Origin of the sequence: Collinsella sp. SGI.033 (assembly GCF_050315135.1) — a bacterium.
Taxonomy (GTDB): domain Bacteria; phylum Actinomycetota; class Coriobacteriia; order Coriobacteriales; family Coriobacteriaceae; genus Collinsella.
This window is the reverse complement of sequence record NZ_JBNPOK010000016.1, coordinates 1-48461: the sequence shown is the minus strand read 5'-3', so window position 1 is coordinate 48461 and position 48461 is coordinate 1. Positions and strand designations below refer to the sequence as shown.

Genomic DNA, 48461 nt, shown 5'->3' with positions numbered 1-48461 from the left:
CCCCGGCAAATCGGCGGCAAAACGGACTCCAAAGCGTCCTTCGCAATCAAAAAGCCGGGGCCCGCGCGATGCGGACCCCGGCTTAATACCGTGACGATATGCTGGCTATGCCCTACACGTAGAACAGGATGTCATCGTAGGTCGGGACCGGCCAGTAGTCGGCGGCCACGATCTCCTCCATGGCATCCACGGAGGCACGCAGCGTATCCATAGCGGGAACGACCTCGTGTGCATACACATTGGCCTGCTCCTGGCCATCGAGAGCCTCGGCCTTCTGATGCACGGCGTCGAGCGCCTTGATGGAGTCGTTGATGGCGGTGATACCGTTGCAGAGCTTGTTGAGCGTGTTCTGCTCGCACTGCATGGCGGCCTCAGCACCGGCGGCACGAATTGTCTCAAGGCCCTTAGCGACCTTGGTGGCATAGGCGGTGATGACCGGACGATAGGTACGACGTGCCTCGCGAATCATCGTGGTAGCCTCGATGTTCATGAGCTTGTTGTACTTCTCGAGCTTGCAGTCGTAGCGGCACTGCGCCTCGGCCTTGGTCAGAACGCCCGTCTCCTCAAAGAGCGCGATAGCCTTATCGGAAACAAAGGCGGGAAGAGCGTCGGCCGTGGTCTTGTTGTTGGCAAGGCCGCGCTTCTCGGCCTCGATGGGCCACTCGTCGGAGTAACCGTCGCCGGAGAACAGGATGCGCTGGTGATCGGTCAGTACCTTCTTACAGTACTCGAGCGCGGCGTCCTGGAACTTATCCTCGGGCGTACCCTCGAGTGCGTCGGCGAAGGACTTGAGCGACTTGGCCACGGCGGCATCGAGCACCAGGTTGGAGTCGGAGACATTCTGCTCGGAGCCGCAGGCACGGAACTCGAACTTGTTGCCGGTGAAGGCGAACGGAGAGGTGCGGTTGCGGTCGGTGTTGTCCTGCATCAGCTTGGGCAGGGTATCGGCGCCCAAGTCGAGCACGCCGCGCGTGGCATGGACGGAAGCCTTGCCATCGATGATCTTCTCGACGACCTCGGTAAGCTGGTCGCCCAGGAAGATGGACATAATCGCCGGAGGAGCCTCGTTGGCGCCCAGACGATGGTCGTTGCCGGCCGAGGCAACGGAGGCACGCAGGAGCTCCTGGTAGTTATCGACGGCCTCGATCACCGCGGTGAGGAAGACGATGAACTGCAGGTTGTCGAGCGGGGTGTCGCCCGGATCGAGCAGATTCTCGGACTCGGTGCCAAGCGACCAGTTATTGTGCTTGCCCGAACCGTTGATGCCCTCGAAGGGCTTCTCGTGCAGCAGGCAGACCAAATCGTGGCGGGAGGCGATGAGCTTCATCTTCTCCATCATGACCAGATTCTGGTCGATGGCCTCGTTGACCTCGCCATAGACGGGGGCGAGCTCATGCTGGCAGGGAGCGACCTCGTTGTGTTTGGTCTTGGCGGGAATGCCAAGCGCCCACAGCTCATCGTCCAGGTCCTTCATATAGGCCGAGACGGTGGGGCGGATAGCGCCAAAGTAGTGCTCCTCGAGCTCCTGGCCCTTGCAGGGAGCAGCACCAAAGAGGGTGCGGCCGGTGATGACCAGGTCCCTGCGCTTGCGGTAAGCGTCCTTCTTGATCAGGAAGTACTCCTGCTCATCGCCCACGGAAGGAACGACCTTCTTGGGGGTCTTACCAAACAGCGCCAAAACGCGCTTGGACTCACGCGAGAGCGCGGTCATGGAGCGCAGCAGCGGGGTCTTCTTGTCCAGGGCCTCGCCCGTGTAGGAGCAGAAAGCCGTGGGGATGCACAGGACATCGTCCTTGATAAAGGCGGGGCTGGTGGGATCCCAAGCGGTATAGCCGCGGGCCTCGAAGGTGGCACGCAGGCCGCCGTTGGGGAAGCTGGAGGCGTCCGGCTCGCCCTGGATGAGGTTCTTTCCCGTAAACTTGGTAATAGCGGTGCCGTCGTGGTTGGGTTCGAGGAAGCTGTCGTGCTTCTCGGAAGTAATGCCCGAAAGCGGCTGGAACCAGTGCGCGTAGTGCGTCGCGCCCTTGGAGATGGCCCAAACCTTCATGGCATGGGCAACGGCGTTGGCCACATCCAGGTCGAGCGGCTCACCGTCCTCGAGGGTTGCAGCAAGGCGTTTCCAAATGTCCTTGGGGAGGTAGTCCTTCATGACTTCCTCAGAGAACACCATGGTCCCGAAGCGGTCAGTAAGTTCGGCCATACGGAACTCCCTTCGTATCGGCACCGCGTGAGAAGCGGTGTTGATTACTAACGAACGAGTCATAGCTTAGACTCGCCGTGTTTCCGCGACATTACCGTTATGTTGCCGTCGCGAAACTAATCAATGAGGTTACCGCATCGCGGCGATGTTGCCACCCTCAACAGTCAATCAACTGTATAAATTGCAGACCTCTCCGCATGGTTTAAGGGTAGTCTTTTTGGGACGGGGCTTTTTTAGCTGCCCTATTTAAATATGGTCTCAAGCTTTGGAGGCGCCGGATTGGGTAGCTAAAAAAGCCCCGTCCCAAAAAGACTACCCTGCGTACCTGGTGATGGGGTAAAAAAGCTCCAAATTAGCTACGCTGTTATAGGGAATGCCGATAGCGAAACATCTTCGATTGATATTTCCAAATAGCGAGTAAAACTCCACCGTAGCGCAGCGGTGCTGTAGAATCCTTACAACACATCACGCTAATGTATCTAAAGGAGCACGACATGCGCGTCGACGAGGTTTTTAAGCAGGCAGCGTCCCAGGGCACCACGCCCGTTTCGTTTGAGATGTTCCCGCCCAAGGGCGAGCTTACCCTCGACACGGCTCGCGAGGTGGCTGGCAATCTGTGCAAGCTTTCGCCGAGCTTTGTCTCGGTCACCTGCTCGGCCGGCGGCTCGGGCAACGGCTCCGCCACCGCCCCCATCGCGCATATGATTACGAGCGAATTCGATACGCCCTCGGTGGCGCACCTCACCTGCGTTGGCCGCACGCATGCCGATATCGCCGCCAAGATCGACGAATACCGCTCCGCCGGCGTAGAAAATGTGCTGGCCCTGCGTGGCGATCTTCCCGCCGGCGCGAGCGAGGATGACAAACCCGCCTCGGACTACGCCTACGCCCGGGACCTCATCCCCGAGCTCGTCGACGCCGGCTTTTGCGTGGGCGCCGCAGCCTACCCCGAGGGCCACATTGCCTGTGAGAATCTCAACGCTTCGGTCGAATACCTCAAGCAAAAGCAGGACGCCGGCGCGAGCTTCTTTGTGACGCAGCTCTTTTTTGATAACGAGTGCTTCTACCGTTTTCGCGAGCTTGCCGACAAGGCCGGTATCACTGTGCCCATTACCGCGGGCATCATGCCGTTTATGGGCAAGTCGCAGATCAGCCGCATGGTCTTTATGTGCGGCGCGTCGCTGCCCTCCCCCGTCATCAAGATTCTCGCCAAGTACGAGAATGACCCCGAGAGCCTGCAGGCAGCCGGTGTAGATTATGCCGCCCGCCAGCTTTGCGACCTTAAGGAGCACGGCGCCGACGGCCTGCACCTGTACACTATGAATCGTCCTGCGATCGCCGCAACCATTATGGAGCGCCTGGGGTAATGGAAAAACCGCACATCGATACAGCTTTTGGTGAAGTGCCGGCCGACCTTGCGTCGCCGGCGCTCTACCGTATCGATGATACCCACCATCCCCGCGTCGATCGTGCCGAGATGCTGCGGTATCTGGGTTACGACGGCCAGCAGATTGAGCCCGAGCTGTCGCAGCGTATTGAGCTTGTGGTCGAGCGCCTTGAGCTGGACATTGAGCCCCGTGGCGTGCGCCGCGTATTTGCCGTCGATGCCATGGGCGTGGACGAGCAGGGAGAGCCCAACATCCGTCTGGTTGGAACCAACGTTGAGCTGCGCGGTCGCGATATCTATCGACATCTCAAAGACGCCCGCTTTGCCGCGCTCATGGCATGCACCCTCGGCATGGACGCCGAGCGTCGTCTGCGCACCACGGGAGCCCAGCAGCCCCTAGAGGGAGCCGTGCTCGATGCCGCGTGCTCCGCCTATGTGGAAGCTGCCGTCGAGCAGATGGACCAGCAGGTCAAGGCTGCGGCCGCCGCACACGGACTCGCCGGTAACTGGCGCTTCAGTCCCGGCTACGGCGACTGCCCGCTTACGGCTCAGCGTTCAATCGTGGCTGCACTCAACGCCACGCGGCTCATCGGGCTTACCGTCACACCTACCAGCCTGCTCATGCCCACCAAGAGCGTGACCGCGGTGATCGGTCTGTTTGACGGCGAGGTCCACGACGCCCAGAGTCGCCCCACCTGCAATATCTGCCGCATGCGCGAGCACTGCCGCTTCCGCGCCGCCCACACCACCTGCTATTCCAGCCATTAGGAGCCCCCGATGTTTACTCCGCTTATCACTCATGATCTGGACGGCGCCGCGCTGGCGGCGCCCGTTGATGCTGCCCGCCGCAAGGGCGCCACGTACAAGACGCGCACGATCGACGACCTTTACATTAAGGACGATCGCCTGCGCGCCGCCATCGAGGGCACGGGGCACCTGCTGTTCGACGGCGGCATGGGCACCATGCTGCAGGCGGCCGGCATGAAGGCCGGCGCCCTGCCCGAGCTGCTCAACTTTGAGGAGCCCCGGGTCATTACCGATATTCAGCGTCAGTATGTCGAGGCCGGCTGCGATGTGATCACCGCCAACACCTTTGGCGCCAACGCCCACAAGCTCGACGGTGCCGCCACCGTGGCAGATGTCTTTGCCGCCGCCGTCGCCTGCGCCCGCGCGGCCGGCGCCCACTACGTCGCCGGCGACATCGGCCCCATCGGTGCGCTGCTTCGCCCCTTGGGTACCCTCAGCTTCGACGAGGCCTATGACCTCTTTGCCGAGGAAGTGCGCGCTGGCGTCGACGCGGGTGTGGACCTCTTTATTATCGAGACCATGACCGACCTTGCCGAGATCAAGGCGGCGGTCCTTGCCTGCCGCGAGAACTCCGAGCTGCCCGTCTTTGCCACCATGACCTTTGAGGAGGACGGCCGCACCTTCCTGGGTACGAGTCCCGAGGTTGCCGCCATCACGCTCGACGCCATCGGCGCCGACGTCCTGGGCATCAACTGCAGCCAGGGACCGGCCGAGCTCCGAGGACTCGCCGCACGCATGCTCACCGTTACCGACAAGCCCGTTATGGTGCAGGCCAACGCGGGCCTGCCCCACGTGGACGACGACGGTAACACCGTCTTTGACATCCAGGCCCCCGAATACGCCAAGGCCGTCGCCGGCATGATCGCCGACGGCGTGAGCGTCGTGGGCGGTTGCTGCGGAACCACGCCGGCGCATATGGCAGCGCTGCGCACGCTTATCGATAACCACACGCCCAGTCCGCGCCACCGCAAGCCCAGCATGTCGGTCACAAGCGCCCAGACCGTGGTGGACCTTCCCTGTGACGGCCACAAGATCGCCGTCATCGGCGAGCGCATCAACCCCACCGGCAAAAAGCGCCTGCAGCAGGCCCTGCGCGACGGCGACCTGGACTACGTCGTAAGCCAGGGCATCAGCCAGCAGGAGCAAGGCGCCGACATCCTGGACGTCAACGTGGGCCTGCCCGAGATCGACGAGGTCAAGATCATCCAACAGGCCACCGAGCAGCTCCAGGGTTCCACGCTGCTGCCGTTGCAGATCGACTCCACCGACCCCGCAGCCGTCGAGGCCGCCGTGCGCCGCTACGCCGGCAAGCCCATCATCAACTCGGTCAATGGCAAACAGCAGATCATGGATGAGATCTTTCCGCTGGTCGCCCACTACGGCGCCAACGTCGTCGGCCTCACGCTCGACGAAGGCGGCATTCCCGATACCGCCGAGGCTCGCTTCGCCATCGCCGAGCGCATCGTGGCCGAGGCCGCCCGCTACGGTATCGGACCGGACCGCATCCTCATCGACTGTCTGGTCATGACCGCCTCGACCAATCAACGCCAAGCCGAACAGATCCTGCGCGCCATGTCCCTGTGTAAGGAGCGTCTGGGCGTCAAATGCGCGCTTGGCGTGTCGAACATCAGCTTTGGTCTGCCCGCCCGCCCGCTGCTGGGCTCGGTCTTTTTGGCTGCCGCCTTCGGCGCGGGCCTGGACGCCCCCATCATGAACCCGGGCTCCAAGCGCTTTATGGATACCGTCTACAGCTATCGCGTCTTGAGCGTTGAGGACGAGGGCTCGACCGGATACATCGAGCGCTACGCCGGCTGGACCGATCCGTACAAGATCGCCGCGAACCCGGAGGCGGGCACAGTATCGACCGACACTGTGCCCGCCGCTGGCACCGACGGCACCGACGGCAACGACGATCCGATTCGTCGCATGGTCGTCTCGGGCCGCAAAGGCGAGATTGCGGCCGAGACCGAGCGTCTGCTGGCAGACCACGACGCCATGGACCTCATCAACAACCACTTTATCCCCGCCCTCGACGAGGTTGGCGTCCTCTTTGACCAGGGAAAGTTCTTCTTGCCGCAGCTCATGGCCTCGGCCGAGGCCGCGCGCGTGGGTTTTGACACCATCAAGCGCCGGATGCCCGCCGGCGAGATTGCCGACAAGGGCAAAATCTGCGTGGCCACCGTCAAAGGCGACATCCACGACATCGGTAAGAACATCGTCAAGATGCTGCTCGATAACTACGGCTATACCGTCTTTGACCTAGGCCGCGACGTCGACCCGCAGGAGGTGCTCAAGACCGTACGGGAGCGCGACATCAAGCTCGTCGGCCTCTCGGCGCTTATGACCACCACGGTCGTCGCTATGGAGGAGACCATCAAACTGCTTCATGCCGAGGTGCCGGGCGTCAAGATCATCGTAGGCGGCGCCGTACTCACCCCCGAATACGCCAAGCAGATCGGCGCGGACTACTACGCCAAGGACGCCGCCGAAAGCGCTCGTATCGCCGAAGAGGTCTTTGGGCAGTAACACAACGGAAACAACCGAGCACCAAAACGTGCCGCATGCGCCACTTGGCACGTGCGGCACGTTAGAATAGACAAGACTATGCTCGTTTTGGCAGATAGGAGTGCAAGGATGGCGATCACGCCCGCAGAAATCGCGGAAACCCGCGGCATGGTTGAGGAGCAGAACCTCGACATCAGGACCATCACCATGGGTGTTTCGCTCATGGGTTGCGGCGACGAGAACCTCGACCGCATGTGCACGAAGATCTACGACCACGTGACGCACACGGCTGAGCATCTGGTCGAGACCGCCGAGAACCTCGAGCGCGAGTACGGTATCCCCATTGTCAACAAGCGCGTTTCCGTCACCCCGGTGGCGCAGATCGCCGCGTGCTGCAAGGATGAGGACCTCACCCCCATCGCGCATGCCCTCGACCGCGCGGCCGAGACGCTCGGCATCGATTACCTGGGCGGCTTCTCCGCACTCGTCCAGAAGGGCATCGGCGACGCCGACCGCCGCGTCATCCAGTCCATCCCCCAGGCGCTCGCTACCACCAGCCGCGTCTGCTCCAGCGTCAACGTCGCCAGCCTGCGCGCCGGCATCAACATGGACGCCGTGCTCATGGCGGCTCAGACCATCATCGATGCCGCCAAGCTTACGGCAGATGAGGATTCCGTCGGTGCTTCCAAGTTTGTCTGCTTTGCCAACATGGTCGAGGACTCCCCGTTTATGGCGGGCGCCGTTCACGGCGGTGGCGAGGCCGACGCCGTCATCAACGTAGGCGTCTCGGGCCCCGGCGTTATGGCCGCAGCCCTGGAGAAGCTGCCCGATTCCGCATCGATGATGGAAGTCGCCGAAAAGATTAAGCAGACCGCCTTTAAGATCACCCGTGCCGGCGAGCTCATGAGTCGCGAGGCCGCCCGTCGCCTAGGTGTCGAGAAGGGCATTGTCGACCTGTCGCTAGCGCCTACGCCTGCCGTCGGCGACTCCGTCGCGCGCATCCTCGAGATCATCGGCGTGGGCACCTGCGGTGGCCCCGGCACGACCTGCGCGCTCGCCATGCTCAACGATGCCGTCAAGAAAGGCGGCGTCATGGCCAGCTCCAGCGTGGGCGGCCTCTCGGGCGCCTTTATCCCCGTGTCCGAGGACGCCGGCATGATCGCCGCCGTCGAGGCCGGCGCGCTTTCGCTCGAGAAGCTCGAGGCCATGACCTGCGTGTGCTCCGTTGGCCTGGACATGATCGCCATTCCCGGCGACACCCCGGTCGAGACTATCGCCGGCATTATCGCCGACGAGATGGCCATCGGCGTCATCAACAATAAGACCACGGCCGTGCGCGTGATCCCCGCCATCGGCAAGGGCGTGGGCGACTGCGTCGAGTATGGCGGCCTGTTTGGCCGTGCGCCCATCATGCCGGTGAACCCCAACGCCGGCACCGTGCTTGCCCACCGCGGTGGACGCTTCCCGGCGCCGCTGAACTCGCTCAAGAACTAGCTGAAGGGTTCGGGCGGGAGCCCCGGTGAGGGCAAATATATAAGGTCGCCTGCTCGGACAGTCCTGACTCGCACGGAGAGCACATTATGTGCTCTCCGGCTCGTGCGGAACTCGCGATCGACCTTATATATTTGCCCTCACCGGGGCTCCCGCACATCGGGACCTCAGTTGGGTTCTATCCCGGTTGCAGTTGCTTCGCTCCTGCACCACTTGGCTGGTGCGGCGGTTTGGCGTTGGAACGGTTCTTTTTCTGATATATGCTTGTTGCGGCTCTTCTTTTGGGAGGGGCCGCTTTTTTGTTGTAAGGGGGATGGCCCGTGGCTGATGGTGTAATTCAATCTGAGCTTCTTTCTGCGGATTGGAATGGCGAATGGATGCGTCTACAGGCTGCTCGGCGGCGTTGTGCTGTCACGATGGTCGCCAACTCCAGCCCGCGCTATGACCTGCACGTGATGAATGTCATCGGCGCCTCGGTTACCCGTAGCAATGGCTTTGTGTACGCCTTTAACATCCTTATTCAGATGGATGCACTACCGCAGGTCACGTATTTTGAATCGCCCCGTCGTGACACCTTCGATAGCCTCGAGGCCGGCGTGGCGGACCTCTCCCGTATGCTCGAGCATGGCAACGAGGATAAGATCGATCGTCTGCGCGACTATATCGCCCAACATATGATCGAGAACCCCCATGCCGGCGAGCCGGGATCCAAGGGCGTGCCGCAGGGACGTTACATGCTCGACCACATCCGCAAGGTCCGATGGGCGTTCATCGCCTGGGAGCCGGTCTCTGCGCCCCGACCGTAGCCCATCTAAAGTATGCATCGTCTACCCGCCCGGCATCCGCATTCTTTGCGAACTGGCAAACGCGCTCCACACCGCGCCGTTCCTGCGCTATCGTGGGACAGCTCACGTAGATTAAGGCCCCATCGCGGGGCGCCCCATACATAGAAAGCGAGATCCCATGGCACTGACAGGAGCCCAGGTCAAGCAGCTTCGCAGCATGGCCCATCACCTCAACCCCGCCATCATCATCGGTAAGTCCGATGTCAACGAGGGTACCGTCGAGCAGACGGTCGCCTACCTGGAGAAGCACGAGCTCGTTAAGTGCTCCGTGCTGGACGGCTCCAGCCTTTCTGCCCGCGAGGCCGCCGAGGAACTCGCCGAGCGCTGCCACGCCGACGTCGTTCAGGTTATCGGTCGCAAGTTCTCGCTGTATCGAGAGTCCTCGCGCAAGGATATCGAGAAGATCAAGCTCGTCTAAGAGCCAATCGGTTCACACAGAGCAAGCCTGCGGGCGTCCGAACAATACGGGCGCCCGTTTTTTATCGCTCAATGAACGGTCGGTTGACCCTGCTTTCGACCAGACGCTCGTAGAGACGCTTGGTCTCGGGCTCGGGAACGCCTGCGACCTGTTCCTTAAGATGATGGATATGCCCGCTATAGAGCTCGACGATATCGCGGCGTCTCCCCGCCGCTCCGTACACGCGCATGGCGCATCGCACCATGTCCTCGCGTGCGGTCTCCTGACGTAGCCCCGCTTCTGCCAGCCAGATTGCCGACTGCAGGTCGTTTTCTTCCAAGGCAGCGCTTGCTCCCACAATCATGCAGTCGATAAACTTCGACTGCATGATGCGGCGCATGCGCAAAAAGTACGTCGGATTGCAACCGTTGGGGATATACAGCGGTCCGGTATAGAGCTGTTCGATCTTAAGACACAGCTCGACCAGGTGAGGCCCACGCACTCTTGTGCGATTACCCAAAATCTCGCGGCTTATCTGCTCAAATAGCTTCACATCGGTCTTAACGTAATCCCTGTTGAGGCCAAGGCAGTCGTTTTGAATCAGGACGCACGACTTGCCATCTGGCGTGGGTCCCAAAGCGGATCGTAAGCGTGACACAGTCGAATACAAGTTGTTACGGGCGCTACTGTACTCGGCATGTGGCCACAGTTCCATAGCCAAGGTCTCGCGATCGACAAACGAATCGATACCCAACGCAAGCCGCTCGGCAAGCGTTGCCGCTTTCTTACGACGCCACATCTTGTCTGTGATGGGAAATCCGTCGCGCTCGGCACGAAACGCGCCAAACATGCGAATCTCGATATGATCGATAGCGTCGACGGGTTCGACCTCGCCGACCTGGAACAGCCGCTCGCTCTCTCCCTCCAAATCGTCGCGCAGCGAATATCGCGATAGCTCACGCACCGGGAGCTTCTTTCGAATCTTGGCAGCAGGCTCGCCCAGGCAATGCATCGCAAGGCGTGCAAACAGCCGATACGCTGGCTCCAGAATCCCAGAACGATTCATAGACATCCAGGCGGCAAGATCGCTGTCACGGCCCGCAGACGCCAAATGCAGCGCTACGACCCAAGCCTCCGCGCCGCCGACTTGTGTCCGACTTAGGTCGAGCAGCTCTGCCTCTTCTCGTACCGACACCATCGACGTATTGCGAAGGCTTGATGCACGCTCCAACAGCAACGCGTTGTCGCGCATGTATGCGATCGACTCGTCAGCAAGCTTGAGCACCTGGACCGCGCGGAACTTCGCGTTGACCGGGCGCCCCTCGGCGAGCGCCTGCCAGCCTTCAAGTAGCAGGCCAAACAGCTGGATTTGATTGTCACGCACGCGCACGGCAAAGCGATCGAGCTCATTAAACGCCGTATCGTCAGTCATTGGCAGGCCTGCAAGCAGACGCCGTGCCGCCAGCACCATACGCACCCAGACAGCCGGTGCCTTAAGCCCACGAGCATCGAGTGCCTCCCGTGTTCGAGACATCTCGTCGTCACGCTCATCGATTCCCATAAAGGACCCATCGAAGAGCTCCACCAACATCCGATCTGCCCGTATGAGAATCTCTGCAATATCGAGTTCGCAATCATATACCTTGTTCGCCTTGAGTCCCGAAAGTGCTGCGCCGTCTTTCGCCTGTTCGGTCAGCCGGCTCTTAACCTCGATATGCGCCGACAGCATATCGAGCGCAGCACAAGATGCCTCATTTTTTGGAAGAGCAGGATTGGCTGGAAGCCCAAGCTCGCAATCTCCATAACAGACGACCGTAAGCACCTGGGCGACTTTCCAAGAAACCAAATCAATCTCGCGGACCGACTGTGCGCTCGCATGTTCGACAATCGAGGCCATATACCGGGCCAGTTTAGTATTCGAAACGCTTACCGCCGCCAAATAGACACCAAGTGCCTCGGTGGGCGTCGGCTCCAACGCGGGCTTGTCGGCATCCGTCGTCCTCAGTACCGCGCGACAGACATCCCCTCCATGCCCAGTCAGAGCCAAATCGACACCATACTGTCCAGCAAGCTCAAGGACGGCGTCTCGATCCAAAAAGGCATCTGCCAAATCCATCGCAGCATCGCATCGGCCCGCCTTGAGCAGAATGCGTGCCGCGCGCATAACGAGCTCTGGACGAATTTCCGCAACCATTTTTCGTAATCTCAGGCGCGCGTTATCCTCGGTGCCCATACACGTAAAGCTTCGGTCGACCGGATCGACACCAAAAATCGGATAATCACGAACAAGATAGGACTGATCGATCATGGAGAGCCTGACACCGCATGCCTCAAGTTCCGCAATCTTGCCCTCGCCCATCAGGGCCATCACGCACGCCACGTTAAATAGGGCGCCGTTATCGATTGATGCCATATCGGCAAGTGCCGCACCGTATACGTTGACAATCTCGTTTTCGAGCAAGCTGGCAACGTCGCCCTCTCCGTACAGCCCCGTCTGCATAGCCGAAACCAACTCGGGAACACCCTGTGTGAGCTGGTAAAAATCGAGCGACGTGCTAATCGAGAACGCCGATGCCCAAGCCGAATACTCATAGGCATGCACCTTGAGCATCTGCGCATTGATCTTGACCGAGTCACCCAGCCCGCGAATCAACTGGCGATTTGAGGGGCGGCAGGTGACAAAGACCCCGATCCCCATAGTGCGCAGGCCTCGAATTCGATCGATAAGCTCCTCGGTATCTTGCTGATCGAGGTTGGGGACGTTATCAATCGCAATCAACGATCGCGGTTTGTCCTCAAGTTCATCTGTGACCACTTCGAGCTGCATAAACACCTCGCGGGCAATCGCGCGGTCAGCCTCGATGATTCGTACCAGACCGCGCGTCGGGTCGCTTTTGACTTCCTGAGCGTACTGAAGCAATATCGATGTTTTCCCAAACCCATCTGGTGCATAGAGCAACACAATGCCCGCCTTGCGGCCCTTGACAATCAACTCGCTCATCAGGCGATCACGTCGGACCATATAACCTGTGCCCAACGGTGCCAATTCGAGATCGTCCGTATCGTTCAGCCCGTTCATCATGCTCGCTCCTTACCTCGGCCACATGGACACCGTAATCGCAAGACAGCCCAAGCCATCCCGTAAATCGAACGACGTAGAGTTTTAGGTTGTCTTTCGGTTCGCATTTGGCAAGTTTTTGTTCAGCGAGCGCCGATTGAAACTTTTCCCCCAACCAACCGGTCTTTGCGCAGGTCAATGCGCTTGCCAGCATGTCCCACTCATTTGGCAGTGTAACGCAATGGGGCTTGTAATATTTTGTTGCGCAACTCACCTACGCGCTGATACCGTTTGCGACTCATTAGTAGCATTTTTGAATAGAATATGCTAGAGAATGCATCACGCTATACGAGGCACCACCGTCAAGCTTTTGGCAAGCTAATGTTATGCACACCATAAAGTCCGCGCTCATCTGGTTCCACTGGCAGATATTGCGGACGGACGCAGTATAAGGACTCATGAGTCTATAAGCTAGCCGCCATCCCGCATATGCATAATAAAAAAGGCCCCCGCAGAACGGGAGCCTGTAACAAAGTAATAACAAATCGCTCGGATTGTACTACTCGCAGAGCGAAAGGGCAGCCTCGTCGGCAACGACGACGCAGTTGGTGTGCAGCTGCAGGATCGAAGCCGGGCACTCGGGCGTAACCGGGCCATAGCACATATCGTGCACAGCCTGAGCCTTGGCCTCGCCGTTGGCGATGACCAGGATCATGCGGGCATACATGATGGTCTGGGTACCCATGGTGTAAGCCTGGCGGGGAACGTCGTCGATGCTATCGAACAGGCGGCTGTTGGCCTGAATGGTGCTCTCGGTAAGGTCGACGCAGTGCGTACCCTTGGAGAAGTGGTCATCGGGCTCATTGAAGCCAATATGACCGTTATTACCAATGCCGAGCAGCTGCAGATCCGGGTAACCGGCGGCAGCGACGATCCTGTCGTACTCGGAGCAGGCAGCGGCGGCATCGGGGTTGGAGCCATCGGGCACGTGCGTGTTATTCAGATCGATGTTGATGTGATCGAAGAAGTTCTCGCGCATGAAGTAGTGATAGCTCTGGGGATCATCGTGCGAAAGGCCGCGATACTCGTCCAGGTTATAGGTGCTGACCTCGGAGAAGTCAATATCGCCCTTCTTGTACCAATCGGCGAGCTGCTTGTAGGCGCCAATCGGAGTGGAGCCGGTGGCAAGACCGAGCACGCAATCGGGCTTAAGGATAACCTGCGCCGAGATGATATTGGCGGCCTTGCGGCTCATATCCTCGTAGTCTTTAGCTTTAATGATCTTCATTACGCATCCTTTCTCGTAGAAGAGAGGCAAGGCTCCCCTTACAAGCACTTGCCCGCGGCCTGCGTCGGCCGCAACCAACGTGTGCGGCCACCAGGGCGAGGTCGCGTAATGTATGTATCTCGTGTCTAGCCGCGTCGAGGCCCCTGCCCGTCCACGGTGACCCGAAGCCTTTTAGCCTCGGACAATTTCCATCTTGCCACGGAGGGCGCCCTCTTTCAAGGGCGCCCTCCGTAAACGTGTTTGAATTGTAGGCCAAAGGGCAAGCGAACGAGTTAGCGCTCGCGAGCGACGATGAGCTGATCCATCTCCTCGACATGCTCGCCGACGGAGCCCTTGATGCTCGAGAACTCAACAGAGTTGCACACCAAAATGGGAACCGTCACATCGTAGCCCTCGGCCTCGATTGCCTCGCGTTCAAACTCGATAAGCACATCGCCCTTATGGACGATATCGCCCACCTGTGCATGCACGGTAAAGTGTTTGCCCTCGAGCTGAACGGTATCGAGTCCAACGTGGATTAAAACATCCAAGCCATCGACCGTGTTGAGCGCAACGGCGTGTCCCGTTGGAAAAATCGCCTCGATCTTGGCATCCGCAGGTGCAATCACGCGCGTGCCCGTAGGCCGAATGGCAACGCCTTGGCCCAAAAGGCCAGTGGCAAACGTCTGGTCGTTAACCTCGGAAAGCGGAATGACATCGCCCGAGATGGGAGCATCCAGCGTAAGGACTCGACCACGCATACCAAAAGACCTTAGGACTTTAGTGAACATGCTCCCCCTTGGACATACCAATAATCAAAACCAGCTTACTAGTTTACCACTTGGCATTGGTTTTTGACCATTAGGGAAGTTCGCGCTTGACAACCTCGACGATGTCGTCAACGACGCGCTGAGTCAGCTCGTGCGTCTCGGCCTCGGCCATCACGCGAACCAGCGGCTCGGTACCGCTCGGGCGCACCAGAATGCGGCCGCGACCGTTAAGCTCCTTCTCGGCGGCAGCGACAGCGTCCCAAATGGGCTGGCAATCGTCCAGACCGGCCTTGTTGTCGGAATGCACGTTGACGAGCACCTGCGGGTACTTCTTCATGATGCCGGCAAGGTCGGTGAGGGAGCGGCCAGTGCGCTTGAGCACGGCCAGCAGCTGCAGCGCCGTCACCAGGCCATCGCCGGTGGTGTTGTGCTCCAGGAAGATGATGTGGCCGGACTGCTCTCCGCCGATAACGGCGCCGTCCGCGAGCATGCGCTCCAGCACGTAGCGGTCGCCCACGGCGGTCTGCACCATCTCAAAGCCCTGTTCCTTCATAGCGATGGAAAAGCCCAAGTTGCACATAACGGTCGAGACGATCTCGGAGTTGGCGAGCTTGCCGCGAGCGGCGAGGTCAGAGCCGCAGATGGCCAGGATGTAATCACCATCGATCTCGTTGCCCTCGCTGTCCACGAACAGCACGCGATCGGCGTCACCGTCGTGGGCCAGGCCGATGTCGGCGTGGGTGCGCAGTACGAGCTCGCGCAGGGGCTCAAGATGAGTGGAGCCGCACTCGACATTGATGTCGGTGCCACAGTAGTCGGTATTGATGGCGTGGACCGTGGCGCCCAGACGCTGAAGCGCGGCAGGCGTGGTCTGGCAGGAAGCACCGTGACCGCAGTCAACGGCAACGACCAGGCCGTCGAGCTTAAGGCCGTCGAGGGTGCTGATAGCGTGGTCGACGTATGCCTTGCGAGCGTCCTTCATCTTGATGATGTGGCCCACACCGGCGCCGGTCGGCAGCGTGTCGGCAGCCATGGCCTCCTCGGACATGACCCAGGCGCTAATCTCTTCTTCAACGGCATCGGGAAGCTTCATGCCCTTGCGGCTAAAGAACTTGATGCCGTTAAACTCCGGCGGATTGTGCGAAGCGGAGATGACGATGCCGCCGTCGAGCTCGTTTTGGACGGTGAGCAGCGCCACGGCCGGCGTAGGGATAACGCCGCAGCAGTGCGGGCGACCGCCCTCGGCCATAATGCCAGCGGTCAGAGCGCTCTCGAGCATGGTGCCCGAAAGACGCGTGTCGCGGCCAACGCAAATGTCCGGACCAAGGAACTTGGTCGCCGCACGGCCAAGGCGAAACGCGAGGTCGCACGAGAGGTCGGCGTTGGCGACGCCACGGACGCCGTCGGTGCCAAAGATGTTCTGGGGCATAGGATCGCTCCTTCCCAAGTGGGCAAAACGCACTCGCCCACCCTAGTCGAAAAAGAAAAGCGGGACCCGCCGAGCAATCGGCAGGCCCCGCTTGTACATTGTATCTCGTAAGGAGAAAAACCTTAACGCTTGGAGAACTGGGGAGCGCGGCGGGCCTTCTTGAGGCCGTACTTCTTGCGCTCGACCACGCGAGCATCGCGCGTAAGGAAACCGGCCTTCTTGAGGTCAGCACGGTAGTCGCCAGCGTTCAGAAGAGCGCGAGCGATGCCCAGGCGCAGAGCGCCGGACTGACCGGAGATGCCGCCGCCATCGCACAGAGCGATAACGTCGAACTGACCGGCGGTATCGGTCACCTTGAAGGGAGCAAGGGCGTTCTCAACGAGCTGATGACGGCCGAAATACTGCTCGGCGTCACGCTTGTTGATAGTCACCTTGCCGGTGCCGGGGACGAGACGGACGCGGGCGACGGCGTTCTTACGACGGCCGGTACCCTGGTAGACAACGGTGTTCTCAGCCATCTTTAAGCCTCCAGCTCAATCTTCGTGGGGTTCTGGGCAGCATGCGGATGCTCGGCACCAGCGTAGACCTTAAGCTTGGTCATCTGGGCACGGCCGAGGGTGGTCTTGGGCAGCATGCCGCGAACGGCGCGCTCGATGACCTTCTCCGGGTGCTTCTCCATAGCCTGGTGGAAGCTCTCAGCCTTGAGGCCGCCGTTGTAGCCGCTGTGGCGATAATAGGTCTTCGTGTCGGCCTTGTTACCGGTAAGCTGGACCTTATCGGCGTTGATGACGACAACGAAGTCGCCGCAGTCGCTGTTGGGCGTGAACTGGGGCTTGTTCTTACCGCGCAGGATCATTGCGATCTGGGTGGCAAGACGGCCCAGGACAGCACCATCGGCGTCGACGAGAACCCAGTTGCGCTGGACCTCGCCCTGCTTGGCGTAGTGAGTCGATTTCGAAATCACTTAGACTCCTCCATGTACAGTACGTGTTGTTACAGAGATTCACGGGGCTCTGCAAGTAACCCGTCCATATTACCCCGCCCGTCGCCCGAGTCAACAGGTATTTTGGCTCTGACCAGACTTTCTGCACATGTCGTCCATCGGTAATGATGTCGCGACGCTAGCGCTCGACAAATGCCTTGATATCACTCAGCAGACGCTTTGCCTCCTGACGACCCTGAATATACAGGTCGAGAAGCTTTGCCGGATCGTGCTCGACGTGACCGACCTCGACAGGCTTTTGCGGGGCAACGACCAGCGCGCGACCCTCGCGCTCATACTTCCACAGATGCATGCGCTGGATGTTATAGCGGTCGTGGCGCGTCTCGATAGCCTCGAGCAGGTAGGGGTAGTCGGCATAGCGGGCGCGTGCGGCAGGCATAAACTCGTAGGGCTTTTTCTCGTACGAGCGGTCCTGCGTGACAATGACAACCGCGCGATCGAAGCCGGCCTCCTCCAGCACGTGCTCGATAGGGACCGAATCGGCTACGCCGCCGTCGACGTATTTGTGCCCGTCGATCTCGACCGGCGGCGTCACCAGCGGCAGCGACGTCGAGGCGCGCACGGCATCGAGGTCGAGCACGGCGCTTTTGACCGGCAGGTATGCAGCGGTTCCAAAGAGCATGTCCGTCGCGACGGCGTACATCTCGATGGGGCTCGCGTCGAATGCCTCGTTATCAAAGGGATCCAAGCGGTCCTGGACATCGTTGAAGATGAAGTCGTAACCCACGATGGAGCCCGTGGACGCAAACGATGCGGCACCCATGAAGCGGTTGTCGTTGCAGAAAGTCAGGTTGATGCGGTTGGCACGGCCGATCTGGTGCGACTTGTAGTTCACGCCGTTGAGGGCGCCGGCCGATACACCGTAGACAGCCGGAATCTCGACGCCAGCCTCCATGAGGACGTCGAGCACGCCCGCGGTAAACTGCCCGCGAAAACTGCCGCCCTCCAAGACGAGCGCGACCTTGCCGGCGTTCTTTGCCTTATCTTCTGCCGTCATGTTGACCTCCTACTGTTTCGTTTTGGCCTTCTTCTACCCAGTTTTGAGATGGAGAGCGCATGGGTTTTGGAGTTGAGGAGGACGGGGCGACTGGCGGAAAGCACGTCCCGTTCTGGGGGGCGATTCCGGGATGGACTTTCCGCTTGAGGCGTCAACGTGAGTAGTCAATTTGGGACGGGGCTATTTTAGCTGCCCTTTGACTGTCGACGAATTATTGGGGACCGGAACTAATATCGACTGGCTTATAGGGGCAGCTAAAATAGCCCCGTCCCAAATTGACTACTCCACCTTGTAGAGGCTTTGCGCGGAGAATCCGCGTATTTGCTTCGCAAATCCGCACCGGCTTCGGCCGCCTGCCGGCGTCCTCGCCCGCGGGCTAAAAACGCTTACGCGTTTTCTTTACGCCCGCGCCCTGCACAGAGTTCGGTTCTCCGCGGTATCTATATGTAATAAAAAAGCAGGTAGGTGCGTTTACCTACCTGCCTGTAGCTATTGGTGGAGGCGCGGAGAATCGAACTCCGGTCCACGAAAGCCCCCTGATTGGCATCTCCAAGCTCAGTCGCTGGTTTAGTCTCGGACGCTTTGCGCGCAGCGACACGCTCGCGGCATCCCAACCGGTTCGGTCTTAGCCCGCGCCATACCGATTACGTGCGCGGGAGCATTCCCCTAACATGACGTCGCGCCGGTGTCGGGGAAATCACCGGGTTGACGCGCCGCTATAAACTAAGCAGCGAGAGCCATAGGCTCAAAAGAAGAGTTGTTGTCAATTCAATTTGACGGTACCCCTGTTTAACGAGGCGAGGAGACCTCGGCTTGCTTCCTCTCTCAGAGCTATCGTGTCGAAACCAGTCGCCCCCGAATGTTGGGAAAGTCTGGATGGTATCGGGCCTGCAAACACCCGATAACCGTCGACTTTTCAAGGAACACGCGGGGTAAACCCCGCTCGTGGATAGCTATCTTACCACGTTCTAAAGGCAGACAGCTGCTCTATGCACGAGCTGTGAAGACCCTAATGTGCACCATACTTCGCATTTTTGCCACTGAACGCGTCACGTATATTTTCGCCAAGCAAAATTGACCCGTCGAAAGGACCGTTATGGATACCAAGCAGCAACTCGTCAATGCCCTCGCAGGCCTGGGCTCAACCATTACCGAAGCTATGGATGTCATCGAAGGCTTTGTCCCCTGCGGACATCCCGCCCTCACGGTATCAAACGCACTCGTCGCGCTGGACGCTGACGATGATGCAGCTCTCGCCCAGCAGTTTGAGACCGTCGCGGGCTTTATCGACCACGTGAGCGAGAACCGCGGCGTGGCCGCCTACCACGGCATCGAGGTCGAGCTCGCGGGTCCCAAAGCCGATCTGCTCGCAGCAATCCGCGAGGTAGGCGCCCTTATGCAGACCGCAGGCGTCAAGAACACCCAGGTCAACGAGTGGGTCTACCGCAGTCTAGCAGCACTAAACGATTCCGACGAAAAGGCCGCCGAGAAGCTCGTCGAAGCTCCCGTCATCAAGGCAGCGCTTTTGTAATTAAAGGATGCGTGGCCTTTTGAGCGCCGACGTTCCGAAGGCCACGCAAACAGTTCGCGCTAACCGATAGCCGCGCCACCACGTTCGGCCAAAGCTAGAATCGGCATCATTTGGCGCGGGGTCTTTGCTGCAAGATCGGCATGTTCGAGCAGCTTGCGATTGTTGGTCACCAAGTAATCGATCTGCGCGCGCTTGCACGCGGCGAGTACCAAGTTGTCCTCGTAATCGCGATGGAGCGCTAAGTATTTGTCGGCCAGCCAAAGGTCCGATGCATCTGCACCCACGGCCGTGGCGTTTTCGGTCACGTTCCGAACAAACGCCAACGCCGCATCGCCAATTGCACGGACAGATGCCTCGTCGAGCGCTCCCCCGCCGGCAAGAACGCTACGCTTCAGCTCGTGTTGGACAACGCACAGCACGTCCTTGGCGATATGCACCGGAAAGAACAGCAACGCCCCCGTCTCCGTCGCCTGTCCAATAAACGCGCGCGGCAAGCGACTCGGTATGCTCGGCGCAAAATGAATCGACCCATACGTTGGCGTCCACCATAATCTTAAGGGGGCCTCCACTCACAGGATCATCCCCTTTTGGCGATAATGCTCATCCATGGCTTCGGAATAGATTGTGTCCCAGCTGCGGTCATCAGACGCAGATGATGTATCGATGCCCAGGTCCGCGTAAAGCCGATCCACCGCCGCCCATGATGCGACAAACGGCGAGGTGCCACCAGCACTAGGCGGTTGGTCGTCAACGGCCGACAACACCTCTTCGCACGAACCGCCACCCTGCGCGACCTTGGCCACCACCTTTTTGATGAGCTCGGGCAGTGACCCGCCCGAAAGCCGCAGCGCCTCCTCGGCACGATTCTTGACCTGGCGATCCACGCAAACGTTCACCTGCGCCATGCCGCTAGCAGCACCCACGGCGCTCTCGCTCCCTTCAATTGCTATCCTCGATAGCAACACTATATAGAGACGCTATCAATTGGGGTCAAATGCAAAAGGCCTGCGCCCGGACGACACCGATGCCGTCTGGGCGCAGGCCAGATAACGTGGGCAAACACGTCTGCTAACGCAGGTAAGCCTTCGCGTTGCTCAGGCTGTAGGCGATCGTCGAGCCGTTGTGCATCAGCGACGATGCCTGCGAGGCAATCGCGCCGGTACTGCCCAGTGCCAAGAGCGCCGAGTTGGTGAGCATCACCTTAGAGTAGGAGCTCGTCAGACGATCAACGAGGCCCTGGCTCATACGGCGCAGGCGCACGATCGCAGCAAGATCCGTATCGGTCAAAGTGCGCGGAACCGATGATGGCGCGACGCCCTTCGATGGACGAAGCGATGCCGTGCGCCACGATGTACTCGACGGCAGCATGCCGCACGCGATGCCCTGCACGCAGGCATTCTTTACCGGAGCGCTGGCGAGCAGCTTGATGCCAGCCGTACCAAGCAGAAAACCGCCACCGACAAGCAGGGTGTTAAACGTCGGCCTCTTCATGTTGCTTCTCCCTTTTGCCGCATTGGACACGGCACGGTGCCTCAGCACCCAAGTGAATAAGTTTGCATGAGCACCCTTTTGGATAATAGTTAAGTAGTACTAACTATTAAGGTCAAAAATGGTTAACTTTCTGGAAATCTTAGGGTGCAGACCGACCGACTTTCGACAATCGGTCTGCCGCAACGTACATCTCCGGCATCCAAGAAAGACTCTCCCCCGTCCCAGCAAATCGAGGTCTAATACTTTTCCCGAGAAGTGAACGAGCAAAATCGGACCCCTGAAGCATCCGCATTTTTTAGTAACAAAACCGCAGGGAAAACTCGGCAAAACCGCAGGAAACAGCGTCCAAATAGTGTCGATGCTTCAGAGGTCCAAATAAGGTCGTTCACTTCTCGGGAAAAGTATTAAGTTTCGCTTTCCACAGCCCAAAAATGTGACCAAGGGACCGTCCCTGCGCCACATCCACAAAAAAATGAGGGTGCCAACGGCACCCTCATTCACCAAATTCCATTCAGCCCGACTGACCAGAACGGCCGAGTCGCCACGGAACCCGGGAGCCCCGGCAGGGCGGGCGCTTGCTCAAAATGAGTTCCCTTCAAAAACAATGGGCGCGCCAACGGCGCGCCCATTCACTCTATTTCCATTCAGCCCGACTGACCAGAACGGCCGAGTCGCCACGGAACCGAGGGGCCGGGCGCAGGGCCTTGCCTCTCAATGAGTTCCGCACGAACAGGAGGCGCCAGTGGCGCCTCCGTCGTGAGTCAGGACTGTCCGAAATTGAGAGGCAAGGCCCTGCGCCCGGCCCCTCGGTTCCCGCTTACGAGAGCGAGGTTCTCAGCAACTCGTTGAAGAGCTTTGGGTTACCCTTGCCGCGGCTCGCCTTCATGCACTGGCCCACCAAAAAGCCGATGACCTTCTGGTTGCCGTCACGATACTGCTGTGCCTGCTCGGCACAGTTTGCCAGCACCTCGTCCACAATCGGCTGCAGTGCGCCGGCATCGCTCACCTGACGCATACCGCGCTCGTCGACGATCTTGTTGGGGTCGTCGCCGGTCTGGGCCATGGCCTCAAAGACCTCATGAGCCTGGTTGGAGCTGATGGCATCGGTCGCCAGCAGCTTGGCAAGCGCTGCCACCTGAGCCGGCGCGATGCCGGACTCGGCGAGCGACACGCCCGCGCCCTTAAGGTAGGCGATCATCTCGTTCACCAGCAAGTTTGCAACCGTCTGGGCCTCCTTGCCAGCCATACCGGCAGCGGAGGCCTCAAAGAACTCGGCAAACTCCGGGTCACCGGCGATTTGCTCGGCATCGGCCGCCTTAATGCCAAAATCGGCCTCAAAACGGGCGCGCTTGGTATCGGGCAGCTCGGGAATCTCACCTCGGCAGCGATCGATGAACTCGTCGTCCAGATCGAACGGCGCCAAGTCGGGGTCGGGGAACAGACGATAGTCGTCAGCCGTCTCCTTCACACGCATGACCACGGTACGCTTGCGGCTGGGCTCCCAGTGGCGGGTCTCCTGATAGATAATGCCGCCCTCCTCGAGCACCTCGGCCTGGCGGCAAATCTCGTAGGCAAGGCCGTCGTGCAGGCTCTTAAACGAGTTGAGGTTCTTAAGCTCGGTTTTGGTACCCAGCTTGGTCTCGCCGCGGCGGCGCAGCGACACGTTGCCGTCGCAGCGCATGGAACCCTTCTCCATGGAGCAGTCCGAAATGCCCAGCGTCACAAAGATGCGACGGAGCTTTTCCATAAACAGGCGAGCCTCCTCAGGCGTACGCAAGTCGGGCTCAGTCACGAGCTCAATCAAAGGCGTGCCGCAGCGGTTGTAGTCGACGAGCGACTCGGCCGCGGCGGTAATGCGGCCCTCGGCACCGCCCACGTGCACCATCTTGGCAGCGTCCTCCTCCATGTGGATGCGCAGGATGCGGATGGGCACCGTGTAGGAACCGTCCTCGCGACGCTCGGGCATCTGCAGGTTGGACGCGTCATAGCTGGCCAGATGGCCGGCACGCTGATTGCCCTCGCGCATGGTCGACGTCATGGACGTAGACAGGCCCTCGGCGTTGGCCGAGGCGCTCGCCAGGCTCTGGGCCTCGGCCTCGCCAAACGCGCAATCGGGGCGCTCTGCAGCACCGCGACCAGTCACGTCCAGGTCCAGGTGACCGTACATGGCAAAGGCGACCGGACCCTGCGTGGTCTGGAAGTTCTTGGCCATATCGGGATAGAAGTAGTGCTTGCGGTAGAACATCGAGTGGCGCTGGATCTCGCAGTTGGTGGCGAGGCCGGCCTTAACGATGCTCTCGATGGCGCGCTTGTTGGGCACCGGCAGGGCGCCGGGCAGGCCCAAGCACACCGGACACACGTTGGCGTTGGGCTCGTCATCGTGGCTGAGCTTGCAGTTGCAGAACATCTTGGTATCGAGTGCGGTGAGCTCGGTATGAATCTCCAGGCCGATCACGGCCTCCCAATCCTGCAGGACCTCGGAAAGCTCCTTCATTACAGCTCGCCTCCCTTCCCGGCAAAATCGGGTGCAACGGAAAGCGCGGGCGCACCCGTGGCGGCATCGGCAAAGCCGCGCTCCAGGGCGCGGGCAAACGTGAGCAGCTGACGGTCCTTAAACGCCGGACCCACCAGCTGGGCAGAAACGGGCAGCTGAGTATCCTCGCCCAAGCCCAGCGGCACCGAGATACCACCGTTGCCGCAAATGTTGAGCGAGATGGTGTACAGGTCGGAGAGGTACATCTGCGTGGGGTCGCTGATCTCGCCAAACTTAAAGGCCGTGCGCGGCGAGGCGGGCATGAGGATGGTGTCCACCTTGGCATACGCGGTGTCGTAGTCCTGCGTGATGAGCGTGCGGGCCTTTTGCGCAGCGTAGTAGTACTTGTCGTACACGCCCGAGCTCAGCAGGTAGGCGCCGAGCATCTGACGGCGCTTGGCCTCGGCGCCAAAGCCGTGGGCGCGCGACAGCGAGCTCTGGTCGGACAGGTTGGCGCAGCCCTCCTCCTGATAGCCGTAGCGAATACCGTCGAAGCGGGCCAGGTTGGAGAACGCCTCGGCCGGGCCGATGACGTAGTAGGCGGCGATGGCGGCATCCAGGTGCGGCAGGTCGACCTCGACCAGCTCGGCGCCCTGGTTCTGCAACTCCTGGGCGGCGCGCTGAACAGCGGCCTTGACCTCGGACGTCAGGCCCTCGGCCTCCATAAACGCGGGGATGATACCCACGCGCTTACCCTCGATGCTGTCGTTGAGATGCTCGGTAAAGTCGACGGCGCAATCCTGGCTGGTGCAGTCGTAGGGATCGTGGCCCGCGCCGGTAAGCGCGTTCATGGCCAGCGCGACATCCTCGACCGTGCGGCCGAAGGGGCCCACCTGGTCGAGCGACGAGCCAAAGGCGACCACGCCGTAACGGCTCACGGCGCCATATGTGGGCTTAAAGCCCACCACGCCGCACAGCGACGCCGGCTGGCGAATGGAGCCGCCGGTGTCCGAGCCCAGCGAGAGCGCGACCTCGCCCGCGGCGACGGCGGCAGCGGAGCCGCCCGAGGAGCCGCCGGGCACGCGCTCGGTATCCCAGGGGTTGTTGGTGCGGTGGAACGCCGAGCTCTCGGTGGAGCTGCCAAAGGCAAACTCGTCCATGTTGGCCTTACCCATGGGCAGGCAGCCGGCATCGAGCATGCGCTGGACGCAGGTGGCGGTGTAGACGCTCTGGTAGTTCTCGAGCATGCGGGAAGCGCAGGTGGTGCGCGTGCCCACAAGGTTCATGTTGTCCTTGATGGCCAGCGGCACGCCCGCGAGCGGGGGCAGCGGCTTGCCTGCGGCACGATCGGCATCCACGCGCGCGGCGGCCTCGAGCGCAAGCTCGGGCGCCACCTGCAGGAATGCCTGGACCCCGCCCTCGCGCGCCTCGATGGCGGCAAGGGAGGCCTGGGCCACCTCGGTAGCGGTAAAGTCGCCAGCGGCAACGCCCGCGGCAATCTGGACAGCGGTAAGGGAATCGAAGCTCTGCGCCATTACTCGCTCTCCCCCTCTCCCAAAATGGACGGCACGCGGAAGTAGCGGTCGCGCGCGCTGCCGGCGTTTTCGAACGCGACGTCGAGCGGCAGGTCGCGCTCGGGCTCGCGCAGGTCATCGCCCATCACGTTGGACAGGCTTCCGATGGGATGGAACGTGGGCTCCACGTCGGGCAAGTCATATTGCAAGACGGGCTCGAGCATCTGGACGGCATCGTTCATGTAGGACGTCATCTGGGCGAGCTCGTCATCGGTCAGTGCGATCTTTGCGTACTCGGCGATACCGCGCACGTCTTTCTCGCTGAGTGCCATAGGCGCTCCCTTCCGCATAACAGTTAAACCGCTCTAGTATACAAGGCAACACCGGCTTGGAGCAGGCGCTTTACCCAAATGCAGCGAAAACGTAACGAGGGCGGCGGTTGGCAGGCGGCGGGCTGGCGGTTCTGCAGCGAAACCGCACCGTCCATAGCAAAAACCGCCACAAAGGTGCCTGGCCCCGTTGTGGTGGCCGGATCCGCAGGATGGCATGACCCGGGGCGCAAACCATCACAACATTCGATATTTTTCGGCAAAATCGCGATTTTCATCGAATGTTGTGATGGTTTTTACTGCTTTGCGGCACGATCCAAACGCCGGCGTCCAAACAGCAGCAGTGCCGCGGGAACCGCCGTCACGACCATACCCGCCCCGATGAGCGTCTGCTGCACGCCAAACGTCGCCGCCAGCCACGGGGCAATCGCCAGCGGCGCCACGCCGGCGAACATATTGCCAAAGCCCATGACCGAGTTGACGCGACCGAGCTGCTCGAGCGGGGCCGTCGTTTGCACGATCGTGTTGTGGAGCGGGTTGACGACGCCCCAGGCCACGCCCAGGGCAATCTGGCCGACGAGGGCTACGCCCACGTACGGCGTCCCCACATAGAGCAAACTTCCCAGGCCCACGGACAGAAGCGCCGCAAGCAGCGTCTTAAGGTTGACCAGGTGCGGCGGCAAGCGGAGCGCGACCACGGCGCCCAGCACCGCGCCCACGCCGCAGGCGGACGAGAGCCAGCCCATCCACTCGACACCGACATGCAGAACATCACGGTAGAAGAATGACTCCAGTGGATCGAAGGCGCCATAGCCAAAGTTCGAAAGGAAAATAATGCAGAACAGCAGGGCGAGGACGCTGTTGGTAAAGACTGTCTTGATGCTGGTCACGAAGGTGACACGGGTGGATTTATTGGAGTCGGAGCTTTGATTGGCAGTACTTGCCGTTGTGCTGCTATCCGCGGGAGCACTTTCGCGCGCGGCGACGCAACCTGCTTGCGGCCTAAAGCCCCAACCGGCGACGAGCGCCAGTACGGTAAAGATCATCATGAGCAAAAACACCGCGTGTGACGATGCAGCCGCCGCGACAAAGCCGCCCAGCGTGGGGCCGACGATAATGCTCACGTTGGAGGACATGGTGATGGCGGAGTTGATGTCTTTGAGCTCGACGGGGTCGTCGGTGAGATACGCCGGATAGGACGTGGCGACGGGCTGGGCGAATCCTATCACAAAGCCCAGGAGCACCGCGCCGGCAAGGACTGTTCCGGTCGCGCTGCCAAAGGCGATAATCGCCGCGCCGGTTGCCAACGTGCCGAAGATACTCGCCCGGAAATGCCGGCACGGACCCCAAGCGTCAAGCGCCGCTCCACCCGCAAAGGATCCCAGGATCACGAAGACGTTCATAAACAGGACGGCCAGCGATGTCGCAACGACCGAAGCGCCGTCCGCATAGGTGAGTGTTCCGATAACACCGATAAAGTAGCTGGTCTGAAAGCCGGTATATATGAGGAAGCGCATTGCCACCAGGTGCTTAGCCTGCGCGGACAACGAAGGGTGAGGTTTTGAGAGAAGAGATACGAGCACGGAGACTCCTCGTTTCATACGAATACGGGCGGTGGACATTCGCCACCGTCTGTCAAATCAATCTATCCGCATGAAACATTAAGGACGCATCAGGACCCTTCTCTCCGTTTTTCGCCCGTCATGAACTACTTGGTAGATTGTAAGGCATGTCACAAAAATCTACCAAAGCAAAAACCACCACAAAGATGCCTGGACCCTCTGTGGTGGAAATGACGTTTGCCCAGATAAAACCTGCCAAAATGAACCTGTCCCTTTTTGGCAGGTTCAGCGCCAAGCCTTAAAGATGGTCTTGGATAAGGTCGCAGATGGCGCGGGCGTCGTTGATGTTGATGGCTCGGGTCGCAAAGCCTGCGTCGAAGGCCTGGCGTGCCAGGGCTTCGTTGCAGGCAAGGGCCAGCGTGCGGCCGTCGACCAGGTCGAGCGAGCTCTTGCCGCGCAGACGGTCGACACCGGAGCGCGCGACCACGATGTTGTCGAAGCCCTCGGTCTTGTAGCCCTCGATGATCACCACGTCGACATCGTTGTAACGCGACAGCAGCTCGCGCGCGGGCATCTCGTCCTCCTCGCGCGTGTCGGCGTACTCCGCCCAGCGCGTGGCGCAGATGAGGCCCACGTGCTTGGATCCGGCTTGGTGATGGCGCCAGGTGTCCTTAGCGGGCACGTCGATATCAAAGCCGTGATGCCCGTGATGCTTGAGCGATCCCACGCGCAGGCCGCGGCGGGTGAGCTCGGCAATGACCTTCTCGACGAGCGTGGTCTTGCCCGAGTTTTGGTAGCCGATAAACGCGATCGCGGGGACAGCCGGTGTCGGAGCTGCGGGCGCGACGGCGACGGGTGCGCTCGCGGGTGCGGCACCGTCAGTGGCCACGGCCTCAACAGCAGCGGCCTGACGCTCTGCGCGGTCCCATACGCCCGAGCGGCCGCCCTCCTTGTGCAACAGGCGCACGTCGACGATCTCCATACCGCGATCAACCGCCTTGCACATGTCATAGATCGTTAGACACGCGGCGCTCGCGCCGGTCAGGGCCTCCATCTCGATACCCGTCTTGCCCGTCACGCCGGCCGTAACCAGTACGTGAAAGCCAACCTGCCCGTCCGCGCGCGCCGGTGCCCAGCCCTCGGGCATGTCCTCGGCCGGCGTCCCCGCCGAAGCGATGGGCGCAATGTCGCACTTGCTCTTGGTAATGAGCAACGGATGGCACATGGGAATGATGTCGCTCGTGCGTTTGATGGCCATGATGCCCGCCACGCGCGCGCAGGCAAGCACGTCGCCCTTTTTGGCGCGGTCCTGCAGCACCATGGCCTGTGTCTCGGGATGCATGAGGATGGTGCCCTCGGCGATGGCGATGCGATGGGTCTCGGCCTTGTCGGACACGTCGACCATGCGTACCTCGCCCTTGGCGTCCACGTGCGTCAGCTCGTCGCGGCGGGCGTCACGGGCGGGTTCGGTGGCCGCGCTGGAAGTCGGCTGCGCGGACGCGTCGGCGTTGCCAGCATTCGCCGCGGCCGTGACTTTGCGGGCAGACATCGCGGCCCTGCGAGCGGCCTTGGTGGCGTCGGCGTACCTGCTCTTGGCCATATGATCATCCTCCGATTTGGGACATAAATCGTTGCGTGCCCTCAATTATCGCGTGTTCCTGCGGTTTGTGGGCCACGGCATCGCGCCAAATCAAAAGTACCTGCATATCATCACCACGGCGCAGGGCGTCGCGCACCGAATACTCGGCATCGCTAAACAGACACGGACGCACGTTGCCATCGGCCGTCAGGCGCAGACGGTTGCAATTCGCACAAAAATGGTTGGACATGGCGCTAATAAAGCCAACCGTTCCCGCCGCGCCCGGAAAGCGCCAATAGCGCGCAGGGCCCGCGCCGGCAGGAGCATCGTTGATGTCGAGTGGCTCGAGCTCGCCCAGTCCCGTCGCGGTGGCCCCGGCATTGATGCGCGCCCGCAGCTCGTCACTCGGCACGGTATCGCTCGCGTCCCACAGCTCGGGATTGAGCGCGGGCGCATGCGGGTCCACAGCGCAATGCGAGCTCGTGTGCTCGTCGCCGATGGGCATATATTCGATAAAGCGCAGGTGGATGGGACGGTCGAGCGTGAGCCGCGCGAGGGCCGCCACATCCTGGTTGAGCCGGCGCACAACAACGCAGTTGACCTTAACGGGCTCAAAGCCCCAAGCCAGCGCCGCGTCGATGCCGGCCATGGTCTGCTCGAGCCGACCCAGGCGCGTGATCTTTCCAAAGAGCGTAGGGTCGAGCGTGTCGAGCGAGATGTTGACGCGGTTAAGCCCGGCATCTTTGAGCTGCGGCGCCAGCTTGGGCAGCAGGGCGCCGTTGGTGGTGAGCGAGATGTCCTCGATCTGAGGGATCGCGCGGATGTCGCGAATAAGCGGAATAATACGGCGGCTGACCAGCGGCTCGCCGCCCGTCAGGCGCACGCGGCGAATGCCCTCCCCCGCCATCAAGCGCACAAAGCGGGCGATTTCCTCGGCGCTGAGTAACTCGTCGTGTGCACGGGGCGCCACGCCATCGGCCGGCATGCAGTAAATGCAGCGGAAATTGCACTTGTCGGTAACGGCAATGCGCAGGTAGTTGATATCGCGGCCAAAACCGTCATGCTGCACGTGCCCGTCCACGCAGCCCTCCCCTCACGCGGCGTTTTATTCTTCGAAAAACATAATACCCCACGAGAGAATCATGCCGATACCCGTACGACAGGACAGGTCGCTTTGAGCAAAACGGACTTTCCAAGCCCATTCTCAACACACAAACCTTGACTCTACAATCGTTATAGGGTTTTCACTACACTGGTACGGAAACAGACCCAGCCAGAAAGCCCCACCTATGGAACACGACCTCACACGCGGCAATGTCCTTAAGACCATCGCGGTCTTTGCCCTGCCCTATATGCTCTCGTACTTTTTGCAGATGCTCTACGGCATGGCCGACCTGTACATGATGGGGCAGTTTAGCGGTGCCGCCGGCATCACCGCCGTGGGCAATGGCGCGCAGACGCTCTATATCATTACCGTGACGCTCGTGGGTCTGGCCATGGGAACGACGGTTATCGTCGGCCACGCCGTGGGCTCGCGCCGCTTCGATCGCGCCGAGACCGCCATCGGCAACACCATCACGCTGTTTATGGGTGTCTCGGTAGTGCTGGCAGCCATCCTGCTCGCACTGTGCCCGCAGATCGTGGCACTTATTGGCACGCCAGCCGAGGCAGTCGAAGGAACCGCCGCCTACCTGCGCATCTGCTTTGTCGGCATCCCGTTTATCGCCGCATACAACATTCTCTCGGCCATCTTTCGCGGCCTGGGCGATTCGCGCTCGCCCATGTACGTGATTGGCGTGGCGTGCATCATCAACATCGCGCTCGATTTTCTGTTTATCGGCTACATGGGGCTCGGCCCCGTGGGTGCGGCGCTCGGCACGGTAACCGCCCAAACGGCAAGCGTTGCCCTCGCGCTCGTGTGGCTTAAGAGCCGCCGCACGAACATCCACGTTAAGCGTAGCGACCTGCGTCCCCAGCCCGAGGTGCTCGGCAGCATCCTTAAGATCGGCGTGCCCGTGGCCGTGCAGGACGGCTGCATCCAGGTGGCGTTTATGTTTATCACCGTCATCGCCAACCATCGCGGCCTGGTCGACGCCGCCGCCGTGGGCCTGGTCGAAAAGATGATCAGCTTTTTGTTCATTGTACCGAGTTCCATGGGCGCCACCGTCAGCGCACTCACGGCGCAAAACGCCGGCGCGGGCAAGGGCGACCGTGCGCGTCAGGTGCTCAAAGACGCCATGACCATCTCGGTGGTGTACGGCTGCCTGATCACGGTGCTGATGTGGCTGGTGGCGCCGGCGTTTATTGGCTTTTTTGCCAAGGACGCTGCAGTAGTCGCTGCCGGCACCGGCTATATGCGCAGCTACATTTTCGATGCAATCTTTGCCGGCATCCACATTTGCTTTAGCGGCTTTTTCGCTGCATATGGCAAGAGCTACATCGGCTTTGCGCACAACGTGCTGGCCGTGGCACTCATTCGCGTGCCGGGCGCGTGGCTGCTGTCGAACGCCTATTCCGACACGCTGTTTCCCATGGGCATCGCCTCGCCGTGCGGGTCGATTCTGTCGGCAGTCATCTGTGTTGTCGCGTTTACCGTGCTCAACCGGCGCGGGGCTTTTGACAAGTTAGCAGCGTAGCGGGGCAATGCGAAATCGCTCTCATTGACGACATCATCAGCGACGACCCCGCGACCTACGTGACGCAGATCACGATGCCGGTTTCCCCAACAAAGTAAGAACCGCCCGGAAGGCATCGCGCTTTCGGGCGGTTCTTCAATTTGGCTATTGATGCCTTAAGCCTGGGGCACCTCACCGGTAGCCAGGATCTGCTCGAGTGCGTCCTCGTCCAGCACGGGCACACCCAGCTGCTCGGCCTTGGTGAGCTTGGAGCCCGCTTTGGGGCCGGCGACCAGATAGCTCGTCTTCTTTGATACGCTGCCCGAAACCTTGGCGCCGAGCACCTTGAGCGCCGCGCCCGCCTCGTCGCGCGTGCGGTTGACGAGCGTGCCGGTGAGCACGAAGGTCAGACCCGCGAGCGGCTGTGCGTCGGCGAGCTTGCCCGCCACGCCAGCGTCGGCTGCGGCTTGCGCGTGCGCGGCGCCCAAATCGACCTCGAGCGACAGGCCCGCCTGGCGCAGACGTTCCAGGACGGCAAGGTTCTCGGGCACGGCCAGGAACTGCTTGACGCTCGCCGCAATCTTGGGGCCAATGCCCTCGCACTCGGCAATATCCTCTTCGCTCGCCAAGATAAGCTTGTCAATCGACAGGAATCGCTCGGCGATGACCTCGCCCACGCTCTTGCCCACGTGACGGATGCCCAGGGCAAACAGCACGCGACCGAGCGGCTGACTCTTGGACTTGTTGAGCTCGGCGATGATTTTCTCGGCCGTCTTGAGGCCTACCGGAATGGGGTCGCCCTTCTTAACGCCCTTTCTGCTGTTGGAGCTGGCATAGGTGCGCCCCGTGTCCAGTCCTGCGATGTCGTCGACCGTGAGCTGGTAGAAATCTGCGACGTCGTGAATCAGACCGGCGGCGATCATCTTGTCGACGATCTCGTCGCCTAGGCCATCGACGTCCATGCAACCGCGGCTCACCCAGTGGAGCAGGCGCTCCTTGAGCTGTGCGGGGCAGTCGATGGACACGCAGCGGTAAGCCACCTCGCCATCCTCGTGGACCACGGGGCTACCGCACACGGGGCAGACCTCGGGCATGTGCCAGTCAACCGAATCGGCCGGGCGCTTGTCAAGCACCGGGCCCACGACCTCGGGGATCACGTCACCCGCCTTGTGCACGATGATGGTATCGCCCTCGCGCACGTTTTTGCGACGGATCTCGTCGATATTGTGCAGCGTGGCGCGCGCGATGGTGGAGCCGGCAACCGTCACCGGGTCGAACTCGGCGACCGGCGTGAGCACACCGGTGCGGCCCACCTGGATGCGAATTTCGCGCAGGATGGTCTGCTTTTCCTCGGGCGGAAACTTAAAGGCAATGGCCCAGCGTGGTGCGCGAGCGGTAAAGCCCAGGTCGAGCTGCTGCTGGAAGCTGTCAACCTTTACGACCACGCCGTCGATGTCGTAATCCAGGTCGCCGCGGTGCTCGAGCGCCTGGGCACAAAACTCGTGGACCTCGGCCGGCGTGGCACAACGAGCCACGTTAGGGTTGACGCTAAAGCCGGCGCTACGCAACCAGTCCAGAAACTCGCGCTGGCTGTGGACGTGCAGCGGATCGGTATCGGCGATGGCATAGATAAAGGTGGCCAGATCGCGGCGCGCCGTGACCTTGGGATCCTTCTGACGCAAGGATCCGGCAGCGGCGTTGCGCGGGTTGGCGAAGGGGCCGCGACCCTCGGCATCGGCCTCTTCATTCAGGCGGACAAAGCTGCCCTTGGGCATGTACACCTCGCCGCGCACTTCGATGGTGCGCTCGCGGTCGGCGCCCATGTGGGCGAGCGCCGGCTCGGATAGGTGCATGGGCACATCCTTGATAGTGCGCACATTAAGCGACACGTCCTCGCCCGTGGTGCCATCGCCGCGTGTGGCCGCGCGCACGAAGGTGCCGTTTTGGTAGGTAAGCGCGACGCCCAGGCCGTCAATCTTGAGCTCGCAGGTATAGGTAACGCTACCGGCACCAAGCGCATCCTCGGTGCGCTGGAGCCATGCGTCGAGCTCGTCCAGATCCATGGCATCGTCCATGGAATACATGCGTGCCATGTGCGTGACCGGCGTAAACTGCTCGCTCACGTAGCCGCCCACGCGCTGGGTATAGCTGTCGGGCGTCACCAGGTCAGGGTAGGTAGCCTCGATTTCCTGCAGCTCAACGAGCATTTTGTCAAAGGCAGCGTCCGTTATCTCGGGCGCATCGAGCATGTAGTAGCGGTAAGCATGGTAGTCGAGCTCGTGGCGCAACTCAGCCGCGCGCGCTGCCGCCTGGGCACGGGTATCGGCCGGCGCAGCGGTATCCGTGCTCGCTGGCGTTTCGGTATCGATGTCCACGCCGTCACCAAACAGGCTCGATTGCTCCATAGCGGCACTCCTTCGCTCGATTTCAAACGGATACAAGAGTACCACCGGTCGCAATGGGGCCGAATAGCAGTCTCAAACCGCACCGAATTGGCAGCGACCGGACCAGGGTTGGACAGTTAGTTCAGATTTGTATAATTACGCGCGCCGAATCGAGCTGAAATATCGGCTTTTCGCCCCAATCAATCGTTCTGAACGGCAAATTAGGTTTGCTTCCGTCTTCGAGACACCCATCTCGGCCCGTCTTTCATTTCAAAACCGCTCAAAACACGCCTCAGACCGCACCCGTTTTATACAAATCTGAACTAACTGTCCAAGCCCTTCCGAACCATGCCCTTGCCATTTCTAAATGATCCGTTTTCCTCCGTCCCCAACGGATCAATAAGAGAAGAGGGGCTGTCCCGCGCTGGCGGAACAGCCCCTCTGGCTTCGATATGTGCGATACAGCTCGTTAGAAACCCTGACCGTAGCCTTGCCCCTGACCCTGTTGGCCCAGCAGTTCTTCCAGGTACTGGCGCAGTTGCTCGTCGGTAATGCCGCCGTTGCCGGTGTCGGTCGCGCTGTCGTTCTGCTGCTGGTTCTGCAGCTCCTCATCAGAACCCAGCTCGACCGTGACCTTTTTCTCTTCCTTGCCGCGCACGAGCGTGATCTCGACCTTCTCGCCCACCTCGTGGCTGCGCAGCGCGATAATCAGGCCATCGGCGCTCGTAATCTCATCGTCACCCAGCTTGGTGATGACATCGCCCTCTTGGATGCCAGCCTTGGCGGCAGGACCGTCCTCGACGACACTTGCCACATACGCGCCGCTATCGGTGCCGAGATTGTTAGTGCGGGCGTTGAGCGCGTTGACGCTCGAAAGCGTGGCGCCCAGGTACGGGTGAACCGGCGTCTTGCCGTCGATGATCTGGTCGGCGATGTTCTTGGCATAGTTGACCGGAATGGCAAAGCCCACGCCCGAGCTGGAGCCCGAGTAGCTCTCGATAAGAGAGTTAATACCCACGAGTTCGCCATTGTCGTTAACGAGCGCGCCGCCGGAGTTGCCCGGGTTGATGGCAGCATCGGTCTGAATCATGTTGGCATAGATGGTGTTGCCGCTGGTAGAGCTCATGGCCGTGGAGCGATAGAGCGCCGAGACAATGCCCGTGGAGACAGACTGCTCGTTGCCGAACGGCGAGCCGATCGCCATGACCCACTCGCCCACGTTGAGCTTGGAGGAATCACCAATCTCGATCGGCGTGAGCTTGGAGGCGTCAGCATCCTTGAGCTTGATGACGGCCAGGTCGCTCGAGGCGTCGTTGCCCACGAACTCGGCCTCGTAGGTGGTACCGTCGTCCATGGTAACCACGTACTGGTCATAGCCATCGACCACATGGTTGTTGGTGAGGATGTGGCCCTCGGTATCGAGCACCACGCCCGAACCGACGCTGCCCGAACCATCCGACTCGTCGGCAGACTGCGAAAGCGATCCATTCTGGCTACCGCTCGAAGCGGCGGTGATGGAAACGACGGAGGGCAGGGCCTTGGCAGAAACGGCCTCGGCAAGCGTGGTGTCCTCGGAGTCGATCGTAATCTTTTGCGTCGATGAACCCGAAGCACCCGCCGTCACGACATTCTTTCCGCCGCCAATGTTGAGCGTGCCACTCATAATGAGCGCGATGACCAGCAGGGCGCCGCAGGCGCAGCCGGCGAGCGCCGTAATAAAGATCGGCAGCTTTTTGGTCTTGGTCTTGACCACCGTGTGCTTGTTTACAACCTGCTGACCACCCAGCGGCTGGCCGGTCCGTGTGTCGTAGGCCTGCACGTAGGGAATGTTGCCGTCGGCAGGCGTCGACTCCACCTGCACGCGCGGCTGCTGCTGGGTCTCGCCAGCGTTGCCCACATCCTGGGGACGCTGGGAATCGTTCTCGCTCATGACTGCGATCCTTTCGTCTAATAACCAAAGGCCCGCCAAACATGTGGCGGGCCATCATTGTTCACGTTGAGTTGTACCCCAATATGCGGGCGAACGTGTATGAGAACGCAATCTTTAAGGAATGCTTAAGTTCTGCTGCAAACTCGAAAGGGATCCACGCATGCGGCAAAACCACCACGAAGGCGCCTGCCCCCTTTGCGGTGAAAAGCTAGTCCTTAAACAGATAGCCCACGCCGCGGACGGTGGTAATGTGCGCCGCGATCTGCGGGCCCACCTTGGAGCGGATGCGTCGAATGTGCACGTCGACGGTGCGCGTGCCGCCGCAGTACTCAAAACCCCACACGCGGTGCAGCAGCACCTCGCGGCTGTAAGCGCGGTTGGGGTGCGTCGCCAAAAAGCTCAGCAGCGAGTACTCCATCAGCGTCAGGTCGATGGGCTCGTCGTCGAGTGTCACCTGGTAGGTAGCCAGGTTAATCTCGAGGTTATCGATGTTGAGCACATCGTCGGCGGTGATGGTCTCCTCCTCGCCCATCAGGCGCTGCGCACGAGCCTTAAGCTCGTTGGGCGTCGCCGTGGGGCATACAAAGTCGGCATGCGCGTGATTGGGCAGGCGCAGGGTGCCGAGCGCCTCGTCGTCGACGATTACCAACATGGGAACGCCGCCGCGGTCGTCGAGCCATTTGGCAATCTGATCGATGCGGTCGCTGCGGATGCCATCGGAATCGAGGATCAGCAGGTCAAAGTCATGCGCCGCAGTCGGCGAATCGGGGGTTGCCAGGCTCACCTCGACACCCAGGGTGGTCGTCAAGCTGCGGGCAAACTCGTGGAAGCGCGTCGTGCGCGCCATGAACAGGGCACTCTTTTCGGACATATCGACCTCCAAGGAAATGAGCTCAATCGTACTGGAACGAACCAGCGCGATTAGGAGTTCGCCAGATAATGCTTGATCTCCCACTCGGTAATCGTGGACTCAAACTTATGCCACTCGTCGCGCTTCTTTTTGAGGAAGAAGCTGTGGATGTGCTCGCCGAGGGCATCCTTCATAAACTGCGAGTCCTCAAACACGTCGAGCGCCTCTTTGAGCGAGCGCGGCAGCGGCGTATAGCCGGCCTCGACCATCTGACGGTCGGTAAGCTTGAGCGTCTCGGCCGTTGCCTCGGGCGGGAGTTCCAGCTTGCGCTCGATGCCGTCCAGACCAGCCGCCAGCGTGACGGCGTTGACCAGGTACGGATTGGCCATGGGATCGGGGCTGCGAAGCTCGATGCGCGTGGACAGCTGCTTGCCGGGCTTATAGACCGGGATGCGGACCATGCTCGCGCGGTTGCGCAGGCCCCACGTAGCGTACTGTGGCACGGAGTCGCCGCCCGTGGTGATGCGCTTGTACGAGTTGACCGTGGGGTTGGTGATGGCGCTGATCTCGCGCGCGTGTGCCAGAATGCCGGCCATATAGTGCTTGGCGATATCGGAGAGGTGGTACTTCTCGTCGTCCTCGCCCCAAAAGACGTTGTTGCCGTCGTGGTCGAACAGCGACTGATGCAAAAACATGGCGCTGCCGTCCTCGCCCGCCAGCGGCTTGGGCATAAAGGAGGCGTGGCAACCGCTCTCGTAGGCCTGCTGCTTAATGATGAGTTTGGCCGTGGTGATGGCGTCGGACATGCTCAGGGCCTCGGCGTGACGCAAGCTCATGCCGTGCTGCGAGCGGCCGGCGGCGTGGAAGGTGTACTCCACGGGCACGGACATCTTCTCGAGCGTGAGCACCGTATTGCGGCGCAGGTCGCGAGCGGCATCGCTCACCGAAAGGTCGAAGTAGCCCACGTTGTCGAGCGGCTCGGGGGTGTGCTCGTCGGGGAAGTAGTAATACTCCAGCTCGGCACCCACGTTGAGCAGGTAGCCGGCCTTCTCGGCCTTATAGAACATGCGGCGCAGGGCGTCGCGCGGGTCGCCGGCAAACGGCTTGCGATCGGGAGTGCACACATCGCAGAACACGCGGGCGACGCCGTTATGGCTCGGGCGCCACGGCAGGATCTGGAAGGTCGAAGCATCGGGGAACGCGAGCATGTCGGCTTCCTCGGGCGTGGCAAAGCCCTCGATGGCGGAGCCGTCAAAGCCAATGCCCTCCTCAAAAGCGACCTCGAGGTCTTCGGGGCTAATGGCAAAGTTCTTGAGGCGGCCGAGAATGTCGACAAACCACAGACGCACAAAGCGGATGTCACGCTGCTCTACGGAACGGAGTACGTAATCGATGTTCTGCTGGTTCATGTCGCTCCCCTTTCTTTCGGGCGGGTTTCGACTGGTCTATATCGCAGATACTATCGCAGAAAAATGTTTCCGCAGGGTTAAAGCGTATCAAGCGCCCAAAAAACGTGCGCGAACAGGCAGTTACGAACGAGCGGCTAGCGCGAGGTCGAAGCGCGGTGTTCGATGTGGCCGGGAACCTCGATGCGTTCGGGCGCCAGCTTTGCGGCATCGCCCACGGTGGTAGTAACAACGTCGATACGCTCGGAAAGGCGATCGACCACGCGCTCGGCGATGGTGAGGGTGTCCTGCGCGGCCGTGGTGACTCCGCCAAAGAGCACATGGTTCCAGGGATAGTCGTCAAACGTCGCGATCTTGAGCCCCGCCGGCAGCGAGGGACCAAGCTGCGCCAGCGCCTCGGTCAGGCGCAGGAAAACCAGGCCGTTGACGGCAATGAGGCCGAGCTCTTTTCCTGCATAGCCGCGGATGGTCTCGTCTAGGCGGCCGACGCCCGTGGCGCCGCCATCGGCCAAGGTGACGACCTCGCCGGCAAGGCCGCGGCGCGAAAGCTCGTCGGTAAAGGCCTCGGCGCGCTCGCGACGGACGGGGCTGTCGTCGCTTGCCTCGGTGAGCAGGCACAGGCACTCGCTGCCCGCAGCAGCCAAGGCGTCTACCAGGCCGGCGACCAGCTCACGGTTGTTAGATGTCACCAGATCGACACCGCCGTCGGCAACGTCGCGGTCGAGCAGCACAACGGGCAGGCGTCCCGCTGCCGCGACAATCGCCTCGTCGTTACCACCGCAGGTATTGACGACCAGGCCGTCCACGCCAGCGTCGATAAGCCTGGTGAGCGACTCGGCCTCCTTGGCGGGATCGTTGCCGCTAATGGCTGTCATGAGCGAGCAGCCGCGCGCGGCGGCGCTGGCGGAAAGGCCCTCGAGCATGGCGCTGGAGAACGGGTTGGCGATGTCGGCCAAGATCACGCCGATGAGGTTGGTACGCGAGCTGCGCAGATTGCGCGCGGCGGCACGTGGGCGATAGCCGGTACGCTCGATAACCGCCGCGATGCGAGCACGGGTTTCCTCGGTCATTTGCCCGGGACGGTTATTGAGATAGCGCGAGACCGTGGCCGGGCTCACACCCGCCTCGACGGCAATGTCCTTGATTCTCATCTGCGCCATAGCGCACCCCGTTTCCCCATTGTCGGCAGTCTGAGCCATTTTAGGCATTTTTTAAAATTCTCGGTTGCAAAACGCTGTAGGTGAACAGCATCGTTTTTGCGTCTCGAGCAGATGCGATAATGGGCTAGATAGCCGAGTCTTTGGACAGCTCAAAATAATCGGGATGTAAGGCGATAACCGGACCTTGCTCTTCGGGCATCAGGTGCAGGTGTGTCTCTGCCAGATAGCTCGCCGCGTCGGTATCGCCCCTCTTAATGGCCTCGAGAATCCGGCGATGCTGCCGACGAATCGGCTCCCAATCTAGATCCTGCGACACCATACGCAACCAGTTGTATCGCTCAAAATGCGTATTGACGCTCTTCATCCAATCCCACAACATGTGACGGCCGGCAATCTCAAAACACGTCTCATGGAACAGGTTGTCCAGGTCAAAGAAACGACGCGTTTCGCCATGGTCGAGCGACTCGGACTCGGCAAGAATCTGATCGAGCCGATGCTTTTGCTCGGGCGTGGCAACCGAGCAGCATTTAATGAGTACGCTTCGCTCGAGTTTCTCGCGCAAGAAACAGGCGTTCTCGGCGCGCTCCATGCTGATCTTAGAGACGTAGGTGCCGCTTTTGGGACGCGTTTCCACCAGCTCCTGCTCACGCAGGCGCACAAAGGACTCGCGAATGGGCGTACGCCCGATTCCCGTCTCCTTTTCCAGACCAATCGCCGAAAGGCGCGTGCCGGGCTTGAGCTCGGCATAGATGATCTTGGAGCGCAGTGCATTGTATGCCTGATCTTGCAAGCTTTGATTATGCTGGTGCTGTTCCATAAAGCCCTCGGATGAAGCCTCGGTTAGTCGAATACCACCATGCAATACTATCGCATCGACACGCCCCAGCTCCCAATCAGTCTTTTTGGGACGGGGCTCTTTTAGCTGCCCTAGCCCGCAGATCGGCCCTTTGCCACAAAAGTGGCCCATCTACTACGTTAACACGGATAGCCTCGGCCATACCAAAAACCGTGGAAACAAAACCGCAGGTAGGCAGCTTGTCGATTTTCGAAAAAGCCGACTATGGTTGACCCCTGCGGCTTAAACGTAGTAGATAGGCCCTTTTCGTGGCGCAGCACTACTGCACCCCAAATTGGCACCCCGAGCCTGTTATAAGTTGCTGCGAAATACGGACGGTTGATGATCAAGGCGCGCTATGCGGGTTGCAATAGCTCGAACGTCCCACGTCCGATGCACCAAAGCGTTTGCGACAGCTTCGCGAAACGCCTCGAGAGGAATTCGATCGGTTTGGACGCGCTCCATCCCTTCGATACGCTCATAACGGTAGTAGCGTGCAAACATAGCCACCGCCCTGTCCACCTGCTCAATTGCGGATATATTTGTCGCCGCCTCGCGATCCAAGTATTACATCCTCGGTATCACCAAAACGGACGCAGTCGATGCCCGGAAAATCATTCTTATCCGCCAAAATCGCCGCAGCGTTGGTATAGCCATCTTTGCCGAGCAAGCGAAGCGTGCGCATAATATCCGGCGTTAGCTCAGAAATGCCGAGATGTTCAACACACTTATGCTCGAGCGTGTGAAAACTCAAGTCCTGGCGAGCCGACGTGAGCGCGTCGAACGTTACGTTGCTGCCTTCGAGCGTCAGCCTGCCATACTCAAACCGGTCGACCTCCACCGTTGCCGAATCGTTTCGCCTGTAGGCCTTCAAGATATAAGACGAAAACCGTTTGCGTACTGATTTATCCGAGACGCAAACGGTTTTCATCTTGATTTGCGTACGGAATTAAGACGCATAATTTCGCTTTCGTATGGCTCAATCGATCACGATGCGATGTATCTGCACCTGGCCTACAACCGCAACATGATTGTGGAAGGCACACAGACAAAAGGCATTTAAGGCTCGGCAATGATCTTTCTTTGATAAAACGCAAGCGGCGGCCGCCCAAACACTGAACTGCCTCCCATTTCTTGGACACGAGAAATGGGAGGCTTTTTATGCGTGTCGACTTGAGAGTGAAACACGACATCGAGGCCAGGAAGGCGGCGATCGGGCTCTTCGAGCGAGGCCACGGCTCCGAGTCGGCGGCGAAGGCGCTGTCGGTCCCGCGCGACACCGTGAGACAATGGCTCTACGTATACCGGTCGTTCGGAAGCGAGGTGCTGCTATCCATGGACGGCAAGCAGACCAGGTACACATACGAGCAGAAGGTCGCCGCCGCCTCCGCCGTCGTCGACGGCGGCATGAGCAAGCGGGACGCCATGGAGGCGTTCGGGGTCATGTCCCTGGCGCCGCTCAAGAGATGGTGCGCGCTCTACCGCGAGGGCGGCGCCGAGGCGCTCAGGCCCAGGCCCAAGGGCCGGCCGAGCGGTTCCAAGGCGAGGCCGCGCACGCGCGAGCAGGAGCTCGAGGAGCGCTGCCGAAGGCTCGAGACCGAGGTGGCCTACCTAAAAAAATTGCGTGCCCTGGTCGAGAGGGACGGACTCTGACCAGGGCGAAGGTCGAGGCCGTGAGCGCCCTGCGCGAAGAGGGGTACGGGCTGGGGTGCCTGCTGGAGTGCGCCGGCCTGGCGAGGTCGAGCTACTACTACGCGCTGTCGCACCCGAAGGCTCCCACCAGGCCCGAGCTCTGGGAGGCCGCCGCCGAGATATTCTCGCGCACGGCCAACGGGTGCGGCCACAGGCAGATCGCCATGTGCCTGCGCGCCGAGCAGGGCGTGCGCATAGCCTACAAGACCGTGCTGAAGATGATGCGCGAGATGGGCATCAGCTGCGGGATCCGCCGCGAGACCGACTACCACAGGTACAACTCGTACAGGGGCAAGGTCGGAAAGACCTTCGAGAACGTCATCGGGCGCGACTTCGCCGCCGACGGGCCGTGGGAAAAGATGGGCACCGACGTCACCGAGTTCAAACAGCCCTGGGGCAAGGCCTACTTCGCGCCGGTCTACGACTTCGGCAGCAAGGAGATCGTCGCCTGGTCCACGTCGCTGCACCCCAACATGGCTCAGCAGCACGAGCTGCTCGACCAGCTCGTGTCCAAGAAGCCCAAGGGCTCCAGGCCGATCCTGCACTCGGACATGGGCTGGCAGTACCAGCAGGCCGGTTGGTGCAGACGGTTGGAGGAGGCCGGCGTGGTGCAGAGCATGTCCCGGAAGGGCAACTGCATCGACAACGGCGCGACGGAGCAGGTGTTCGGCCACATCAAGGACGAGTTCTTCCGCGGAAGGACGTGGCCCGACTTCGAGTCCTTCAAGGCGGACCTGGACGCGTACGTCGCCCATTGGAACACGAGGCGAAGGCAGGTTAAACTGAAGGGGCTGACCCCGGAGGAGTTCCGGAACCAGCCCCTTGCGGCGTAGTTCTTATTTAAGCCGTCCAAGTTTTGGGGTGCAGTTCACACGGGACGGCCGCCGCTTGCGTTTTATCAAATGGTGCAATGGGGTCAGGTTCACATGCACCAAGTTGGTGCAAAGCAACCTGTCCCCATGCAACAAGGGGTTGACTAGAGCTCGCAGGCGACCTTGTAGCCATCGCCGATGGCGTCGCGAATGTTGCCGCACTTGTTGGCATCGCCCAGCACGTGAGTGGTAACGCCGGCTGCCGCCAGGTCGTCGGCCAGCTTGGTATTGGGACGATAGCCCATAGCAAGCACCAGCGTATCGGCACCGGCGATGGTGTGGACCTCGCCGTCCTTCTCGTAGCTGATAGTGTCCTCGGTAATCTCGGTCACCTTGGCCTCGGTCAGCACGTGAACGCCCTTTGAGAGCATGCGCGTGATGAGCACCGCGCGACCGGCACCACCCTCGTTGGCGGCGAGCGTCTTGGTCATCTCGATGACGGTGACGTCGCGGTTGGCCGGCGACAGGTCGTTGACCAACGGGGCCAGGTAATCGGCCGTCTCGCAGCCAACGGTGCCGCCACCCACGATGACGATCTTCTTGCCCGGGAAAGCCTTGCCGCCCAACAGGTCGTCAGCCGTCATAACCTGCTTAAAGCCCTGCATGAAGGCCGGAGCGATAGGCTCGGCGCCATAGGCCAGGATGACCTCGTAGCCGGCGTAGTCACGCTGAATGTCCTCGGCAGTAAGCTCGGTGCCAAAGACGCACTTTACGCCGGCCTCGGCCAGGCGACGGTACTGATACTTGATCACGCGGGTGAGTTCCTGCTTTGCCGGCGGAACGGCTGCGATGCGCATCTCGCCGCCCGGCTCGTCCTGCTTATCCACCAGCACCACGTTATGACCGCGTTTGGCGGCAATGTAGGCTGCCTCCATGCCCGCGGGGCCGGCGCCCACAACCAGTACGTTCTTGGCCTCGGCGGCGGGCTCGTAGCCAGCCTCGTCGCGCTCCACGTCCGGGTTGACGGTGCAGGAGATGCGCTTGCCAAACATAATGCCGTTCAGGCAACGCAGGCAACCGATGCAGGGACGGATCTCGTCGGCGTTGCCAGCGGCTGCCTTGTTACAGAACTCGGCATCGCACAGATTGGCGCGGCCCATCATACAGATGTCGGCCGCGCCGTCCTCGATCAGCTCCTCGGCGATCCAGGCCTCGTTAATGCGTCCGACGGTGGCGACGGGAATGTTGACGTGCTTTTTAATCTCGCGCGAGCAGGCGGAGTGCGAGGCCTGCTGGGTACCGGCGGCGGGAATCGCGGAGCCACGCTTGATGGTGGTGCCGCCCGACACGTGAATCATGTCGACGCCGGCCTTTTCCAGGCGACGCGAGACGTAGATCATGTCGTTGAGGGTCAGGCCGCCATCGGTGTACTCATCGCCCGAGATGCGGACGTCGATGATAAAGTCCTTGCCGCAGCGCTCGCGAATCTCGGCGATGACCTCGAGCAAGAAGCGCATGCGAGCGTCGAGCGAGCCGCCGTACTCGTCGGTACGCTTGTTGTAAAGCGGAGTCAAAAAGCCGCCGAGCATGCCGTGGGCGTGTGCCGCATGGACCTCGACGCCATCGACACCGGCCTTCTGCATACGTACGGCAGCGTCGCCAAACTGATGCGTGAGCTCGTGAATCTCATCGACCGTGATAGGACGCGGTGCCTCGCGGGCATAGGACGGGCCCACAAAGGACGGAGCGATCAGGCGCGGCGTGCCCGGAACGTTAAAGGCCATGTAGGCGGGGTGGAAGAGCTGCGGCATGATCTTGCAGCCATACTCGTGGACGGCCGCGGCGAGCTTTTCCCAGCCGGGGATAAACGTGTCGTCGTAGCAGCACATGTCACCCGGCAGATAGGTATAGGTGGGCTCAACCGTCACGACCTCGGTAATGATGAGGCCCACGCCGCCCTTGGCACGGGCACGGTAATGATCGACCAAGTCGTCGGTCACATAGCCGTGATCGGCCAGGTTGGTGGACACCGGCGGCATAAAGACGCGGTTCTTGACCTCGGTCGTACCGACCTTGATCGGGCTAAAGAGCATCGGGTAGGCACAGGACTCCATACAGGCTTCCTTTCGTTTAAGCCGCTCGGCGGCAGTTGCTAACACACCTATCGTATCAGCAACTGCCGTATCTGCAGTCATACATGCCCAAGCGCCGTTCTACTAATGAATACCGCGGCCCAAGTCTTCGGCGATTTTGTCCACGCCCTTAAGTGCGGCGCACGTCTTTTTGTTGGAGCAATGTCCTGTGCAAACGCCACCCTGAGCACAGTCGGCACAGGTGCCCTTGCGGTAGATGCGCACGCATACCGCGACAAACGCAATACCGATAACAGCCAGAACAACAATATCGATAGGTGCCATAGCAAGCCTCCTCTAGTTAACCATCACTTACTTTACCCCATTTCCACCTGCCAAAAAGGGACAGGTTTATTTTGGTCGGTTTTATCTGCGGAAACGCCACATCTCCCCCACCGCCAAAAAGCCCGAGTGTCGCTGGGACACCCGGGCTCGTGGAAAGGGGCTAATCCTTATTCGGACTTAAGCGGAAACTGCGGCGGAAGCAGTGTTGGTCTCGTCCTCGTCGGTCCATGCATGCGCAGGGATAGGGCGAAAGATCTGGAAGAGCATCGCAACCAGCAGAACGATGGCCACAATCGTCCAGATACCAAACTGTCCCAACACAAACAGGTTGTAGAACTGGTTGATGAACAGGCCGATCACCCAAGCGAAGGCGCACTCGTAACCGATGGCAATCGCGGTCCACTTGCCGGAGTCCATCTGGTTGCGGATAGTACCCATGGCGGCAAAACACGGAGCGCACAGCAGGTTGAACGCGCCAAAGGCAACGCAAGCGCCCATGGTGGGGAACATACCGGCAAACGCAGTCCACAGGCTCGGGTCGGTCTCGGCGGCGTCAGCCACGGACAGCAGCGAGCCGGCGGTGGCGACGACGTTCTCCTTAGCCACAAGGCCCGAGACGGTCAGCGCAGTTGCCTGCCAGGTGCTAAAGCCGAGCGGAGCGAAGATCCAAGCGACCAGGTTACCGAGCATGGCAAGCACGGAGTAGTCCATGAACTCCTCGGGGATGCCGTCCATTGCAGGCAGGAAGCCAAAGGAACCGTTGTAGCTTCCAAAGTTGGAGAGAAACCAAACCACGACGGTGGATGCGAAGATGACTGTGCCGGCCTTCTTGATAAAGGCCCAGCAGCGCTCCCACACGTGCCGTGCCCAAGAGCGGATCGCCGGGAAGTGGTAGGCAGGAAGCTCCATAACGAACGGCGTCGGGCGACCGGCGAAGAGCTTGGTCTTCTTGAGCATAAGGCCCGAGGCGATGACGGCGAAGACGCCCAGGAAGTAGAAGAGCGGGCTGATCCACGCGGCGGTGGTGGAAGAATCGCCGATGATGGAACCCATGAGCAGGGCGATGATCGGCAGCTTGGCGCCACAGGGAATAAACGTGGTGGTCATGACCGTCATGCGGCGGTCCTTCTCGTTCTCGATGGTCTTGGTGGCCATGACGCCGGGGACGCCACAGCCCGAGGACACGAGCATGGGGATAAAGGACTTACCGGACAGGCCAAAGCGGCGGAACACGCGGTCCATGATGAAGGCGACGCGGGCCATATAGCCGCAGTCCTCCAGGAAGGACAGCATGACAAACAGCAGGAACATCTGCGGGACGAAGCCGAAGATAGCGCCCAAACCGCCGACGATGCCGTCGCAGACCAGCGAATCGACCAAGCCACCGTCCTCGGTGCCGCCCGCCACAAGGGCGTCGTGCACCACGGTGGTGATGCCGGGGACATAGGGGCCGTACTGTGCCGGGTCGACCGAGTCGGCATCGTCGCCCGCAGCCTCGACGGCTGCATCGTAGGCGTCGCGGCCCTGACCGAGCACATACCAACCGTCGGTACCAAAGAGCTGGTCGTTGGTGAAGTCGGTCACCGTGCCGCCTAAGGTGGAAACGGCGATGTAGTACACGCAGAACATGATGACCACAAAGATCGGCAGGCCCAGGATACGGTTGGTAACCACACGGTCGATCTTCTCGGAGGTGCTCATCTTGGCCGGAGCCTTGGTGAGGCACTCGTCGATGATGTGCGCGATGACGCCATAGCGCTCACCGGTGATGATGGACTCGGCGTCGTCATCGCAGTCCTGCTCGCACTGGGCGACCAGCTCTTCCACGCGAGCGGCCTTCTCCTTGGTGAGGTTGATGAGCTTGCAGGCGTCCGCATCACGCTCGAACAGCTTGACCGCGTAGTAGCGACGCTTGTTGGCGGGAACGCTCGCCGGCAGGTTGTTTTCGATGTGGTCCAGAACGTCCTCGATGGAGGAATCGAACTTGTGCTCCGGCACCTGGCCCTTGGAAGCAGCGGACTTCTTAACCTGCTCGAACAGCTCCTTAATACCCTTGTTCTTAAGGGCCGAAATCATCATGACCGGACAGCCGAGCTTCTTGGAGAGCTTGTCCGTGTCGATCTTGTCGCCGTTCTTCTCGACCAAGTCGGCCATGTTAAGGGCGACGACCACGGGTAGGCCGGTCTCGATAACCTGAAGCGCCAGGTACAGGTTGCGCTCGAGGTTGGTGGCGTCGACCACCTGAACGACGACATCGGGCTCGCCGCCCATGAGGTAATCGCGTGAGCATTGCTCCTCGGGGCTGTAGGGGGAAAGCGAGTAGATGCCGGGGAGGTCCGTGATGGTAACGTTCTTGTCGCTTAGGAGCTTGGCCTCCTTTTTCTCAACCGTGACGCCGGGCCAGTTGCCAACGTAGCCGTTGGCGCCGGTGATCAGGTTGAAAAGCGTGGTCTTGCCGCAGTTGGGGTTACCCGCCAGCGCGACATGGATCTGAGAATCCGCCATTCAATCCTTCTTCCTTGTGAGCCCGCGCTGCTTTCTCCGCGCAGGCTGGATAATGTGCTTCAAAGTTGCTGCATTAAGTTAGAAATCTCTAACTTTATCTGCAGAAATATACGCCGTGGGCCCTTACTGGACCTCGACAACGGCCGCCTCCTCCTTGCGGATGGAAAGCTCGTAGCCGCGTACGTTGAGCTCGACCGGATCACCGAGCGGTGCAACCTTCACGACCTTGAACGAAGTGCCCTTGATGAGCCCCAGGTCCATAAGGTGGCGGCGAAGCGCACCCTCACCGTGAAGCTTGACGATGGTAGAGCTCTCGCCCACCTTAACGTCACCCAACGTCTTCATCCTCTTATCCCCCTTTCGGATTTTATGAAATGCTGCAGATTAACCGACGGTCATGATGTGCATGGCAACCTTGGAATCGATGCCAAAGCGTGCGCCCAGCACCGTGACGATGATATTGGCGCCACTCGAGCTCACCACGTGGATCTCGCTGCCCTCGACAAAGCCGAGGTCCCTGAGACGGTGCTTTATGTCCTCATTGCCCTTTACACGAGACACGTGCACGGTTTCGCCCGCTTTTACCATCGAAAGCGGCATGGCCGGCATCTGCGGTCCGCAAGACATGAGTGAGCTCCTAACATCGGTTCGTCCTCAACATCGACGCGATAAAAGTTAACCGCGTCTATGTTCGAACTAGTAAACTAACACGCGGTTAACTTTTTGGAAAGAATCTCTATTCAGTTTTCAAAAAAGTTTCCCACATTAAACAAAGGCACCGCAAAGACGGTCTCTTTGCGGTGCCTTGTCATACCAATGTATGCAACAGAGGGGACTCTCCTTTTTCACATTGTTACGCTTAGAGCGAGAGGTTTCTGATCGACGTGACGCACGAGGCCTCATCCACGCCCGAAACACGAAAGACAACGCTCTCACCGCACTCACCATAGAGGGCCATGAGTCCCATGATATCGCGGCCATCCGTGTGGCGATCGCCGATGCTGACCGACACGTCACTACGATGTTTGGCGATAATGTCATAGAGAAGCGCAACCGGGCGGGCATGTAGTCCCAACGGATCTTTAATCGTCTTTGTAAACTCGACCATGTCCCCTCCCGCAGCATCGCACATTTGGCCGGCCAAACCCAGCCACGTGGTAGTTATTGTAGCGTTAGATGCTTGTCGAGAGCGGGACGGAAACCACATCCCACTTCGAGTG

40 protein-coding genes and 1 other RNA gene are annotated in these 48461 nt (G+C 60.5%); 10 read left to right on the top strand and 31 right to left on the bottom strand.

Translation table 11 applies throughout. The features are described from left to right. Positions 1–112: 112 nt before the first annotated feature. Positions 113–2200, bottom strand: coding sequence for a glutamine synthetase III (locus ACQRC0_RS06290; protein ID WP_154517961.1), 2088 nt, complete (start codon positions 2198–2200; stop codon positions 113–115). A 494-nt stretch (positions 2201–2694) separates the two neighbouring features. Between ACQRC0_RS06290 and ACQRC0_RS06285 the strand changes: the two genes are divergently transcribed. The 6 genes from ACQRC0_RS06285 (at position 2695) to ACQRC0_RS06260 (ending at position 9653) form a co-directional block, all read left to right on the top strand. Further along, entirely contained in the window at positions 2695–3567 is an 873-nt protein-coding gene (locus ACQRC0_RS06285; RefSeq protein ID WP_427728697.1) for a methylenetetrahydrofolate reductase, read from the top strand. Continuing rightward, positions 3567–4355 carry a hypothetical protein gene (locus ACQRC0_RS06280; RefSeq protein ID WP_427728695.1) on the top strand — a complete coding sequence of 263 codons (789 nt, stop codon included), beginning with the start codon at positions 3567–3569 and terminating at the stop codon, positions 4353–4355. Before ACQRC0_RS06285 ends, ACQRC0_RS06280 begins: the two co-directional genes overlap by 1 nt. Positions 4356–4364: 9 nt before the next feature. Then, entirely contained in the window at positions 4365–6920 is a 2556-nt protein-coding gene (locus ACQRC0_RS06275) for a homocysteine S-methyltransferase family protein (protein WP_427728692.1), read from the top strand. 108 nt (positions 6921–7028) lie between these two features. Further along, on the top strand, positions 7029–8393 hold the full coding sequence (locus tag ACQRC0_RS06270; RefSeq protein WP_427719427.1) for a PFL family protein: 1365 nt from the start codon (positions 7029–7031) through the stop codon (positions 8391–8393). Between the two features lie 317 nt (positions 8394–8710). Further along, positions 8711–9196, top strand: coding sequence for a hypothetical protein (locus ACQRC0_RS06265; protein ID WP_427728689.1), 486 nt, complete (start codon positions 8711–8713; stop codon positions 9194–9196). A 157-nt stretch (positions 9197–9353) separates the two neighbouring features. Next, a complete protein-coding gene (locus tag ACQRC0_RS06260; protein ID WP_117839974.1) occupies positions 9354–9653 on the top strand; it encodes a YhbY family RNA-binding protein in 300 nt (99 codons plus the stop codon). A gap of 61 nt (positions 9654–9714) precedes the next feature. Here the strand turns inward: ACQRC0_RS06260 and ACQRC0_RS06255 are convergent, their stop codons facing one another. The 8 genes from ACQRC0_RS06255 to ssrA all read right to left on the bottom strand — a co-directional run bounded on the left by ACQRC0_RS06255 (position 9715) and on the right by ssrA (position 19013). Further along, on the bottom strand, positions 9715–12633 hold the full coding sequence (locus ACQRC0_RS06255; RefSeq protein ID WP_427728686.1) for an AfsR/SARP family transcriptional regulator: 2919 nt from the start codon (positions 12631–12633) through the stop codon (positions 9715–9717). 616 nt (positions 12634–13249) lie between these two features. After that, the gene (gene nagB, locus ACQRC0_RS06250) at positions 13250–13978 is read right to left on the bottom strand and encodes a glucosamine-6-phosphate deaminase (RefSeq protein WP_427728683.1); all 729 of its coding nucleotides are present in this window, start codon (positions 13976–13978) and stop codon (positions 13250–13252) included. Between the two features lie 272 nt (positions 13979–14250). After that, positions 14251–14748 carry a PTS sugar transporter subunit IIA gene (locus ACQRC0_RS06245; protein WP_427728682.1) on the bottom strand — a complete coding sequence of 166 codons (498 nt, stop codon included), beginning with the start codon at positions 14746–14748 and terminating at the stop codon, positions 14251–14253. Between the two features lie 70 nt (positions 14749–14818). Further along, positions 14819–16156, bottom strand: coding sequence for a phosphoglucosamine mutase (gene glmM, locus ACQRC0_RS06240; RefSeq protein ID WP_427728680.1), 1338 nt, complete (start codon positions 16154–16156; stop codon positions 14819–14821). A gap of 122 nt (positions 16157–16278) precedes the next feature. Next, a complete protein-coding gene (rpsI, locus tag ACQRC0_RS06235) occupies positions 16279–16674 on the bottom strand; it encodes a 30S ribosomal protein S9 (protein WP_022094634.1) in 396 nt (131 codons plus the stop codon). Positions 16675–16676: 2 nt separating this feature from the next. Next, positions 16677–17120 (bottom strand): 50S ribosomal protein L13, encoded by a 444-nt coding sequence (rplM, locus tag ACQRC0_RS06230; protein WP_370450665.1) that lies wholly within the window; start codon positions 17118–17120, stop codon positions 16677–16679. Positions 17121–17277: 157 nt separating this feature from the next. Beyond that, positions 17278–18156: a patatin-like phospholipase family protein gene (locus ACQRC0_RS06225; RefSeq protein WP_427728677.1), complete on the bottom strand. Its 879-nt coding sequence runs from the start codon at positions 18154–18156 to the stop codon at positions 17278–17280. Between the two features lie 493 nt (positions 18157–18649). Next, positions 18650–19013, bottom strand: a transfer-messenger RNA (tmRNA) gene (ssrA, locus tag ACQRC0_RS06220). 239 nt (positions 19014–19252) lie between these two features. Between ssrA and ACQRC0_RS06215 the strand changes: the two genes are divergently transcribed. Continuing rightward, entirely contained in the window at positions 19253–19687 is a 435-nt protein-coding gene (locus tag ACQRC0_RS06215; protein ID WP_427719414.1) for a hypothetical protein, read from the top strand. Between the two features lie 59 nt (positions 19688–19746). Here the strand turns inward: ACQRC0_RS06215 and ACQRC0_RS06210 are convergent, their stop codons facing one another. The 9 genes from ACQRC0_RS06210 to moaA all read right to left on the bottom strand — a co-directional run bounded on the left by ACQRC0_RS06210 (position 19747) and on the right by moaA (position 29716). Next, positions 19747–20139 (bottom strand): hypothetical protein, encoded by a 393-nt coding sequence (locus ACQRC0_RS06210; protein WP_427728675.1) that lies wholly within the window; start codon positions 20137–20139, stop codon positions 19747–19749. A gap of 117 nt (positions 20140–20256) precedes the next feature. Continuing rightward, positions 20257–20610: a hypothetical protein gene (locus tag ACQRC0_RS06205; protein ID WP_427728672.1), complete on the bottom strand. Its 354-nt coding sequence runs from the start codon at positions 20608–20610 to the stop codon at positions 20257–20259. 145 nt (positions 20611–20755) lie between these two features. Further along, positions 20756–21178: a hypothetical protein gene (locus tag ACQRC0_RS06200; RefSeq protein ID WP_427728670.1), complete on the bottom strand. Its 423-nt coding sequence runs from the start codon at positions 21176–21178 to the stop codon at positions 20756–20758. Positions 21179–21995: 817 nt separating this feature from the next. Next, entirely contained in the window at positions 21996–23672 is a 1677-nt protein-coding gene (gatB, locus tag ACQRC0_RS06195) for an Asp-tRNA(Asn)/Glu-tRNA(Gln) amidotransferase subunit GatB (protein WP_427728667.1), read from the bottom strand. After that, a complete protein-coding gene (gene gatA / locus ACQRC0_RS06190; RefSeq protein WP_427728665.1) occupies positions 23672–25186 on the bottom strand; it encodes an Asp-tRNA(Asn)/Glu-tRNA(Gln) amidotransferase subunit GatA in 1515 nt (504 codons plus the stop codon). Before gatA ends, gatB begins: the two co-directional genes overlap by 1 nt. Next, complete coding sequence (gatC, locus tag ACQRC0_RS06185) at positions 25186–25497, bottom strand: Asp-tRNA(Asn)/Glu-tRNA(Gln) amidotransferase subunit GatC (RefSeq protein WP_427728662.1); 312 nt, start codon at positions 25495–25497, stop codon at positions 25186–25188. Before gatC ends, gatA begins: the two co-directional genes overlap by 1 nt. A 293-nt stretch (positions 25498–25790) precedes the next feature. Continuing rightward, on the bottom strand, positions 25791–27077 hold the full coding sequence (locus tag ACQRC0_RS06180) for an MFS transporter (RefSeq protein ID WP_427728659.1): 1287 nt from the start codon (positions 27075–27077) through the stop codon (positions 25791–25793). 277 nt (positions 27078–27354) lie between these two features. Continuing rightward, complete coding sequence (mobB, locus tag ACQRC0_RS06175) at positions 27355–28656, bottom strand: molybdopterin-guanine dinucleotide biosynthesis protein B (RefSeq protein WP_427728656.1); 1302 nt, start codon at positions 28654–28656, stop codon at positions 27355–27357. A 4-nt stretch (positions 28657–28660) separates the two neighbouring features. Then, the gene (gene moaA, locus ACQRC0_RS06170; RefSeq protein WP_427728653.1) at positions 28661–29716 is read right to left on the bottom strand and encodes a GTP 3',8-cyclase MoaA; all 1056 of its coding nucleotides are present in this window, start codon (positions 29714–29716) and stop codon (positions 28661–28663) included. Between the two features lie 208 nt (positions 29717–29924). Between moaA and ACQRC0_RS06165 the strand changes: the two genes are divergently transcribed. Next, positions 29925–31271, top strand: coding sequence for an MATE family efflux transporter (locus tag ACQRC0_RS06165; protein ID WP_427728651.1), 1347 nt, complete (start codon positions 29925–29927; stop codon positions 31269–31271). A 155-nt stretch (positions 31272–31426) separates the two neighbouring features. Here the strand turns inward: ACQRC0_RS06165 and ligA are convergent, their stop codons facing one another. The 7 genes from ligA to ACQRC0_RS06130 form a co-directional block, all read right to left on the bottom strand. Then, positions 31427–33655 carry an NAD-dependent DNA ligase LigA gene (ligA, locus tag ACQRC0_RS06160; protein WP_427728648.1) on the bottom strand — a complete coding sequence of 743 codons (2229 nt, stop codon included), beginning with the start codon at positions 33653–33655 and terminating at the stop codon, positions 31427–31429. A gap of 448 nt (positions 33656–34103) precedes the next feature. Further along, complete coding sequence (locus tag ACQRC0_RS06155) at positions 34104–35564, bottom strand: S1C family serine protease (RefSeq protein ID WP_427728645.1); 1461 nt, start codon at positions 35562–35564, stop codon at positions 34104–34106. 208 nt (positions 35565–35772) lie between these two features. Further along, a complete protein-coding gene (locus tag ACQRC0_RS06150; protein WP_427728642.1) occupies positions 35773–36435 on the bottom strand; it encodes a response regulator transcription factor in 663 nt (220 codons plus the stop codon). 50 nt (positions 36436–36485) lie between these two features. Next, positions 36486–37823: a glutamine synthetase family protein gene (locus ACQRC0_RS06145; RefSeq protein ID WP_427728639.1), complete on the bottom strand. Its 1338-nt coding sequence runs from the start codon at positions 37821–37823 to the stop codon at positions 36486–36488. 134 nt (positions 37824–37957) lie between these two features. Then, positions 37958–38980: a LacI family DNA-binding transcriptional regulator gene (locus ACQRC0_RS06140; RefSeq protein WP_427728637.1), complete on the bottom strand. Its 1023-nt coding sequence runs from the start codon at positions 38978–38980 to the stop codon at positions 37958–37960. 124 nt (positions 38981–39104) lie between these two features. Then, positions 39105–39797, bottom strand: a complete 693-nt coding sequence (locus ACQRC0_RS06135) for a GntR family transcriptional regulator (protein ID WP_427719797.1) — start codon at positions 39795–39797, stop codon at positions 39105–39107. A gap of 544 nt (positions 39798–40341) precedes the next feature. Continuing rightward, complete coding sequence (locus tag ACQRC0_RS06130) at positions 40342–40746, bottom strand: hypothetical protein (RefSeq protein ID WP_427728635.1); 405 nt, start codon at positions 40744–40746, stop codon at positions 40342–40344. Between the two features lie 230 nt (positions 40747–40976). Between ACQRC0_RS06130 and ACQRC0_RS06125 the strand changes: the two genes are divergently transcribed. Together ACQRC0_RS06125 and ACQRC0_RS06120 are read left to right on the top strand one after the other, a co-directional pair. Then, entirely contained in the window at positions 40977–41468 is a 492-nt protein-coding gene (locus tag ACQRC0_RS06125; protein ID WP_304211245.1) for a helix-turn-helix domain-containing protein, read from the top strand. 20 nt (positions 41469–41488) lie between these two features. Beyond that, positions 41489–42340: an IS3 family transposase gene (locus tag ACQRC0_RS06120; RefSeq protein ID WP_427728632.1), complete on the top strand. Its 852-nt coding sequence runs from the start codon at positions 41489–41491 to the stop codon at positions 42338–42340. A 143-nt stretch (positions 42341–42483) separates the two neighbouring features. On the opposite strand, the gene ACQRC0_RS06115 is transcribed toward ACQRC0_RS06120, so the two are convergent. The 6 genes from ACQRC0_RS06115 to ACQRC0_RS06090 all read right to left on the bottom strand — a co-directional run bounded on the left by ACQRC0_RS06115 (position 42484) and on the right by ACQRC0_RS06090 (position 48349). Next, positions 42484–44433, bottom strand: a complete 1950-nt coding sequence (locus ACQRC0_RS06115; protein ID WP_427728630.1) for an NAD(P)/FAD-dependent oxidoreductase — start codon at positions 44431–44433, stop codon at positions 42484–42486. Between the two features lie 102 nt (positions 44434–44535). Continuing rightward, a complete protein-coding gene (locus ACQRC0_RS06110; protein ID WP_117634210.1) occupies positions 44536–44736 on the bottom strand; it encodes a hypothetical protein in 201 nt (66 codons plus the stop codon). A gap of 177 nt (positions 44737–44913) precedes the next feature. Beyond that, complete coding sequence (gene feoB, locus ACQRC0_RS06105; RefSeq protein WP_427728627.1) at positions 44914–47241, bottom strand: ferrous iron transporter B; 2328 nt, start codon at positions 47239–47241, stop codon at positions 44914–44916. 123 nt (positions 47242–47364) lie between these two features. Beyond that, the gene (locus ACQRC0_RS06100; RefSeq protein WP_427728624.1) at positions 47365–47586 is read right to left on the bottom strand and encodes a FeoA family protein; all 222 of its coding nucleotides are present in this window, start codon (positions 47584–47586) and stop codon (positions 47365–47367) included. A gap of 39 nt (positions 47587–47625) precedes the next feature. Then, a complete protein-coding gene (locus ACQRC0_RS06095) occupies positions 47626–47868 on the bottom strand; it encodes a FeoA family protein (RefSeq protein ID WP_427728623.1) in 243 nt (80 codons plus the stop codon). A gap of 232 nt (positions 47869–48100) precedes the next feature. Further along, positions 48101–48349, bottom strand: coding sequence for an HPr family phosphocarrier protein (locus ACQRC0_RS06090; protein WP_427719814.1), 249 nt, complete (start codon positions 48347–48349; stop codon positions 48101–48103). Between the last annotated feature and the right edge of the window lie 112 nt (positions 48350–48461).

What these genes read in the sequence shown, in the direction of transcription:
- ACQRC0_RS06110 (WP_117634210.1), bottom strand. Translation starts at nt 44,736, where the DNA reads ATGGCACCTATCGATATTGTTGTTCTGGCTGTTATCGGTATTGCGTTT.
- ACQRC0_RS06155 (WP_427728645.1), bottom strand. Translation starts at nt 35,564, where the DNA reads ATGAGCGAGAACGATTCCCAGCGTCCCCAGGATGTGGGCAACGCTGGC.
- ligA (WP_427728648.1), bottom strand. Translation starts at nt 33,655, where the DNA reads ATGGAGCAATCGAGCCTGTTTGGTGACGGCGTGGACATCGATACCGAA.
- rpsI (WP_022094634.1), bottom strand. Translation starts at nt 16,674, where the DNA reads ATGGCTGAGAACACCGTTGTCTACCAGGGTACCGGCCGTCGTAAGAAC.
- ACQRC0_RS06100 (WP_427728624.1), bottom strand. Translation starts at nt 47,586, where the DNA reads ATGAAGACGTTGGGTGACGTTAAGGTGGGCGAGAGCTCTACCATCGTC.
- mobB (WP_427728656.1), bottom strand. Translation starts at nt 28,656, where the DNA reads ATGGCCAAGAGCAGGTACGCCGACGCCACCAAGGCCGCTCGCAGGGCC.
- ACQRC0_RS06245 (WP_427728682.1), bottom strand. Translation starts at nt 14,748, where the DNA reads ATGTTCACTAAAGTCCTAAGGTCTTTTGGTATGCGTGGTCGAGTCCTT.
- nagB (WP_427728683.1), bottom strand. Translation starts at nt 13,978, where the DNA reads ATGAAGATCATTAAAGCTAAAGACTACGAGGATATGAGCCGCAAGGCC.
- ACQRC0_RS06150 (WP_427728642.1), bottom strand. Translation starts at nt 36,435, where the DNA reads ATGTCCGAAAAGAGTGCCCTGTTCATGGCGCGCACGACGCGCTTCCAC.
- gatB (WP_427728667.1), bottom strand. Translation starts at nt 23,672, where the DNA reads ATGAAGGAGCTTTCCGAGGTCCTGCAGGATTGGGAGGCCGTGATCGGC.
- ACQRC0_RS06125 (WP_304211245.1), top strand. Translation starts at nt 40,977, where the DNA reads ATGCGTGTCGACTTGAGAGTGAAACACGACATCGAGGCCAGGAAGGCG.
- ACQRC0_RS06095 (WP_427728623.1), bottom strand. Translation starts at nt 47,868, where the DNA reads ATGTCTTGCGGACCGCAGATGCCGGCCATGCCGCTTTCGATGGTAAAA.
- glmM (WP_427728680.1), bottom strand. Translation starts at nt 16,156, where the DNA reads ATGCCCCAGAACATCTTTGGCACCGACGGCGTCCGTGGCGTCGCCAAC.
- ACQRC0_RS06200 (WP_427728670.1), bottom strand. Translation starts at nt 21,178, where the DNA reads ATGAAGAGGCCGACGTTTAACACCCTGCTTGTCGGTGGCGGTTTTCTG.
- ACQRC0_RS06090 (WP_427719814.1), bottom strand. Translation starts at nt 48,349, where the DNA reads ATGGTCGAGTTTACAAAGACGATTAAAGATCCGTTGGGACTACATGCC.
- ACQRC0_RS06130 (WP_427728635.1), bottom strand. Translation starts at nt 40,746, where the DNA reads ATGAAAACCGTTTGCGTCTCGGATAAATCAGTACGCAAACGGTTTTCG.
- gatA (WP_427728665.1), bottom strand. Translation starts at nt 25,186, where the DNA reads ATGGCGCAGAGCTTCGATTCCCTTACCGCTGTCCAGATTGCCGCGGGC.
- ACQRC0_RS06225 (WP_427728677.1), bottom strand. Translation starts at nt 18,156, where the DNA reads ATGACGGCAGAAGATAAGGCAAAGAACGCCGGCAAGGTCGCGCTCGTC.
- ACQRC0_RS06255 (WP_427728686.1), bottom strand. Translation starts at nt 12,633, where the DNA reads ATGAGCGAGTTGATTGTCAAGGGCCGCAAGGCGGGCATTGTGTTGCTC.
- ACQRC0_RS06260 (WP_117839974.1), top strand. Translation starts at nt 9,354, where the DNA reads ATGGCACTGACAGGAGCCCAGGTCAAGCAGCTTCGCAGCATGGCCCAT.
- ACQRC0_RS06165 (WP_427728651.1), top strand. Translation starts at nt 29,925, where the DNA reads ATGGAACACGACCTCACACGCGGCAATGTCCTTAAGACCATCGCGGTC.
- gatC (WP_427728662.1), bottom strand. Translation starts at nt 25,497, where the DNA reads ATGGCACTCAGCGAGAAAGACGTGCGCGGTATCGCCGAGTACGCAAAG.
- ACQRC0_RS06270 (WP_427719427.1), top strand. Translation starts at nt 7,029, where the DNA reads ATGGCGATCACGCCCGCAGAAATCGCGGAAACCCGCGGCATGGTTGAG.
- ACQRC0_RS06140 (WP_427728637.1), bottom strand. Translation starts at nt 38,980, where the DNA reads ATGGCGCAGATGAGAATCAAGGACATTGCCGTCGAGGCGGGTGTGAGC.
- ACQRC0_RS06215 (WP_427719414.1), top strand. Translation starts at nt 19,253, where the DNA reads ATGGATACCAAGCAGCAACTCGTCAATGCCCTCGCAGGCCTGGGCTCA.
- ACQRC0_RS06145 (WP_427728639.1), bottom strand. Translation starts at nt 37,823, where the DNA reads ATGAACCAGCAGAACATCGATTACGTACTCCGTTCCGTAGAGCAGCGT.
- ACQRC0_RS06290 (WP_154517961.1), bottom strand. Translation starts at nt 2,200, where the DNA reads ATGGCCGAACTTACTGACCGCTTCGGGACCATGGTGTTCTCTGAGGAA.
- ACQRC0_RS06115 (WP_427728630.1), bottom strand. Translation starts at nt 44,433, where the DNA reads ATGGAGTCCTGTGCCTACCCGATGCTCTTTAGCCCGATCAAGGTCGGT.
- ACQRC0_RS06135 (WP_427719797.1), bottom strand. Translation starts at nt 39,797, where the DNA reads ATGGAACAGCACCAGCATAATCAAAGCTTGCAAGATCAGGCATACAAT.
- ACQRC0_RS06285 (WP_427728697.1), top strand. Translation starts at nt 2,695, where the DNA reads ATGCGCGTCGACGAGGTTTTTAAGCAGGCAGCGTCCCAGGGCACCACG.
- ACQRC0_RS06280 (WP_427728695.1), top strand. Translation starts at nt 3,567, where the DNA reads ATGGAAAAACCGCACATCGATACAGCTTTTGGTGAAGTGCCGGCCGAC.
- ACQRC0_RS06275 (WP_427728692.1), top strand. Translation starts at nt 4,365, where the DNA reads ATGTTTACTCCGCTTATCACTCATGATCTGGACGGCGCCGCGCTGGCG.
- feoB (WP_427728627.1), bottom strand. Translation starts at nt 47,241, where the DNA reads ATGGCGGATTCTCAGATCCATGTCGCGCTGGCGGGTAACCCCAACTGC.